The sequence below is a fragment of the Blautia luti genome (assembly GCF_013304735.1).
GTDB lineage: Bacteria > Bacillota > Clostridia > Lachnospirales > Lachnospiraceae > Blautia_A.
This window is the reverse complement of record NZ_JAAITI010000019.1, coordinates 1-57,671: the sequence shown is the minus strand read 5'-3', so window position 1 is coordinate 57,671 and position 57,671 is coordinate 1. Positions and strand designations below refer to the sequence as shown.

The 57,671-nt window shown below is 42.7% G+C and carries 52 protein-coding genes and 1 pseudogene (1 of these 53 running past the window's edge); 7 read left to right on the top strand and 46 right to left on the bottom strand.

Translation table 11 applies throughout. The annotated features are described in order from the left end of the window. From G5B06_RS11365 to eno, 10 genes are all read right to left on the bottom strand, one after another. A protein-coding gene (locus G5B06_RS11365) for an iron-containing alcohol dehydrogenase (RefSeq protein ID WP_173761921.1) crosses the window boundary here: on the bottom strand, nucleotides 1–849 show its 5' portion. Its footprint begins 303 nt before the window's first position; 849 of the gene's 1,152 nt are visible here — the first part of the coding sequence; it begins with the start codon at nucleotides 847–849; the stop codon falls past the left edge of the window. A 138-nt stretch (nucleotides 850–987) separates the two neighbouring features. Then, nucleotides 988–1,773, bottom strand: coding sequence for a 5-deoxy-glucuronate isomerase (locus G5B06_RS11360; protein WP_021976607.1), 786 nt, complete (start codon nucleotides 1,771–1,773; stop codon nucleotides 988–990). A gap of 16 nt (nucleotides 1,774–1,789) precedes the next feature. Beyond that, nucleotides 1,790–3,721: a 3D-(3,5/4)-trihydroxycyclohexane-1,2-dione acylhydrolase (decyclizing) gene (gene iolD / locus G5B06_RS11355; RefSeq protein WP_148446735.1), complete on the bottom strand. Its 1,932-nt coding sequence runs from the start codon at nucleotides 3,719–3,721 to the stop codon at nucleotides 1,790–1,792. Nucleotides 3,722–3,739: 18 nt separating this feature from the next. Further along, entirely contained in the window at nucleotides 3,740–4,774 is a 1,035-nt protein-coding gene (iolC, locus tag G5B06_RS11350; RefSeq protein ID WP_173761920.1) for a 5-dehydro-2-deoxygluconokinase, read from the bottom strand. Between the two features lie 385 nt (nucleotides 4,775–5,159). After that, nucleotides 5,160–6,188 (bottom strand): LacI family DNA-binding transcriptional regulator, encoded by a 1,029-nt coding sequence (locus G5B06_RS11345; RefSeq protein ID WP_148446739.1) that lies wholly within the window; start codon nucleotides 6,186–6,188, stop codon nucleotides 5,160–5,162. Nucleotides 6,189–6,329: 141 nt separating this feature from the next. Beyond that, entirely contained in the window at nucleotides 6,330–7,682 is a 1,353-nt protein-coding gene (gene larC / locus G5B06_RS11340; RefSeq protein ID WP_173761919.1) for a nickel pincer cofactor biosynthesis protein LarC, read from the bottom strand. Further along, the gene (gene larB, locus G5B06_RS11335) at nucleotides 7,683–8,426 is read right to left on the bottom strand and encodes a nickel pincer cofactor biosynthesis protein LarB (protein ID WP_148446743.1); all 744 of its coding nucleotides are present in this window, start codon (nucleotides 8,424–8,426) and stop codon (nucleotides 7,683–7,685) included. It lies immediately after the preceding gene. 120 nt (nucleotides 8,427–8,546) lie between these two features. After that, nucleotides 8,547–9,284 carry an ABC transporter ATP-binding protein gene (locus G5B06_RS11330; RefSeq protein WP_148446745.1) on the bottom strand — a complete coding sequence of 246 codons (738 nt, stop codon included), beginning with the start codon at nucleotides 9,282–9,284 and terminating at the stop codon, nucleotides 8,547–8,549. A 23-nt stretch (nucleotides 9,285–9,307) separates the two neighbouring features. Next, nucleotides 9,308–10,084, bottom strand: a complete 777-nt coding sequence (locus tag G5B06_RS11325; RefSeq protein ID WP_148446747.1) for an ABC transporter permease — start codon at nucleotides 10,082–10,084, stop codon at nucleotides 9,308–9,310. 166 nt (nucleotides 10,085–10,250) lie between these two features. Then, on the bottom strand, nucleotides 10,251–11,546 hold the full coding sequence (gene eno, locus G5B06_RS11320) for a phosphopyruvate hydratase (protein ID WP_148446749.1): 1,296 nt from the start codon (nucleotides 11,544–11,546) through the stop codon (nucleotides 10,251–10,253). A 362-nt stretch (nucleotides 11,547–11,908) separates the two neighbouring features. On the opposite strand from eno, the gene G5B06_RS11315 reads away from it, so the two are divergent. After that, the gene (locus tag G5B06_RS11315) at nucleotides 11,909–12,400 is read left to right on the top strand and encodes a DUF2798 domain-containing protein (protein ID WP_148446751.1); all 492 of its coding nucleotides are present in this window, start codon (nucleotides 11,909–11,911) and stop codon (nucleotides 12,398–12,400) included. Between the two features lie 71 nt (nucleotides 12,401–12,471). On the opposite strand, the gene G5B06_RS11310 is transcribed toward G5B06_RS11315, so the two are convergent. The 4 genes from G5B06_RS11310 to G5B06_RS11295 all read right to left on the bottom strand — a co-directional run bounded on the left by G5B06_RS11310 (nucleotide 12,472) and on the right by G5B06_RS11295 (nucleotide 16,583). Beyond that, the gene (locus G5B06_RS11310; RefSeq protein ID WP_173772071.1) at nucleotides 12,472–13,806 is read right to left on the bottom strand and encodes an MATE family efflux transporter; all 1,335 of its coding nucleotides are present in this window, start codon (nucleotides 13,804–13,806) and stop codon (nucleotides 12,472–12,474) included. Between the two features lie 11 nt (nucleotides 13,807–13,817). Further along, a complete protein-coding gene (locus tag G5B06_RS11305; protein ID WP_148446755.1) occupies nucleotides 13,818–14,807 on the bottom strand; it encodes a guanosine polyphosphate pyrophosphohydrolase in 990 nt (329 codons plus the stop codon). A 35-nt stretch (nucleotides 14,808–14,842) separates the two neighbouring features. Then, on the bottom strand, nucleotides 14,843–15,655 hold the full coding sequence (locus tag G5B06_RS11300; protein WP_173761916.1) for a purine-nucleoside phosphorylase: 813 nt from the start codon (nucleotides 15,653–15,655) through the stop codon (nucleotides 14,843–14,845). 67 nt (nucleotides 15,656–15,722) lie between these two features. After that, complete coding sequence (locus G5B06_RS11295) at nucleotides 15,723–16,583, bottom strand: alpha/beta hydrolase (protein WP_173761915.1); 861 nt, start codon at nucleotides 16,581–16,583, stop codon at nucleotides 15,723–15,725. 289 nt (nucleotides 16,584–16,872) lie between these two features. Here G5B06_RS11295 and G5B06_RS11290 point away from each other — a divergent pair, with 289 nt between their 5' ends. Then, on the top strand, nucleotides 16,873–17,928 hold the full coding sequence (locus G5B06_RS11290) for a LacI family DNA-binding transcriptional regulator (protein WP_173761914.1): 1,056 nt from the start codon (nucleotides 16,873–16,875) through the stop codon (nucleotides 17,926–17,928). A 134-nt stretch (nucleotides 17,929–18,062) separates the two neighbouring features. Here G5B06_RS11290 and G5B06_RS11285 read toward each other — a convergent pair whose 3' ends face one another. The 20 genes from G5B06_RS11285 to G5B06_RS11190 all read right to left on the bottom strand — a co-directional run bounded on the left by G5B06_RS11285 (nucleotide 18,063) and on the right by G5B06_RS11190 (nucleotide 43,280). Continuing rightward, nucleotides 18,063–18,578 (bottom strand): GNAT family N-acetyltransferase, encoded by a 516-nt coding sequence (locus G5B06_RS11285; RefSeq protein ID WP_244094552.1) that lies wholly within the window; start codon nucleotides 18,576–18,578, stop codon nucleotides 18,063–18,065. Nucleotides 18,579–18,659: 81 nt separating this feature from the next. Beyond that, nucleotides 18,660–19,496, bottom strand: a complete 837-nt coding sequence (locus G5B06_RS11280; RefSeq protein WP_173772068.1) for a YitT family protein — start codon at nucleotides 19,494–19,496, stop codon at nucleotides 18,660–18,662. A gap of 134 nt (nucleotides 19,497–19,630) precedes the next feature. Beyond that, nucleotides 19,631–19,978 carry a Fe-S-containing protein gene (locus G5B06_RS11275; protein ID WP_173761911.1) on the bottom strand — a complete coding sequence of 116 codons (348 nt, stop codon included), beginning with the start codon at nucleotides 19,976–19,978 and terminating at the stop codon, nucleotides 19,631–19,633. Between the two features lie 22 nt (nucleotides 19,979–20,000). After that, entirely contained in the window at nucleotides 20,001–21,356 is a 1,356-nt protein-coding gene (locus G5B06_RS11270) for a sulfite exporter TauE/SafE family protein (protein WP_173761910.1), read from the bottom strand. Between the two features lie 216 nt (nucleotides 21,357–21,572). Beyond that, nucleotides 21,573–23,735 (bottom strand): 1,3-beta-galactosyl-N-acetylhexosamine phosphorylase, encoded by a 2,163-nt coding sequence (gene gnpA, locus G5B06_RS11265; protein ID WP_173772067.1) that lies wholly within the window; start codon nucleotides 23,733–23,735, stop codon nucleotides 21,573–21,575. A 34-nt stretch (nucleotides 23,736–23,769) separates the two neighbouring features. Continuing rightward, complete coding sequence (locus G5B06_RS11260) at nucleotides 23,770–24,885, bottom strand: phosphotransferase enzyme family protein (RefSeq protein ID WP_118064697.1); 1,116 nt, start codon at nucleotides 24,883–24,885, stop codon at nucleotides 23,770–23,772. Between the two features lie 77 nt (nucleotides 24,886–24,962). Continuing rightward, nucleotides 24,963–26,987: a beta-galactosidase gene (locus G5B06_RS11255; protein WP_173772066.1), complete on the bottom strand. Its 2,025-nt coding sequence runs from the start codon at nucleotides 26,985–26,987 to the stop codon at nucleotides 24,963–24,965. 121 nt (nucleotides 26,988–27,108) lie between these two features. Further along, entirely contained in the window at nucleotides 27,109–27,939 is an 831-nt protein-coding gene (locus tag G5B06_RS11250) for a carbohydrate ABC transporter permease (RefSeq protein WP_173723223.1), read from the bottom strand. Beyond that, on the bottom strand, nucleotides 27,932–28,831 hold the full coding sequence (locus G5B06_RS11245; RefSeq protein WP_118071565.1) for a carbohydrate ABC transporter permease: 900 nt from the start codon (nucleotides 28,829–28,831) through the stop codon (nucleotides 27,932–27,934). The genes G5B06_RS11250 and G5B06_RS11245 overlap by 8 nt, the downstream gene beginning before the upstream one ends. Nucleotides 28,832–28,938: 107 nt before the next feature. Then, nucleotides 28,939–30,228 (bottom strand): ABC transporter substrate-binding protein, encoded by a 1,290-nt coding sequence (locus G5B06_RS11240; RefSeq protein ID WP_173772065.1) that lies wholly within the window; start codon nucleotides 30,226–30,228, stop codon nucleotides 28,939–28,941. Between the two features lie 321 nt (nucleotides 30,229–30,549). Beyond that, on the bottom strand, nucleotides 30,550–31,062 hold the full coding sequence (locus tag G5B06_RS11235; RefSeq protein WP_148446768.1) for a hypothetical protein: 513 nt from the start codon (nucleotides 31,060–31,062) through the stop codon (nucleotides 30,550–30,552). A gap of 84 nt (nucleotides 31,063–31,146) precedes the next feature. After that, nucleotides 31,147–32,082, bottom strand: a complete 936-nt coding sequence (locus tag G5B06_RS11230; protein WP_243874509.1) for an AraC family transcriptional regulator — start codon at nucleotides 32,080–32,082, stop codon at nucleotides 31,147–31,149. Nucleotides 32,083–32,279: 197 nt separating this feature from the next. Then, on the bottom strand, nucleotides 32,280–33,608 hold the full coding sequence (locus G5B06_RS11225; RefSeq protein WP_173761907.1) for an MATE family efflux transporter: 1,329 nt from the start codon (nucleotides 33,606–33,608) through the stop codon (nucleotides 32,280–32,282). 11 nt (nucleotides 33,609–33,619) lie between these two features. Next, complete coding sequence (locus G5B06_RS11220) at nucleotides 33,620–34,624, bottom strand: aldo/keto reductase (RefSeq protein WP_114001730.1); 1,005 nt, start codon at nucleotides 34,622–34,624, stop codon at nucleotides 33,620–33,622. A gap of 267 nt (nucleotides 34,625–34,891) precedes the next feature. Continuing rightward, nucleotides 34,892–36,322, bottom strand: a complete 1,431-nt coding sequence (locus G5B06_RS11215; RefSeq protein ID WP_173772073.1) for a DUF4179 domain-containing protein — start codon at nucleotides 36,320–36,322, stop codon at nucleotides 34,892–34,894. Next, on the bottom strand, nucleotides 36,322–36,840 hold the full coding sequence (locus G5B06_RS11210) for an RNA polymerase sigma factor (protein WP_114001728.1): 519 nt from the start codon (nucleotides 36,838–36,840) through the stop codon (nucleotides 36,322–36,324). Before G5B06_RS11210 ends, G5B06_RS11215 begins: the two co-directional genes overlap by 1 nt. A 217-nt stretch (nucleotides 36,841–37,057) precedes the next feature. Beyond that, nucleotides 37,058–40,186, bottom strand: a complete 3,129-nt coding sequence (locus tag G5B06_RS11205) for an alpha-mannosidase (protein ID WP_173772064.1) — start codon at nucleotides 40,184–40,186, stop codon at nucleotides 37,058–37,060. A gap of 30 nt (nucleotides 40,187–40,216) precedes the next feature. Then, nucleotides 40,217–40,456, bottom strand: coding sequence for a hypothetical protein (locus G5B06_RS11200; RefSeq protein WP_148446772.1), 240 nt, complete (start codon nucleotides 40,454–40,456; stop codon nucleotides 40,217–40,219). 117 nt (nucleotides 40,457–40,573) lie between these two features. Further along, nucleotides 40,574–41,356: a ZIP family metal transporter gene (locus G5B06_RS11195; RefSeq protein WP_173772063.1), complete on the bottom strand. Its 783-nt coding sequence runs from the start codon at nucleotides 41,354–41,356 to the stop codon at nucleotides 40,574–40,576. Nucleotides 41,357–41,579: 223 nt separating this feature from the next. After that, on the bottom strand, nucleotides 41,580–43,280 hold the full coding sequence (locus G5B06_RS11190) for a recombinase family protein (protein WP_173772062.1): 1,701 nt from the start codon (nucleotides 43,278–43,280) through the stop codon (nucleotides 41,580–41,582). Nucleotides 43,281–43,568: 288 nt separating this feature from the next. On the opposite strand from G5B06_RS11190, the gene cptIN reads away from it, so the two are divergent. After that, on the top strand, nucleotides 43,569–44,057 hold the full coding sequence (gene cptIN / locus G5B06_RS11185) for a type III toxin-antitoxin system CptIN family toxin (protein ID WP_015528542.1): 489 nt from the start codon (nucleotides 43,569–43,571) through the stop codon (nucleotides 44,055–44,057). Nucleotides 44,058–44,096: 39 nt separating this feature from the next. Here cptIN and G5B06_RS19245 read toward each other — a convergent pair whose 3' ends face one another. Then, nucleotides 44,097–44,231: a hypothetical protein gene (locus tag G5B06_RS19245; RefSeq protein ID WP_004844681.1), complete on the bottom strand. Its 135-nt coding sequence runs from the start codon at nucleotides 44,229–44,231 to the stop codon at nucleotides 44,097–44,099. Between the two features lie 249 nt (nucleotides 44,232–44,480). Here G5B06_RS19245 and G5B06_RS11180 point away from each other — a divergent pair, with 249 nt between their 5' ends. Beyond that, the gene (locus G5B06_RS11180) at nucleotides 44,481–46,733 is read left to right on the top strand and encodes a tetratricopeptide repeat protein (RefSeq protein ID WP_044921378.1); all 2,253 of its coding nucleotides are present in this window, start codon (nucleotides 44,481–44,483) and stop codon (nucleotides 46,731–46,733) included. A 62-nt stretch (nucleotides 46,734–46,795) separates the two neighbouring features. On the opposite strand, the gene G5B06_RS11175 is transcribed toward G5B06_RS11180, so the two are convergent. The 11 genes from G5B06_RS11175 to G5B06_RS11125 all read right to left on the bottom strand — a co-directional run bounded on the left by G5B06_RS11175 (nucleotide 46,796) and on the right by G5B06_RS11125 (nucleotide 56,023). After that, nucleotides 46,796–47,563, bottom strand: a complete 768-nt coding sequence (locus G5B06_RS11175) for a carboxymuconolactone decarboxylase family protein (RefSeq protein ID WP_173772060.1) — start codon at nucleotides 47,561–47,563, stop codon at nucleotides 46,796–46,798. A 15-nt stretch (nucleotides 47,564–47,578) separates the two neighbouring features. Continuing rightward, nucleotides 47,579–48,133, bottom strand: a complete 555-nt coding sequence (locus G5B06_RS11170; RefSeq protein WP_044922392.1) for a flavin reductase family protein — start codon at nucleotides 48,131–48,133, stop codon at nucleotides 47,579–47,581. Between the two features lie 20 nt (nucleotides 48,134–48,153). After that, nucleotides 48,154–48,657 carry a flavodoxin gene (locus G5B06_RS11165; RefSeq protein ID WP_021650495.1) on the bottom strand — a complete coding sequence of 168 codons (504 nt, stop codon included), beginning with the start codon at nucleotides 48,655–48,657 and terminating at the stop codon, nucleotides 48,154–48,156. Nucleotides 48,658–48,785: 128 nt separating this feature from the next. Beyond that, complete coding sequence (locus G5B06_RS11160) at nucleotides 48,786–49,787, bottom strand: aldo/keto reductase (protein ID WP_055164069.1); 1,002 nt, start codon at nucleotides 49,785–49,787, stop codon at nucleotides 48,786–48,788. Between the two features lie 144 nt (nucleotides 49,788–49,931). Continuing rightward, entirely contained in the window at nucleotides 49,932–50,618 is a 687-nt protein-coding gene (locus G5B06_RS11155) for a flavodoxin (RefSeq protein WP_055164066.1), read from the bottom strand. Nucleotides 50,619–50,663: 45 nt separating this feature from the next. After that, nucleotides 50,664–51,296 (bottom strand): flavodoxin family protein, encoded by a 633-nt coding sequence (locus G5B06_RS11150; RefSeq protein ID WP_006427000.1) that lies wholly within the window; start codon nucleotides 51,294–51,296, stop codon nucleotides 50,664–50,666. Between the two features lie 18 nt (nucleotides 51,297–51,314). Then, nucleotides 51,315–52,202, bottom strand: coding sequence for an aldo/keto reductase (locus G5B06_RS11145; RefSeq protein WP_015528535.1), 888 nt, complete (start codon nucleotides 52,200–52,202; stop codon nucleotides 51,315–51,317). Nucleotides 52,203–52,319: 117 nt separating this feature from the next. Further along, nucleotides 52,320–53,246: a prolyl oligopeptidase family serine peptidase gene (locus tag G5B06_RS11140; protein WP_173772058.1), complete on the bottom strand. Its 927-nt coding sequence runs from the start codon at nucleotides 53,244–53,246 to the stop codon at nucleotides 52,320–52,322. 17 nt (nucleotides 53,247–53,263) lie between these two features. Continuing rightward, on the bottom strand, nucleotides 53,264–53,956 hold the full coding sequence (locus tag G5B06_RS11135) for a DUF4405 domain-containing protein (RefSeq protein WP_044922381.1): 693 nt from the start codon (nucleotides 53,954–53,956) through the stop codon (nucleotides 53,264–53,266). 3 nt (nucleotides 53,957–53,959) lie between these two features. Beyond that, nucleotides 53,960–55,018: an alpha/beta hydrolase gene (locus tag G5B06_RS11130; RefSeq protein ID WP_242844396.1), complete on the bottom strand. Its 1,059-nt coding sequence runs from the start codon at nucleotides 55,016–55,018 to the stop codon at nucleotides 53,960–53,962. A gap of 114 nt (nucleotides 55,019–55,132) precedes the next feature. After that, the gene (locus G5B06_RS11125) at nucleotides 55,133–56,023 is read right to left on the bottom strand and encodes a LysR family transcriptional regulator (protein WP_015521527.1); all 891 of its coding nucleotides are present in this window, start codon (nucleotides 56,021–56,023) and stop codon (nucleotides 55,133–55,135) included. Between the two features lie 237 nt (nucleotides 56,024–56,260). On the opposite strand from G5B06_RS11125, the gene G5B06_RS11120 reads away from it, so the two are divergent. The 3 genes and pseudogenes from G5B06_RS11120 to G5B06_RS11110 all read left to right on the top strand — a co-directional run. Next, nucleotides 56,261–56,644 (top strand): hypothetical protein, encoded by a 384-nt coding sequence (locus G5B06_RS11120; RefSeq protein WP_055164063.1) that lies wholly within the window; start codon nucleotides 56,261–56,263, stop codon nucleotides 56,642–56,644. 18 nt (nucleotides 56,645–56,662) lie between these two features. Continuing rightward, on the top strand, nucleotides 56,663–57,379 hold the full coding sequence (locus tag G5B06_RS11115; RefSeq protein ID WP_055164060.1) for a replication initiator protein A: 717 nt from the start codon (nucleotides 56,663–56,665) through the stop codon (nucleotides 57,377–57,379). Continuing rightward, nucleotides 57,376–57,671: pseudogene (locus tag G5B06_RS11110) on the top strand (ATP-binding protein); the annotation flags it as partial. The gene G5B06_RS11115 and the pseudogene G5B06_RS11110, both read left to right, overlap by 4 nt.

The following is a 57,671-nucleotide window of genomic DNA, read 5'->3' as shown; positions in this document are numbered from 1 at the left end:
TTTCAGAAGCATGGCATTGGAAAGTCCGTGCGCTACATGGAACAGAGCTCCGATCGGGCGGCTCATTCCGTGGATAATGGTAACGGATGCATTGTTGAATGCGATTCCTGCTTCCAGAGCTGCTACTGACATCTGTACACGGGCTTCTTCGTTCTTTCCGTCTTTGTACGCAATTGGAAGATATTTGAAAATTCTCTTTACTGCTGATACCGCAAATGTATCGGAAAGTGTCTGTGCTTTTCTGGATGTATAAGCCTCCACACAGTGGCAAAGTGCATCAAGGCCTGTTGCTGCTGTGATCTTTGGAGGTGCAGTCATAGTAAACTGCGGGTCGATAATGGCAAGATCCGGCATGAGAACTTTGCCTTTAAGAAGCATCTTGATGTCTTTTTTAGTATCTGTGATGATCGTGAACTGTGTTGCCTCAGATCCCGTTCCTGCTGTAGTAGGGATTGCTGCCATTGGCGGCATCTTTACATCGATCACTTTTCCCATGTAATCGGAAATGCTTCCGCCATTTACTACCAGTGATCCGATAGCTTTCATGGAGTCAATGGGGCTTCCGCCTCCCAAAGCTACCAGGAAGTCACAGTTCTCATCTTTATAGATCTGTAAGCCTTTTTCAATCATGGTATCTGTCGGCTCACCACAGATGTCAGAATAAATGCTGTATGCAATGCCCTGATTTGTCAGCGCCTTCTCAACTTTTGCACAGTTTCCCAGGTCGATCATTACTTTATCGGTTACGATCAGAGCTTTTTTACCAAGGAGTTTCAGTGCGTTTTCCGCCATATCCAGTGCTCCGGAACCGGAAATAATTTCTCCAGGTACAATAAATTCTCTTGCCATTGTCAAAATCTCCCTTCAGTCAGTACAATTTTTTTCATAATAGCAGCAGGTCTGCCACTGTCCGTTCCTCACGGACAGCAGCATTCTCCTCTTCCTGCTGCCTGTTATTTACGTTTCAGTATCTGTTTCTCCGAATCCTTAAAACTCGGCGTCATGAAGCCAGGTATATCTCTCATCCTCGCAGCGGTCTGTCTGCAGCCACGGATTTCCGTCAATGTGGCGGATCATCCAGCATGTGTACATCTGATATCCAGGTGCAACTGCCTGCGGATGAAGCTCTCCTCCCGGAATTGCGGAAAAGCTCTCGTCTGTACTCTTAAATACCTGATCACCGACAAAGCTTGCTCCGAATCCTTCCGGATGGTCAAATTTGAAGAAGTATGTCTCAGGCTGCGGATGTCTGTGCGGCAGGTATCCGGACCAGTTTCCTCTGTCATTGAGGACCTCACCAAGTACCATGTTGGACTCTGGTGAAATATCATGATCAAAAATCGTGTTTACTCTTCTCTTTGCAACATTTCCGAATTTGCCCACACAGGAATATCCCCACGGAGCATCTTCCGGTTTATAAAGTTTTGCGCCGAAATCTTTTTCATTCTTTGTGCACTGAACAAGGATCTGTGACTCTGCATTTGCCACAACTGTGATCTCTGTTCCTGTGCATCCGTGAACGCACCATGGTCCTTCTGTGAACACATCTTTTCTTGTTGCTGTCGCCTCGTTTCCGTTCCATTTATAAGTAATGTTTCCGGAGAGAAGGAGAACTGCTGTCTCCTCACCCTCTCTTAAAAATGTTCTTGTCTCTCCTGCTTTCATACGGTAAACACGGATGTCCATCATCATGGCCTTGTACTCATTATCGTATGTTGTAAGAATCTTTTCGCCTTTTTCGTCATATTCCGGATAACCAAATACTTTACTCATTTTCTTACCTCCCAGATTAGTACAGTCTTGCCTCTTCACGGCCTTTCATAACTCCCTCGCAGGCCTTTCTTACGCTTTCTTTCTCAGATGTTGTTGCAATTCCTACATCCCACCAGGACTCATATCCATCTGTCATGGTCTTCGGGATAACTTTCAGATCAAAGAGGCATGCAACATCCTGTTTCTTGGCATCTTCCAGAGCGTCAACAAGCTCCTGGATGGTGCGGCAGGTATAAGTCTTCAGGCCATAGCCTTCGCCGACTTTTGCATAATCTACAGGGATCAGATCTCCGGTCGGTTTCTTGCCGTCTGTGTAACGGAACTCTGTTGCAAGGCTTCCGATTCCGTGGTTCATCTCAAGGTTGTTGATGCAGCCAAATCCGCAGTTATCAAATACCATGATGTTGACTTTCTGTCTCTCCTGCATGATAGTCATGATCTCACTGTGGAGCATCTGGAAGCTGGAATCACCAACCACGCAGTATACTTCATTATCCGGCTCTGCAAATTTAACACCAAGGGTAGCGGCAACTTCGTATCCCATGCAGGAATATCCGTACTCTGCATGATATCCGCCACGTTTGTCTGTTCTCCACATACGCTGCATACAGCTTGGAAGAGAACCGCCTGCTGTGATGATGGTTGCATCTTTGTCGATGGTTCTGTTAATAGCTGCAAGTGCTGCTGTCTGTGTAATCTTTCCGTTTGTAAGTTTTACATACTCCGGAATGGTACGAGGATCTCTTGCCTTGATTAACGGCTCAAAGTCATCTCCTGTGTACTCAATGCTTCCGAGACGCTCCATCTCTTTATCCCATGCAGCTTTTGCTTTCTCGATCTCATCTGTGTATGCGGATTTATATCCTCTTGCACGAAGTTTCTCTGCAAGTGCTTCTACGGTAGCTTTTGCATCACCCACTGCTTTTACTGCATCCATCTTGTATGCGTGGAATCTGCAGTTGTTGATGCTTACGAACTGAACATCCTCGTTCTGGAACAGATGCTTGGAGCTTGTTGTAAAGTCAGACATTCTGGAACCGATAGAGATTACCACGTCTGCGTCTTTACCGATGATATTGGAAGCGTAGGTTCCTGTTACGCCGATGCCGCCAAGGCAGTATGGATTGCTGGACTGGCAGGCACTCTTTCCGGCCTGTGTTTCGCCAAACGGGATCTTGAACTCCTCACAGAATTTCTCAACGGTTTCTCCTGCTTCTGAGTAACGAACACCACCACCAACAACGATAAGCGGTTTCTTAGCTCCTGCGATGATCTCTGCTACATCCTCAAGCTCTTCATCTACTGCAACCGGTCTTGTGATTCTGTGTACTCTCTTCTTAAAGAAGTACTCCGGGAAGTCAAAGGACTCACCCTCAACATCCTGGCAAAGCGCGATACAGCATGCACCTGTCTCAGCCGGATCTGTAAGAACTCTCATTGCGTTAATAAGAGCTGTCATAACCATCTCCGGTCTTGTGATTCTGTCCCAGTATTTGCAAACTGGTTTAAATGCATCGTTTGTGCTGATGGCAAGGCTGCTGCTCTGCTCCAGCTGCTGAAGAACCGGATCAGGCTGGCGAGATGCAAAAGTATCTGCCGGGAATACAAGAAGCGGAATGTTGTTTACTGTAGCTGTCGCACATGCGGTTACCATGTTTGCAGCTCCAGGTCCGATGGAAGATGCACATGCGATAATTTTCTTACGGTTGCTCTGTTTTGCAAAAGCGGTTGCAACGTGGCACATGCCCTGCTCGTTTCTTCCCTGAAGAACCTTTAACTGGCCCGGGTTGGTATCCAGTGCCTCACCAAGTCCTACGGCAATGCCGTGTCCGAAGATTGTGAAAAAGCCTTCTACAAATTTTGTCTCCACTCCGTCCATGGAAACGTACTGATTATCCAGGAATTTTACAATTGCCTGTGCAGTTGTCATTCTTACTGTCTTTGCCATTTTTTCCACTCCTTTTCTTTATACTCTTGCGATCATTTCGCCGAATTTTTCTTTTTCTTCTTTAATGAATGCGTGAACTTCATCCGGTCCTGGAAGGGAGTCGGAGCAGTTGTTACTCTTAACCATCATGGATGCCTCTGCAGAACCGAACTCCAGGCAGTCGATGATCTCCCATCCCTGATACAGTCCATACAGGAATCCGGAGCCGTATCCGTCACCGCCGCCGAAACCTTTTCTTGCCTCAACCGGGAATGGCTTGATGCTGAATTTCTGTCCGTCAACTGTGTATGCTGTGGAGCCTTTCATACCATGTTTGATCACAACGATCTTTGCATTCTTTGACTGCCAGTAAGCTGCACTCTCCTCATCGGTCATGCCTTCTTTGATCAGCTTCTCTGTAAGGTCAAACTCTTCTCTGGAGCCCATGATGATGTCGGCTTCCTTGGCTACGATGGAATAGTAGATGGAAATCTCATCTGCGTTCTTCCAGTTGTATTCTCTGTAATCAATATCAAAGATGATCTTTGTATTTACTTTCTTTGCAAGCATAACTGCTTTGATGGCTGCTTCTCTGGACGGGCTCTCTGCAAGAGCTGTTCCGGAAATGAGAATTGCTTTTGCGTTTTTGATGTAGTCCTCATGGATATCATCTACATGAAGCTGCAGGTCTGCGATGCGGTTACGGTACATCAGGATGCTGCTTTCCTTCGGAGAAAGCATCTCGGTAAAGGTAAGTCCCAGTTTCTCTCCGTTTGTGCACTTTGTGATCTGTGAGGTATCGATTCCTCTCTCATTGAAATAATCCACTACATACTCACCAAACTGATCGTCAGAAACCTTTCCGATGAATCCTGCTTTCAGACCATGTTTGGTAACACCTACAGCGATGTTTGCAGGAGATCCTCCTACGAATTTCTCAAACATATGTACTTTCTTCAGGGGTTTGAACTCTTCTTTCACCTGATCGTTGTAAGCAGGGTTGAAATCAATGGCAACTCTTCCAAGGAGTACCAGGTCCATTGGTCTGGATTCATCAAATTCGATATACTTCATGATCTTACCTCCGTTTGTTTGATGGTTTATTTTTTACTTCTTTTTTGTGTGCTTTTTTGTTTTGCGTGCTTTTCTTTTCGTCTAGCGTGCTTTCTTGCGTGTTCCTTATGGTGTTAATATAGCACTCTTTTTCAAATTGAGCAAGTACTTCTTTTCATTTTCTTTGTTTTCTGTTATTCTGTACAATTTCTATGGTTTTATTTTGGTGAAAGTGGCTATTGTTACCATGTGCTTTTACGTGCTTTGTATTTCAGCACGCATATAGCACGCTTTTTGAATGTATATTTTTCATAACAAGGAAGATTCTTTCCATAAAAAAAGCCTGCATGTTTCCATCCTGCAGACTTTCTTATTTTTCTGTGTGATCTTTCGCCCACCGGCCTGATCACAGATTATATTTGGTTTTGATCTTGATATCTGTAAAAAGAAATTCCCGTTCCGGTTCCTGCCCTTTGGTCAGGATATCTGCCAGGATCCTTGGCGGTTCATAGCCCTGGACATATCCGTTCTGATCGATGAGGAAATCCACGGAATCATTTTTAAGTGCTTTCTCATTCTTTGGTGTCTGGTCATAGATCACAACATACGGGCGACGGTCCAGCCTGAGCTTATCAAACGCTTTCCCCACACCTGCCTGACCACCAGATACCACCAGGATCCCGCTAATCCCGGAAGTACTCATCATGGCATTCTCGATAATATGTTCCACTTCCGATGCCTCATCGAAACTTCCATGAACTCCGGCAATCTCCAGATGTGGAAATGCCCTCTTGGCTTCCTCCACGAAACCATCCACGCGCTGATTGTCAACATGGTTGCTGAAATATCCGGTAATGATGAGGATCTTTCCGCTTCCTCTTGTCATCATTCCCAAGAGACCCGCTGCGGTACGTCCGCTCTTACGGTTATCCATTCCCACAAAGCAGGCTCTTCTTGTCCCCACAATATCCGAGTTAAAGGTTACCACAGGAATATTTTTCTCTTCGATGAGTGCATTCAGTTTTTCCCGGACAGCCTCACTGTCTACCGGCATCACCGCAAGGCCACGGATCCCTTCCTGTTCCAGTTCTTCAATGGCTTGAAGCTGTTCGTCCTCATCTACGGAAAGGCCTTCTTTCAGGATCAGCTGGATTCCTTTTTCTTTCAGTTCCTGGGCAGCCTTCTCAATGCCACGGTTCACTTCCTGCATAAAAGAAGATCTGGCAAGCTGTGTTACCACTCCGATCTTCAGTCTTTCGTCTTTAGCTGTTCTGGAACGTTTCCGCTCTTTCTGTACGTATCCCATCTCGTCCGCCAGACGACAGATCTTCTCTGCCACCTCCGGATTGATCCGTCCCCTGTGATTTAATGCTCTGTCTACGGTTCCTCTGGAAACCCCTGCCCGTTCTGCAATCTGCTGTATCGTTACCGCCATAAATCCTTCTCCTGCTTCTGCCTTACTGTGTCACTGCCAGATTCTCTGTCCGGCAATAATCGCTCTATATACATTTATATAGTTTTTTTGAAAATGTGTCAATATGTAAGCCCCCATTATCCGTGGACAGACATGTTGACCTCATCCCCGGACAGCCATATGGTATGCTTCTTTATAGGAAATTCCCGTTTTTTCACAGAGTTTTTTTACACTTTCATATTCCGGATAAAAATATTCCTGTCCATCAAAAGTGCAGACCTTTACTTCCACCTCTCCAAGAGGAGTGGTAACCGTTCTTTTTTCCCTTTTCAGAATGGTCCGTTCCATCTCCTGACGGCGGATCCCGATGGTTGTGGTTTCTCTGAAAATGATCTGCTCCATTGTCGGAACTTGTTCCCTCTTACAGAGAACCGTAAGCAGCCACGCCGGACGGTTTTTCTTCATAAATACAGGCATGTAATTGGCTTCTCTGGCTCCTGCCTCATACAGACGTTCCATAACATAACCGAGAGTTTCTCCCGTACAGTCATCTATGTTGGATTCCAGTTTCACGATGGTATCTGTTTCTGTGGAAACATCCGCTCCCGAAACATCCCCGGATTCCCGGATCAGCATGGCCCGGAGGATTCCCGGGCATTCGTACTGGCGCTTGCCTGCTCCGATGCCGATCTTTTCCACTGTGAAATCTTCTGGCAGTTTTTCTGATGTAAGGAATGCTGCCACGACAGCCGCTCCGGTAGGGGTTACCAGTTCACCCTGTACCGGTGTGATATGCAGTTTCAGATGATGGGCACTTACAATGTTGCTTACTGCCGGTACCGGTACCGGAAGGATCCCATGCTGGCAGCGGATGGTTCCGCTTCCCTCACAGAGTCTCGGAACGATCACTTCCTCCACATCCAGATCATCCATACAGATTGCAACGGAAAGAATGTCCACAATGGAATCCACCGCTCCTACTTCGTGAAAATGCACCATATCTTCCGGTACATTATGGGCTTTCGCCTCCGCATGGGCCAGAATGGTAAAGATTTTTTTCGCATAGGATCTCGCACGGTCTGTCATATCTGCATGGTCAATGATCTCCATGATCTCATTAAGGCCACGGTGTTCGTGGTGATGGTGACCGTGGTGGGAATGCACCGTTTCTGTATGTACATGATGTTCATGAGAATGGGTGTGCTCATGAGCTTCCAGGGCTTCATGACTATGTTGATGATGATGCTCCTCATGAGCATGACTGTGAGAATGTCCATGGAGATATTCCATATCATGGTCGTAATTCTCATGTTCCTGATCCAGCAGTACATCAAAATCACAGGCATCGATCCCGGATTTTACCACACGGCTGATCTTTATGTCGAAGCCTTTTACCGGAAGGCTTTTAAGAGCTCTCTCCAGTTTTTTCTGATCTGCGCCAAGATCCAGAAGTGCCGCAACTGTCATATCTCCGCTGATCCCGGAGGTACACTCCAGATATAATTTGTTTTTCATCTATTTTCCCTCCGCAAGCCAGTTGATCTGTGTTGCCAGATATCCGGCTCCATATCCGTTGTCAATATTTACTACCGCAATTCCGTTGGCACAGGAATTGATCATGGTCAGAAGCGCTGACAGACCATGGAAGCTGGCACCATATCCCACCGAAGTAGGAACCGCAATCACCGGACGTTTCACAAGTCCGCCCATCACGCTTGCCAGTGCGCCCTCCATTCCTGCTACGGCAACCACGCAGTTAGCCTCCTGGATGGTATCCAGTCTGGAAAAAAGTCTGTGCATGCCACTGACTCCCACATCATAAATCCGATCTACGTGGGTACCAAAATACTCTGCAGTCTGAGCTGCCTCCTCCGCAACAGAAATATCTGCAGTCCCGGCTGTGCATACAGCCACTTTTCCGATATGTTCCTTTTCTTTTTCAATCTTCAAAATCCCGGAGACAGGATCATAAACTACCTGGGGAAGAATGCTTTTCACCAGTTCATACTGATGTCTAGACGCCCTTGTTCCAAATACTTCTCCGTCTTCCTCATAAAGTTTCTGATAAATATTCAAAAGATGTTCATCGGCTTTTCTTGCACAGTAAACCACTTCTGCAAAACCGGTCCGTTCTTTCCGAGTGGTATCCAGCTTTGCGTAATCCATCTCCTCATAGCCTTCTTTTTTCAGAAGGTTCTCTGCATGTTCCACAGAGAGCTGGCCGTTCTTTACTTCTTCAAGAATCTGCTGTAATGTCATTTTTTACCTCCCTGTTCTTCCATAGTATAATAACACAATAGCCAGACATTTGCATTATTTCCGCAAATCGTCTGGCTATCGCCATTTTTTCAGGCATCCGCCTGAGCTTTCCTGTTTCTGTTAATCGATCATTCTTTCATACTGTTCAGAAATCTCATCAATATCACCATATGCGATCAGTTTTCCTTTTTCAAGGATCATCGCTTTATTACAGAGGCGCTGTACCTGCTGCAGGGAATGTGAGACAAACAGAACGGTGACACCTTTGTCAAACATACTGAGAACTTTTTTCTCACTCTTTTTCCTGAATTTGGCATCTCCTACGGAAAGTACCTCATCCAGGATCAGGATATCCGGTGACACCAGTGTCGCGATGGAAAATCCAAGTCTCGCTTTCATACCGGAAGAATAGTTCTTGATCGGTACATCAATAAATTCCTTCAGTTCTGAAAATTCAACGATCTCATCAAATTTTTCTTCAATAAACTTCTTGGAATATCCAAGCATTGCTCCGTAAAGATAGATATTCTCACGGCCGGTATACTGTGACTCAAAGCCAGCTCCAAGCTCAAGAAGCGGAACCAGTCTTCCATTTTTGATAACTTTACCTTCTGTAGGTTTAAATACGCCTGCAATTACTTTAAGCAGAGTACTTTTTCCGGCTCCGTTCAGTCCCAGGATGCCAACACGGTCTCCCTTTTCCACTTCAAACTTCACATTCTGAAGAGCCCAGAATTCATTATATTTAATTTCTTTCTTTATGAATTTAATCAGATAGTCTTTCAGGTTATCAACCTTCTCTTTACTGAGATTAAATTTCATACTTACATTGTCTACTACAACTGCCGGTTTTCCCATTTTTCTCTCCTGTAAATCCGCAATTATATATAAAGTATAAATTCATCCTGTTTTTTCTTAAAACAGATCATTCCAACCAGAATTGTCACCAAGCTAAAGCCCAGCGCATATACAAAATAATGGATATTCATCATTTCTCCAAACATGGCAGAACGAAAAATACTGATTGTGCAATACAATGGATTGAATTTCAGTATCCATGCAAAACCACTCTTCAAAAGTCTGGACGGATAATAGAAAATTGCACAAGTATACATAATGATCATCAGTGCTACTGACCACAAATACTCCATATCCCTGAAAAAGACTCCAATTGTCGCAAGAATCATTCCGATTCCATAAGAAAGTAAAAGCACCAGTATCAACGCGATCGGTATCTGGAACATATAAATAGTTGGCTGAATTCCAAGCACAACGCTTACGATCGCAAGCACAATCAATGAAATCAGAAAAATCACGTAGTTATAAAGTACACTGGATAATGGATAGATATACTTCGGTACATATACTTTTTTGATCATTCCCGCATTCGCTCTGACTGATTTCAGCGCACGTGACGTTGAATTTGAAAAATAGCTGTACAGCAAACGACCGGTAAGAATATATACAGGAAACGTCCGATCCTTATTTCCAAACAGAGTACCAAATACGATAGTCAGTACAATCATAGTAAGCAACGGTTCCAAAAGCGACCAGACAATACCAAGATAGGAACGTCGGTATTTCAACTTAATTCCTTTTTTTACAAGCTCTCCCAGAAGGAACCTGTAATGTAAAAAAGTATTTACGTATTCTTTCATAGCATCTCCAATATTAAATTTTTTATTTGTTTCACGCGGCTGTTAAACATAATATACCATTTTTACAAATCTGGCAACATTATTTTTGCCCAAAAACCGGGGCCGGTACAGAAAAAATCTGTTCCGGCCCCGATGTACTCTTGGCTAATTTTATATGAAAGTTCCTTTATCTCTTAATGTTGAATGCCTGGAATCCCGGGTATACCGCTGCATCCCCAAGTTCTTCTTCAATTCGGAGAAGCTGATTGTATTTTGCAACACGCTCACTTCTGGACGGCGCTCCGGTCTTGATCTGGCAGGTATTTAATGCTACCGCAAGATCTGCAATAGTTGTATCTTCTGTCTCACCGGAACGATGAGATGAGATTGCAGTATAGCCTGCTTTATGTGCCATTTTGATTGCTTCCAGAGTCTCGGATACAGAGCCGATCTGATTCAGTTTGATCAGGATGGAATTTCCGCATCCAAGGCTGATACCTTTTTCAAGGCGCTCGGTATTTGTAACAAACAGGTCATCACCTACAAGCTGTACTTTTCCACCCAGCTCTTTTGTCATGATCTGCCATCCTTCCCAGTCTTCCTCGTCAAGGCCGTCCTCGATGGAGTAGATCGGGTATTTCTCAATCAGGTTCTTCCAGTGTTCCACAAGCTGGGCAGATGTAAATTTCTTTCCGCATTTCGGAAGGACATACTCACCTTTCTGGCTTCCTTTCCACTCACTGGATGCAGCATCCATAGCAAGTACGAAATCTTTTCCAGGCTCGTATCCTGCTTTCTTTACTGCCTCAAGAATGTACTCGATGGCTTCCTCGTCACTTCCAAGATCCGGCGCAAAGCCGCCCTCATCACCAACGCTTGTTGCAAGACCTTTCTCTTTGAGAAGTGCAGCAAGTGCGTGGAATACCTCTGTGCACCAGCGAAGTCCCTCTTTGAAGCTTGGTGCTCCTGTCGGCATGATCATGAACTCCTGAACATCTACAGTATTTGCAGCATGTGCTCCACCATTTAAGATGTTCATCATCGGAACCGGAAGTCTGTTTCCGTTCACGCCGCCAAGGAATCTGTAAAGCGGAATGTCAAGGGAAATCGCTGCCGCACGGGCGCATGCGATAGATACCGCAAGGATAGCGTTTGCACCAAGTTTGGATTTGTCCTTTGTTCCGTCTGCCTTAATCATAGCAGCGTCTACAGCATAAATGTCAGATGCATCCATTCCTGTCAGTGCATCGTTGATTACAGTATTGATATTTTCAACGGCTTTGGAAACACCTTTTCCTCCGAAACGGCTTTTATCCTGATCTCTCAGCTCAAGTGCTTCGAATTCTCCTGTGGATGCTCCGCTCGGTGCTGCTCCTCTTCCGATAGTTCCATCTGCCAGATAAACTTCCGCCTCTACGGTCGGATTTCCTCTTGAATCAATGATCTCTCTTCCAATGACTTTCTCGATCTCTAAATATTCCATTTGATATTTATCCTCCTGTCTGGCCTTTTCGCCCTGTCCGTAAATTTTGCCCGGGCCGCTTTTTGTCAGGGGATTGCGGCCCGCCACAATTATTTACGCAATAGTTAGAACCTACTAACCGTATATGAGTTTACTATATCTAACTTTCGTGGTCAAGAGGGGTTATTGTTTATTTTTTCTCAACTACATATTGACAAGGCTTTGTTGATTATGCTAATATAACCGCCGGAATAAAAACTGAATATGGTTTATGACAAAATCCTGTCATATATTGGAAACGCACATTCTCCTGAATGATTAACGAACAACACATGCTCTAAGGTTTTACATTATCACTTAATCATTTTAAAGGAGGATTTTTTATGCCAAAAAACAAATTTCAGGAAGTCATTTTTACTATCATCATGGTATTTTTCATGGTTTACGCCATGATCTGTTACAACATCGTACTGAACACCGGAGCAATGACAAATAGCGTGTTCCTCTCTGCTTTTCGTGAGCTTACTTTTATGGGACCGATCGCCTTTGTTCTTGATTTCTTCCTTGTATCCAAACTTGCTTTTGCCTGCGCAAACCGCATGGTAGATTTCCGCAGCTGTCATCCGTTCAGCATGATCCTTGCAATCTCTGTTGCTTCCATTGCTTTCATGTGTCCGCTGATGAGCTTTTTTGCAACTCTTTTCTTTAAACATGCAGGAAATCAGTTTATTGCTGTCTGGCTTCAGACAACTTTTATGAATTTCCCGGCAGCCTTTTTCTGGCAGCTGATCTACGCAGGTCCTATTGTACGTTTTATTTTCAGACATATTTTCCCTGAAAAAGAAAGCGCCAAAGAAGCCGCTACAAATATGTAACTACAAATAATTTCAAAGTGTTAAAAAGCACGCTGCTTTTGGATTTCCAGGCAGCGTGCTTTTTTATACTGTTATACTGTTTTTTTCTCAAATACCGGCATCCGGAAAATTTTTATAATCAGCGGAATTACCATAATAAACCATACAATGGGCTCTGCCACAATCACACCGGTATACCCCAGAAGCGGCACCAGCGTCATCGCAATGATAACTTTTTCAATCATTTCCAGAGAACTGGAAACCAATGGAATCACATATTCCCCCAGGCCCTGCATGGAATTACGCAGCATGCTGATCACAGCAGTCACAAAATAAAAAAGCGTATCAAATTTCAGATAATTGGTTGCATTAAGAATTACTGTTTCATTCCGGCTTCCGGTAACCAGATAAACCAGATGTTTTCCTATGGTAAAACTTAAAATTGCGGCAAATACCGACCAGATACAGGTATACATAATCGCAAGGCCGATTCCTTTTCGCACACGGTCCATTCTCCCTGCTCCTGCATTCTGTCCACAGAACGTTGCCATGGTCTGGCCGAACACGCTGAACATGATCATAAACATTTCGGTAATTTTCCGCGCTGCCGTATGTGCCACGATAATATCTCTTCCCAGACGGTTGATGGATGTCTGTAAAGCAAGCGTTCCAAGATTTACAAGAGAACTCATAAATCCCATGGACAATCCTGCACTCAGCATATTTTTCATCATGGATTTATCCGGCTTTACAAAATCCTCTCTCTTCAGCCGAAGAATCTCATATCTGCGAACCATATAAAACCAGCACACCAGAAATGCCAGTACCTGTGAAAGCACCGTGGCAATGGCCGCTCCCCGGACTCCTGCCTTCACTACCCGTATAAAAAACAGATCTCCTGCAATATTTAAAGCCACAGATACCGCCAGGATCATTAACGGCGTAACCGTATCTCCCAACGCACGCAACGACGCAGCACAAGCATCGTAAAGAAATGTTGCCAGCATACCGGCAATAATAATAAAAATATACTGTGCAGCCATATTTACCAGATGCTCCGGCACATTTAAGAATGTAAGGATCGGGTGTAGAAACAGAAGTCCTATAACTGTCAGAAGTAATGCAATTGCGCTTCCCATCATCAGAGACAAGGCGAAAGATTTTCGCACGCTTTCCTTCTTTCCGGCACCAAATTTCTGTGCGGTAATAATGGCAAAACCATTTGCAAGGCCCAGCAGAAACCCGATAATCAGTCCACTTAAAGCACTGGTTGCTCCCACCGCCGCCAACGCATCTTCCTTAAGAAAAGTTCCCACAATCCTGGTATCCACAAGGCTGTACGTCAGCTGCAAAAGATTCCCCAGAAACACCGGAAGTGCAAAAGAAAGAATCAAAGCGGAAGGTTTTCCCTTTGTCAGATCTTTCATAGCATCCTCCCTCAGTCAATGATATCATTCTGAAAACGGGAAAGATGCTCATAGGGAAGAATCATTCTTCCGCGGAACAGTCCACAGCCGTCATTGATCAGGCTGTTGTTTACCGCCCCGAACATATTGACATCCAATTTTGCAAGATCCAGACCCAGAAGTCTCATCCCACGTTCATAAGCCTCGTCAAAATAAATACATTCGCCATGAGGGATCGCATCTCTTCGCCTGCGCTCACTTTCCTGTTTTTTCTCATAGCTTAAGTGATTGGCAGAGCCGATCTCTGCCACATCATCCATGTCTTTGGTCCGCAACTGTACTTCCATATAGCTTCTGGAACTGTTATCATAAAAGGTAATATGCAGAGACTGATAATCATCCTCACTGTTGTTGCAGATATAATCCCGATAGTAAGGTTTGGCTTCCTCGCTGAGCAATGGAGAAGTGCTTTCCTGCACGCCTCTGGCCGGCTCTGCGGTAAATCCTCTTTCTTCCAGAAAACCCGGGAGCACATTTGCAATCTCATAGAGATAACGCAATTCTTCCTCTCTGGCATTTTCGCCATTTTTTAGATGACACCTGGGCATGGCGATAACGATCCGGTAAGCGATAAAATCCCGAAAACAGCTTAAGCGCTCCTTGATCTTAGATACAGAAGGATATTCTCCATGTTCTTTATAATAATCATAGATAAACTCCACCACATATCCATTAAATTTTTCTTCTGCGCGGATCAGAGATTTAATTCTCCCCTTGAAGGTAAATGCCAGAAACGGATATTCCCCGGCCATATATTTATAGAATTCCCGGATTTTCTGGGACTGGGCAGTAAGGAAATCATTATGTTCCAGAAGTTCCTGGATCTGGATCAGAAAATTGCAGTGTACCAGATCGATTTCGTTATGTTTTTCCTTTGCCTCTGTCCTAAGATCCCGGATATATTTTTTCAGTATCCGAAGAAGAGTATCTCCGGAATACAGATAATCGTTTAATGTTATCATTTGTGTTTCTCTTTTCTTATTTTAGTTTTTCAGGATCACATATTTACAACAACTTTTTCAACCAGTTTCTGGAAAGATTTTGCCACGCGGTCTGCCGTCTCCTGCACTTCTTCATGATTCAGAGCTTCCTTGGAAATCCCTGCTGCCATATTTGTAATGCAGGAAATTCCGCAGACTTCCATTCCCATATGGCGGGCAGCCATGGCTTCACATGCTGTACTCATTCCAACCGCATCTCCACCCCATCGCTGAGCAAGTCTTATCTCTGCCGGTGTCTCATAGTTAGGGCCTGTAAACTGCACATAAACACCTTTCTGAAGTTCAATGCCACATTCCACCGCACATTTACGGATCACATCCTGAAGGCGGAGACTGTATACTTCACTCATATCCGGAAATCTGGTTCCAAGCTCATCAATATTGGGTCCAATCAAAGGACTTGGAACTGCAGTTGTAATATGATCTGTAATCATCATAAGATCGCCGGGATGGAAGGATGGGTTGGCACCTCCGGCTGCATTGGTAAGAAGCAGTTTTTTTGCCCCAAGCAGCCCCATCAGGCGTGTCGGAAGAACTACGTCAGACATTGGATATCCTTCATAATAATGAACCCGACCCTGCATGATCACAACCGGTGTTTTTTCTACATAACCGAATACAAAGCGTCCCTTATGTCCTTTTACTGTAGATACCGGAAATCCTTCGATATCTGTATATTTAATGATCTGTTCGATCTGGATCCGCTCTGCAAAATCACCAAGTCCAGATCCAAGAACCAGTGCAACTTCCGGTTTGAAATCCGTTTTCTTTCTTACACTTTCCAGACATGTCATTAATTTCTGATACATCGTTTCCGCTTCCTTTCTTATCTTAATATCGTCAGAGCCATGCCCCAAAAATCCCCTGTTTTCTGTTTTATTTTAATTTTCTTCTGAAAAAATCAATAATCCGTTTCCATGTCTCATCCTGGAAAAACTGAAGATCCGCATGATCTGCCCCGTCCAACGTCAGCAAGGTTACATCACAGTCCTGCGCTTCCAGTAGATTATATAATGTTTTTGACTGTACATACGGCACTGTCCGGTCACAGTTTCCATGGATGATCAGAAATGGCGGTGCATCTTTTGTTACTTTGGATACCGGACTGCAGTTATACGCCTTTTCCCTGTTTCGCTTGGAATTAAAGCCCAGAAGAAGAGACTCTGCGGAAGAAGCACATTGTTCTGCGGATTCACACGGAAATGCAGAAAGATCCGTAGGCGGATACCAGGGGCAGGCGGCCTGTACTTTGCTGGATTCTTCCAGATATTCTCCTACATCCAGAGACGGATCATTGTCCAGTGCAGCCATACAGGCAAGATATCCTCCGGCAGATTCTCCCATAACTCCCATTTTTTCTTTATTGATACGGAACCGGTCCGCGTGCGCTTTCAGATAGCGGATTGCTGCTTTTACATCCTGCAGAGGCATTGGATACGGCCCCTGATTAGAAGTACGGTACTCCACACTTGCTACTACAAAACCGCTGCCAGCCAGTCTGCTCAGATAAAGATTATGGGCTGATTTATCCATCATCAGCCACGCTCCGCCACAGATCCAGAGTATGCACGGATATGTGGCTCCATCCTGCGCTTCCGGATAGATAATATCTAATTTCAGGTCTCTTCTGCAATGACCAAACCAGGAGTCCACCTGTGCATAGGTTACATCACTTACCGTAATGTACTGCGGTTTTTCTATTTCCAGTTTCAGTGTCTGCTTTTCTGCTTTTGCCATAGTATCTACCCCTTTCTGATTATTATATTCTGTTTTCGAAGGATCTTTTTTCTATTTTATCACAATACCACTCTTTCTGCCTTTATTTTTTCATCCAATATTCTGTTTTTCACCGTCTGGCGCAAAAACTGAAATTCACACTTAATCTTTTAAAACTGTACTAAATATTTTGTTTATAAGCGCTAAATATTTATCTAAACGCTTCACTAAACAATTGACTTTCTTTATGAACTACTATATAATTTACAATAATAAACGATGTATTGCACTCCAAAGGAGGATTTTTGATATGACAAATAAAGAAATTGCTCAAAAACTGGGAATTTCACCGGCAGCACTTTCACTGATCATCAACCATAAACCTGGCGTGTCCGACGCCACCCGTACCAAAGTACTCTCCCAGCTGAAAGAAATGGGCTACGGAAATCTGATCAAAAAAGTATCCGCTCCCGCCGGAACAAATCTGGCTTTTATTATTTACAAACGCCACGGAGAAATTCTGGATCTGCATCCTTTTTTTCTTCTTTTAATGGAAAATATAGAAAACCATGCCCGTTCTTTTGGTTACAATATCATTCTCTGCACGGTAGACAAACGTCGGGAACTGGCCCCGCAGCTTTCTTATCTGAATACCCTGAACTGTCAGGGGGCCATTATCTTTGCCACAGAAATGCAGGATGAAGATATTGCTCTTTTTCAGAAGCTTCCCTATCCGTTTGTTGCAATGGATAATGATTTTTCCAGGCTTTCCTGCAATACTGTTGCCATCAATAATCAGATGGGCTCTTTTCAGGCAATTGAACACCTCGTCAAAATGGGACACAAAAGAATCGGTTATCTGAAATGTAACATCCGGATCAACAGTTTTGTGGAACGTGAGAACGGATACCGGGCAGCCATGGAGCATTTTGGTCTGAATCTTGATGAAAAAGATATTATTACCCTTCATTATACAGAAGAAAGCAGCTACCGGGATATGCGGGAATATCTGGAATCCTTTGACCGGTCACACGCTTCCCTGCCAACTGCTTTTGTGACAGATGACGATACCATCACCGTAGGAGTTCTGCGCGCACTGACAGAACAGGGATATCAGGTTCCAGAGGAAATTTCCCTGGTAGGATTCAACGACCGCCCAGCCTGTCAGGTTACCGTTCCTCCTCTGACTTCTGTAGATGTTTCCAAGCATGCCATCTCTGTGGAAACAGTCGATGAACTTCTGCGTATGATCAGCAACCGGGAAAAAGAAATTCCGGAGCTGCGCTCACGCAAACTCCGGATTGGTACAAAATTAATTTTAAGAGATTCTGTGAAGCAGATTTCTTCTTTCAATAATGAATGCTGATTTCACAGAATCTTCACTCTTTAAGCGAACAGACTTTAGATCCACTTCCACAGCACATCCAAAGCCTCGTTGTATCAAGAGGCTTGGATATGCGCTCATTCATTCCCGCACTTTTGATCAGCTGTACATCTTTTTCAAAGGCATTGGAATATATATTCCATCTCATTCCATTTTACATTTCCCAAAACAGAAGCGGAAATTCCTGTATATTCAAATCCCATCCTTTCATACATTCCGACTTTCCCATCCACGCAGGTGAGGATCGCTTTCTTTCTCCCCCGTTCCTGCTCTCTGGCAAGATAACGCATCATCAATTCCCTGGCAATCCCCTGTCCGCGATGTTCCGGAAGAACTTCCAGGCCAAGAAGCATATTGTTCTTGCCATTCGGCATACTTAAGTCTGCATCTGTAAAAAACTTATCCTGAAAAACTTCTTCATCCGTTGCAAGACCTGTAAGATATCCTGCCAGCTTCCCTGTTTCCCGGTCTTCTGCCACAAAAAACAGTTCCGGGATTTTTTCCACCCGGTCTATAATATCCTTTCTGCTGATTGTCTCTGCCGGAGGGAAACAGATCTGCTCGATCTCTGTCGCCTGATCTGCCTCATCCTTACGTATGGAACGAAATTCGTATTTTTCTGATAGATTCATAATTCTTCTCCTTTGTTTTTTCCTCATCCTTATACAGGATAACATTTTTTCGGAGAAAAACCCATCTTTTATTGTAAAGCCTTATCGCAGGATCTCATCAATAGTTGAAACAGTACTGAAAGATCCTTTATTCCTGGAAATAATCTCTTTCACTTTCTGCAGTTCAAAGTAATTCACATAACAGATCAATGTTTTATTTTCCCCCGCGTTCACACCGGAAGAATTGATAATAGTACAGGTTTTATTCAGTTCTTCTTTAATATCGCAGATGATTGAATCTGGATCTTTTGTGATGATGGTCACCTGTTTCAATGCCTCAAAATGATCTGTGAAATGATCGATGATGGAAGTTGCCACGATGTACACCAGAAGACTTAAAAGTGCGGAATCTCTGTCAAGAAGTACAAACACCGCCCCATATACACAGGCATTGAATACAATTAATATGTAGGAAATACTGTAGTCTTTGCCCGAATGATTGTAGATTTTTTTTACAATGATATTGGCAAAAATCTCAGAGCCGTCAATGCAGCCACCATTTCGGAGAATCAGAGAAAGTCCTGCTCCAAGAATCGCCCCTCCGAAAGCCACCGCAATAAAATGTTCTGTATTTAGTTCAAAAGGGATTTTTTCAAAGTAGGAAAGACCTATTGTGTAGATTACAAAACCTACGAACGTTTTTGCAAAGAAATATTTACCGATAAGAATGATCCCGGCGATCAGAAATGGCAGAAAGACAATCAGTACACACAACGACAGATTATACCCAGTGAGTTTGCTTATGATAATGGCAATTCCGGCAGTTCCGTAATCGATGGCATCATTGGGAAGCAGGATACAGGCAACGGAAAAGCTGGCCAGTATGGCTCCGATAATGATCATCAGATACGAAAACAATGTTTTGATTTTTTTGTTCATAAAGACCTCCTTTTTGTAAGCAAAATTGTCTGTCAATAGCAGTAAAAAAGCTGCTATAATAGATTTTTCTATTGTAACAGCCTTGTTTTCCCTCTTTTGGAATGGATTTATTATATGATGTTTTCTTTTTCCTGTCAATGCTGCATTAACTCTGATATGCACCCTTCCTGTTTATAATAGCCATTTCCGGAATCATAACAGATCTGGCAGGTATTAAAAGCGGTACGGATGGTTCCATCCGAAGTCTTTACTGCCATCACTTCCATTTCTGTGCCATCTACATTTACAGAATAAAAAGCTGCATTTTCTGTCAGTTCGTCAACCGGTATGGTCAGGTTCCCGCCGGAGCTGACGCTGATTTCCTGATTTTCATCTGCTGTGGAAATCTCTTCTGTAGTTGTTGTTTCGGTTGCATTTCCACATCCTGCAAGCACTGTCATTGCTGTGAGAAACACCATACCTGTTATCATAAATTTTTTCATCTTTAACATTACTCCTCTGTTTTTATTTTCCTGTTACATAAATAGTCCCTGTGATCATGCCCATCCAGCAGCTATACGTATAGACGCCTTCTTTTTCCGGTATAAATTCGATGACATTTTCTCCGTTCTCGAAAGTATGATCCATTCCAAAATCCTGAAGGATCATCTTATAATTACATCCATTGATGCTGCCCTCCGGTACCTGGATCTCCCACTTTACAGGTTCCCCTGCCTTCACAGTAATATCCGGATACCGTCCAGAACGCAATATACTGGAAACATACTGCACTCCATCTTTTTCCACTGCCGTATCTGTCTGATCATTATCCTGCACATTGTCCGCTTCTGTTGCCGCCTTTTCGCCGGACCTGCTACCAAAACCTGATAGCGCACTCCCCTGAGACATCATAGCCAGCCCCATAACAACCACCAGGATCGCGCCTGTTTTTAGGATCTGTCTGGTAAATTTCTTTCCCAGTGCGGAAAAAATCGAACCAAATCCCAGCATCAGAGGAACCGTTCCCAGACTGAAACAGAACATGGAAAAAGCTCCGGAGGCCCAGCTTCCGGAAGCCAGTGCAACAATCTCCATAGACTGCAGTGGTCCACAGGGCATGAACCCATTACACAGCCCAACCAGAAAAGGTGTCCTTTTTTTCCATAAAGATTTCCTACCAGAAAATGAAATGTGAATCCTCAGTTTCCGAAGTCCCGGAAAAATCCCCAGCATATTTCCCCCCATAACGACCATGATAATTCCAGCCAGGAGTTTCAGAGATCCCTGAAACACGGTGGAAGTCTGTAAACTGTCACCGATCCCTGCCAGACCACCCACGGCCCCGAGAACTCCTCCTATCACAGTATAGGAAACAACCCGTCCCATATTATAGGAAAATGTATTCCGAAACATTGACCTTGATATTTCCTCTGCGTTCGCTTCTTGCTTCTGCAAGGTCTGGGAAAGATTGATCCCGCCACACATGGCAATACAATGTACAGAAGTGATCAGGCCAATGACAAACAGCATTCCATATCCCATTCCTGTCTCTGCAAGAGAATCCGGCGCAAGATGGTTAAGAATCCCAAAGTGTTGCAGGACCAGAAACAGAAAGGCGATCACAAAAATTTCTCCTGCCGCCTGACAGAAACGTTTTCTTCTGAATTTCTCCCCGGGGATCATCTGATATCCCAGATCCTCGATCAGCTTACGGATCTCATCCAGTGTGATCTGCTGTGGCTCATAGTAAAATTCTGCCTGTGACCGTTCATAACTGACTGTGACATCTGTAATCCCGGTTCTGGATCTCAGTGCATTCCAGATCCTAGTCTGACAGTTGATACAGGTCATACCATCAATATATACCCTCTCATGTTTCAATGTTTTTCTCCTCACCTTTTTCATAAGATTTCTGAATCAGACTCCCACATTCCATTTTTCATTTAAAACAAAACAAAAACTGTTACAATAAATCATAGATTCTACTGTAACAGTTTTTTATTTCCTAGTATTGTGATAGGCTTATTGTATTATAGGTTTTATCCTCTGTCAACGCCGTCAGGAAATTTCACAGAATCTTCACGAACGACACTTTTCTCAGATCTGATACCAGCGGATCTCATTGGCTTCCAGATGAAGGTCAAAACTCTGTCCGTCCCCTGTGTAAACTGTGGTATCCTGTGGCTCATACGTGTTGTTTACCACACAGTATTTCTTATTTTTCACATAAGCATGTACTTCCACATTATAATTGGAAGAAAACCAACGGTGAAGTTCGCCTTCCGCTGCCGCTGACCAGAGTACAGCTCTGTAAAGAATACGGCTGTTACAGAAGCTGTACGGAAGTCCGCTGATATAAACACCACGGCCTTTTCCAAAGGTTTTCACCGCCATCTGGACTTCCTGGTCTTTCTGGATCAGGATCTTCGTATCCGGCAGTGCAAAGATATTCTTTTTGCCCTCGCCGAAATCTACGGTTCCGTCTGTATCTTCCAGAATAAAATGATCTCTGTGTTCTTCCCAGTTGTATTTGTCTGTATTGAGATTAAATCCTCTTTCTTCCTCTACTCCCAGGATATCATCCAGCTGAAAGAATTTTCCCTGCCACTGATGAGCAGCCGGTTCGCCGACACCGATAAATCCGCCGCCATTATAGACAAATTTCCGCACTGCTGTAAGGATCACCGGATCTGCCCAGTTCTCGCCGCCGGACTGTGCAGTGTCCCCATCACCTACATTGATGATCACGTCAAAATTATTCAGAAGCTCTTTGTCCTCACGGATGTCGTCAAAACTGATAAAGGAAACATCAAACGGCGCACCGCTTAATGCCTCGATGATGCCGAAATAAGAATAATTCTGCTTGTAATAGATGGCATGATGTACCATATGATTGCCCCAGGAGCGCATTTTTCCCCAGCAGTTTAAAACTGCCACACGTTTTACGCAGTACGGTGTAGTTCCCTGGATGTTGTCATAGAGCACGCGGAATTCCTGGCAGACCTCTTTGATATACTGTACGAAATCCGGAAATTCCAGAGCCAGCTTCAGATAGCCGCCGTAACCAATCCTCTGGATCGGACTTCGAAGGATGGCTCTTCTTGCAGTCACCCAGTTTACTTTTGCCTCTTTTACAGGATCGCCGCCCTCATGGAAGGTGTCCGGGAAAAAGTATGGAAGAAATCTTCCTTCTGTATATTTTACATGTTTAATATCACTGAACAGGCGTAAGGTTGCTCCGTTTCCCACACTTCCCACTACTGCATCCAGCCCGATGGATGCAAACTCATCCATAAAAGGCTCCATGCCGATCCAGTGATCGCCCATGAACATCATGGCTTCTTTTCCATACTCATGGACAATATCTACCATTTCCTTTGCAAGCTTTGCCACTTCTCTTCTCTGAAAAGCCTGGAAATCTTTAAATTCCTTTGACGGGATACGGTAGGTATTATTCATATACCCCTGGTCAATGATAAACTCCGGACGGAATTTATAGCCTACTTCCCGCTCAAACTGTTCCAGAATATAAGGGCTCACTGAGGCAGAATATCCAAACCAGTCCACATATTTTTCTCTTGCCATCTCGTCAAAGATCAGCGTAAACTGATGAAAAAATGTGGTAAATCGTACCACGTTCACATAATCATGCGAATCCAGAAATCTGCGGAGACGTTCCAGGGAATGTGCCCGTGTTGCAGGCTGGCGCACATCAAAGGTGATCTGAGGCTCTACATCCTTCCAGTCATTGACAACAGCATTGTACATATGTACCGGGTCCCACATGATATATGCAAGAAAACTTACCGTATACTCATGAAACTCTTTTGCCGGACGGATCACCACATTTCCGGATTTTTCATCATAGGACCATTCTTCTGTACCGACAGCCTCTCCTGTGGTACGGTCCATAACTTCCCACCATCTTTTAATATCATCTCTGGTATTGACAGCAAGCATATCCGGATACAGATGGTCCATCAGGTGTATCTCCAGAGTATCGGAAACTGCCGTGTGAAAAGATGTCATGATATACATCTGCTGGATCTCTTCCGGATGTGCCTTCGCCCAGGCATTATCCTTTCTGGTAGTATAATAGGTAGCATATATCTTGGCCCCTGTATTTTTCAGCTCTGCCGGAAATTCTGTTCCGTCACAGTCACGGATGGCATCTGCACCCCACTCATCCAGCATTTTCAGTGTCTCCGGAATCACATCCAGATCTGTCGGGATGGTCACTCTTCCTTTTGTCTCGCTCATTATCTTTACCTCCATTGTAAAAATCCCCTGTTTTTTATTTCTGATATTTTTTTACGATTGCCTGCATCTGCTCCCATTTCTGCTCCATATCTGCCACCAGCTTAAACTGTGTACGACAGCGGTCCAGATTATGGTCTTCACGGTCGATTTTAAAATAATGATCTCCTTCCAGATAGTCAGTAAGAAAACGGATGCCACATTCATAGGTCATCACCTTGGCGCCCATAGGAAGCATCTCGATCTCCCTGGCGTTTAACTTGTCTCCACAACTTTCCAGAAAACCTTTCACGTAAATCTCGTAGAGCTCCATGTCACAGGAGACTTTACTTAAATCTTTCTCATCTTCCAGCGCAGTGCTGGCTCCGAACCGGATCGCATCACCAAAATCATTCATGGCCAGTCCTGGCATTACAGTATCCAGATCGACCACACAGATTCCCTTTCCCGTTTCCAGATCGATCATGATATTATTCAGTTTTGTATCGTTATGGGTTACCCGAAGTGGAACTTCCCCATTTTCCAGAAGTTTTCCAAATATTCCAGCCAGATCTTCATGCTGCAGTGCAAACGCAATTTCTTCTTTTACCGATGCGGCACGGTGACAGCAGTCCTTTTCCACGGCATCTTTCAGCGCCTGAAAACGCTTTTTTGTATCATGGAAATCCTTTATGGTTTCATGCAGAGTCTCTGCCGGATAATCAGCCAGCATTTCCTGAAATTTTCCAAATGCAACAGCACTTTCGTAAAAATCCTCCGGTTTTTCCACCAGATCATAGCTTACCGCATCTGTAATAAAAATATAGGCTCTCCAGCACTCTCCGTTCTCATCTGTCAGATATGCTTTTCCCTCTTTTGTGGGAATCAGATTCAGAACTTCCCGTTCCAGATCTCCACCCTTCTCAATGACCTTCTTTTTCAGATGTCCGGTGACTCCGGCAATGTTCTCCATCAGTTCTTCCGGTTTCTGAAAGATCTCCCTGTTGATCTTCTGGAGGATCACCTTGATGGAGCCCATTTCTCCGATCCGGTATCTCAGCATGTAGGTTCCATTGATATGCCCGCTTCCGCAGGGGGCGCAGGAAATCAGTTCCCCGGTAAATGCAAACTGATCCGCGATTTTTTTTATCTCTTCTTTTTGTATCTTTGTCATCTTACCTTCTCTTTCCCAGACAGCAGTAAAAAGCATACCGTCCGAAAGCAGATATGCTTTATACTTTTTTGCTGTGATTATTTTTTCCCCTTTAAGATTCTTGTAGTAAGCGGGGCCATAATTTCACTGTCCGATCCATAAAGGACTTCGTAACCTTCCGGAACAGAAACTGTTTCCGTTTTCTCCCCGAAATTCTGGATAAACAGATATTCCGTATCTTCATTTTCCCTGGTTGTCACAGAAACTCCTTCCGGTATAAACGTAAGCGGCATCTCCACACCGGCTTCTTCTGCTGCTCGTCCCAGGAAGTCCTCATAAAAGGCTGCTTCCATATCGGCTGCCACATAATAAACATGGCCTTTTCCATATTTTTTGTGAGTCAGCACCGGATAGCCCTGATAAAAATCTTTTCCGTAACGCATCAGCACTTCCGCATCGGAAACTTTTGCTAGCTCACAGAGATTTTTGCAGGTATAGCTTTCTGTAAGTTTGAGATGATTTCCGGTTTCCGGGATCCCGGTATTTTCTTCCCAGTCATAAAGTGCGTCGATCTCTTCGGTGCGGATGCCAGCTGCTTCCATAAGACCGTAAGGAGTTCCCTCAAGATAACATTTATCCGTCTCATCTACAAGTCCGGACCAGTAGGAAATCACCAGTGTACCGCCATTTTCCGCAAAAGTACGAAGCTTTTCGGCGTATCCATGATAGAACATATAAGCCATCGGCGCTGTAACCAGCTTGTAACCGGACAGGTCATGTTCCATACTGATGATATCGGTATTATAGCCTTTTCTTCGAAGTGCACGATACTGTTTCTGCACATTTTCCTGGTAATGCATATCTTCGTTTCGAGGTCCCTGAGCATCTTTCAGCGCCCAGTCATTTTCCCGGTCGTAGAGAACAGCCACTGGAGACTTGGTCACACTTCCCACAGTTTCCTGAATCTGCTCCAGTACCTCTCCTACCTCAGTCACTTCACGGAAAACTCTGGTATCATCGCCACCATAGTGATCGATCACCGCACCATGGAATTTCTCAGAAGCACCCTGGCTCTGGCGAAGCTGGAAATACAGAACGCTGTCGGAACCATGAGCAACTGCCTGCAGAGAAGCAGCCAGATGCATTCCCGGTTTTTTCAGTTTGTTGATCGGCTTCCAGTTGGTTGCGGAAGGACAGGATTCCATCAGAAGGAACGGCGCTTTTTTGATGCTTCGCATAAGGTCGTGCTGCATGGCTCCATCCACTGCTATGGTATAATTGTCTTTTTTATGCCAGCTTGGGTAATTATCCCAGGATGCGATATCCATAACATCCTTAAATTTCTTATAATCCAGTCCGTCGTAGTCATACATCAGGTTGGCAGTCGCAGGAAGATCTGAGCCGCCTGCCCGGATCGCAGAAATCTCATGTTTCATGAAATCTACAGTCCTGTCTGTAACAAAACGTTTCCAGTCCAGAGTCAGTGCATGAAGTGCATTTTCTCCTTTTGGTGACGGGCTTTCGATCTGGTCAAAACTGTTGTAGGTATGGCTCCAGAATGTTGTGCACCAGCTGGAATTCAGATTCTCAATGGTTCCATATTTCTCTTTCAGCCATTCCCGGAATTTTTCCTGGCACAGAGGACAGTGACATTCCCCGCCGTATTCATTGGAAATATGCCACAGGATCACTGCCGGATGTTTTCCGAAGCGTTCGGAAAGCTTCTTATTGATATTAAAAATCTTTTCACGGTATACAGGAGAAGTATAACAGTGGTTATGTCTTCCACCGAAAAATCTTCTTGTCCGATCCGGGTCCATACGGAGAACTTCCTCGTATTTATCTGCCATCCATTTCGGTCTGGCTCCGGATGGTGTGGAAAGGATCGTATAAATGCCTTCTTTATACAGATTGTTAATTACCGCTTCCAGCCAGTCAAAGTTATATTTCCCTTCTTCCGGCTCCAGTACAGCCCAGGAAAACATCCCCATGGAAACCGTGTTGATATGTGCTTTCTTAAAATATTCGATATCTTTTTTCAGAATGTCCGGTCTGTCCAGCCACTGCTCCGGGTTGTAATCGCCACCGTGCAGGAAATGGTCATATCTGATCTGCTTTGCCATTTTTTCTTTCTCCTTATATTTTTTATTATGACACTTTATAAAAAGGATGCTGTGTGATCCACTTGAAGCATATTATACAATACACCTACAGCTTTCGACAGCATCCTTTTAAATTTGAATCTTATTTAACAGCTCCGGTAATACCTTCTGCGAACTGTTTCTGTAATACGAAGAATACGATCATAGTCGGAATGGAACAGAATAATACACCACACATCAGCATGCCGTAATCCGTTACATATCCTGTGATCAGATTGGCGATCAACATCGGCATGGTCATCGCCTTGTTATCTGTCATGATTACCTTCGGCCACAGATAGGAATTCCATGCATTCATAAATGTGATAACCGCTGCCGCCGCATAAGTAGATTTCATAGTCGGGATAAACATCTGGAAAAAGATCCTTACCTCGCTTAATCCGTCAATACGTGCTGCCTCAATGATATCGATAGGAAATGCTCTGGCATTCTGACGGAACATCATGATCATAAATGGTGTGGAGATGATCGGGAGGATAAAACCTACCGCTGTATTTAAGAGTCCTGCTTTGGAAAACATCTTAAATAAAGGAACCATTGTTGCAACCTGCGGAACCATCATGGCAAGAAGCAGGATGGAAAACAGTCTGTCTTTCCATCTGTCATGATATACCTCAAAGCCATAACCTGCGATAGAACAGATCAGAAGGCAGATCACTGTAGTAAGAACTGCATAAAACAGAGAGTTTCCAAGAGCTCTCCACAGCGGCTGCTGTGCAGTCAGGTTTTTAAAGTTCTGCATAAAATATGTACCCGGAAGAATACGGCCTCTTGATACATCGGTGGATGTATTGGTTGCCGCAGAGATCATCCAGTACAGCGGAAATACAGAGATAAATGATACGATGATCAGAAAAATATATGTAGGGATCAATCTTCTCTGAATTGCAGATTTGTTCTTTTTCTCAGTCACGTGTATCACCTACTTTCAAGTTGATAAATGCCAGGATCGCTACCATGATAAATATGATAAATGACATTGCTGCCGCATATCCGAAGTTTGGCACATTGATAAAGCATGTATTATAAACATAATGGGACATTGTGATGGTAGTGTTCGCCGGGCCACCTTTTGTCAGGTTGACAGACTCGTCGAACAACTGCAGTGTACCATTGATTGACATGATAAATGTCATGATAATTGTCGGTTTCAGAAGTGGTACGGTAATTTTCCAGAAAGTCTTCCAGCCGTTGGCACCATCGATCTTTGCTGCCTCGTATACAGAATATTCAATATTCTGAAGTCCTGCAAGATAAAATACCATGTTATATCCAGTCCATCTCCAGATCAGCGCGATGATAATAACAATCTTTGCACTTGTGGAGTTTCCAAGGAAGTTATAACCGGTTGTTAAAATTCCAAGTTTGATCAGGATACTGTTGATCAGACCGTCTGTTGCAAACATGGAACGGAAGATCAGAGAATAAGATACCAGAGATGTCGCACATGGAAGGAATACACATGTACGGAAAAATCCTTTGAATTTCAGATCTTTGTTATTCAGAAGCTGTGCAAGCAGGATCGCAAGGATCAGCATGATCGGTACCTGAATAATAAGATATAAAAATGTGTTGACGATGGACTGCTGAAATACTTTATCCATCATGATACGTTTGTAGTTACTGAAGATCGGGTCCGCAAACCTCATGTTTGCTCCGGCACCTGTCTGTAAAGAAATGATAAATGCACGGATCATCGGATAAAAACTCATGACAGCGATCATGATGGTTGCAGGTGCCAGAAAGATCCAGCCTGCCGCTCTCTGTTTCGCTACCAGAGACATGCCACTTTTTTTGGAATTCACAGGAACTCCTCCTTTCAAACCTCTTAAGCCTTTACATAAGACAGAGGACTGCATGCAGTCCCCTGCTTCGTATTTACTTATTCATTTCAGAATGCAGCCTTCAGATTTTACTCTGTCATCTTGAATGCCAGTGTATCCTGTGCTTCCTGAAGTGCAGACTCTTTGTCTGCGCCGTTTACGATATTAACAACTGCTGTGTTGATGCACTCTCTTGCCTCATAGTGATACGGAGTCTTTGTGAATTCCGGAATGTGTGAAGAGTACTCTACAATTGTTGAGAAGATTGGCTGGTTGTTGAAGAACTCGCTTGGCTCGTTGTAAACGTCAGACTCACCAGCTGGCAGGTAGCAGGAGATTGCTCCTGTTTCCGTAAGGATCGCATCATAGAAATCTGTACTGGAACCAAATGTGCTTGCAAGGAAGTCCTCAGCAAGCTCTACGTTCTTGCAGTTGGATGTGATATACCAGGAAGAACCACCGTTGTTCGCATAGTTTGTAGCTGTGTCAACACCGTCAACTTTCGGCATTGTTGTGATCTGCCACAGACCCTTCTGATCCTCTGTTCCCATCAGTGTAGCTGTGATCCAGTTACCGTTAACGATACCTGCTGCCTCACCGCTTGTGATTGTGGAGATGTACTCATCCCAGTTGTTTACTAATTTAACAACATCGTTCTTTACAAGGTCTACATAAAGATCTACACATTTCTCAGCTACATCATTTCCTACAATGTAAGCTTCTCCATCCTCATTTACGAAGTTTGCTCCACAGGACTGGATCATCATCATCAGAGTATCGCCGCCTGTTGCCTCACTTGTAAGGAGGTATTTACCGGTTTTCTCATGAACATCTTTACCGATCTCCTCGAATTTACTCCATGTGATATCTGTAAGGTCATCGATGGTGTATCCTGCCTCTTCCAGGATATCGGTACGGTAGCAGGCGATTGTTGCACCATTATCAAATGGAACACCGTAATGTGTATCATCTACCATGGAGTAGGACTGTTTCAGTTTTCCAAAGTCATCCCAGTTGATGTCCATGTCTTTCAGATCTGTGAAAGCGTCCGGATAGCTCTTCAGATATTTCTGGTAGCTGTTGTCCTGCATCAGAACGATGTCCGGAAGTGTGCTGTAATCTCCGGCGTTTGCAGCTGTTGTAAGTTTCGTCTGGCAGTCATCGGAAGATGTCTCAACTACATCTACTTTAAATCCTTCATGATCCTTTGCATACTGCTCACCTGCAATGTTCATAGCCTTGATGTTAAAGTTCTGGTCCCATGCCCATACGGTCAGTGTATTGTCATCGTCACCTTTTGCATATACTGCTGTAGTTGTTGCAGCGAAAGACATTGCCATAATGCCTGTCATTAATACTGCGAGTAATTTTTTCTTCATTTACTTTTCCTCCTTTATTAAGCATTTCCCGTTTGCTTATGAATGGATTATAGCATCCGTATTCCGGCCATAGTTTGCAGAACCGTTCATATAATGTGCAATTTCAACCATTTTATTGTTTTTGCACTATTTCATGATTCAGGCACCTGCTTTTTTATGCATTTTGAGTGTTTTTCATTTTTCTCATTGGTCATCATGGCAAAGAAAAACCTTCTTTTTCGACATTCTGCGAATATTTTTCGCCAAAAAAGAAGGTTTTTGTTTCTATTTCATAAAATTCTACGTTATTTTTTATACATATTTCACAAACATTTTAACATATTATGCAAAATAGACCTTTTCCGGAAACTGTGTTTTCATCGTATGTAACATCTCCTCTGTCAGATCCAGAAGAAGTTTTATTTTCCGCCCGTCTTCCCGGATGATCATGGTATAGTATGGCACATCATCCTCATAGGAGGTATAATCGTATTTTTTCAGTTTCTCTGTACCGGAATTCTTTTTGTATTTTGCCACTTTTTCGTGATAGTGAGGTGCGGTCACTTCCATCTCCTCAAGGTTCAGCACATGTGCTGTTTTCCGGTATTTTTTGCCATAGATCACATCAATGGTCAGCTGGCCATTCTCCATGGTATATTCATAATCTCTCTGGCTGAAGATATCATATACAAAATAAAGCAGCGCCAGAAGAAATCCCGGGAGCATAAATGCCTGGGAGATGGTGATTCCCATCAGTACAAAAAGTACCGCAAAGATCACCATTACTTTTCTGAGAGCTCCTGACATATGTTTCTTTTTTCGGGAGACCTGCTCCACGATCCTGTAGTCGTACATTTTTCCCTCTTTCCATCTGTCTGATCCGACACACTACCCTGTATTTTTTCTGTTGTGCCAGATCCACAGATCTGTTTTTTTGTTCTACCAGCCTTCCTCTGAATGGATATCAAACTTAAGAAGCTGCTGTTCATAATTTTCTGGCCGTTTTCTCCACTCCAGAGGTGTCATCCCCATAACCTGGCGAAAGTTCCGGTTAAAAGTGGAATTAGTGGTAAAGCCGCACTTATGTGCCACATCCGCAATGGGCTGATCCGTCTTTTTCAGATAATCACAGGCCGCCTGGATCCGGATGGTATTGATGTATTCCAGCGGACTCATCTTCATGTAGGTCGTAAAGATCCGTCGCAGATGGGTTTCACTGATGTGACAGTATTCTGCCAGCTCATCGATCCGAAGATCCTCCATGTAATGATCGGAAATATAATCCTGGAATTTGGAGATCATATCCATGACTTTTCCTCTTCCCTCACTGTAGCGCTCTTCCCCCGAATCCCGGTTGATCCTTGCAATCTCCACAAGAAGCGATGCCAGGATCCCCTTGGCTTCTTCCAGATAAAACTCTTCTCCATTCCGCATGATATCTAGGATCTTCAGGATCTTATCCGCCATGGAACGGTTTTCTTTTTCATTCAGAAAAAGTGCTCTGGAGTTGATACGCTGAACGATCTTTTCCTTTTTCACGGAATTGTCAATAAATTTATTCAAAAATCCTTCCACGTCAATAAAAAGATACTCCCACCGACTGACAGTTCCAATGTCGCTGTTTGTGGTATGGGGATAATTGGGCGGGATCACTGTAAATTCCCGGTCATGAAACCGTACCTTATCTTCTCCAAGAATCAAGAACCCCTGACCTTCATAGCAGAAACCAATCTCCAGATAATTATGAAAATGAAGATAATCGATATCGTTTCCGTAATTCTGGATCCATTTCTGACCAAGCAATGCAAGAATCGGACTCCCTTCCGGCATTTTGTAATACCGGAGCTCCATTTTGGGTTTTCGTTTTTTTGCCAAAGATATTCCTCCGTATGTTTTCCTATGTCTGCATTTCAGGCGGATAAAAACGATCCGCGTTTAAGTCAAGTCTTTGTTATCTTACCGCTATCCGCCAAAAAAAGCAACCTGCTGAAAGCTCTGATCTGTTGATATCTGTGCATTCTGCCGATTGCTTTTTCATTTGTTTTCTCTTCTTGTTTATTGTTCTGTTCCGGTTATTCACCGATCACACGATAAGTTTTCCATTTTCCCTGGCGGAAACGGATCCAGAAGATCACTCCGCGGACCGTCCAGTCCAGACACATGGCCAGTGCGATCCCGATCACTCCCAGATCCAGGACAATTCCCAGCAATATAGATAATATCAGTCTCACGCCAATGGTTGTGAACAAAGAGATTCCCATGGTAAACATGGCGTCTCCTGCTGCCCGGAGGCCTTTTCCCAGAGGATCTGCAAATGGAAATACCACTGCATTGGCTATGTTATGGATCAGCACCAGATAGAGGATCATCTGCCCTGTCTGCCGGGAAACTGCAAAGATCTTTATAAGCAGTGGCGTTATCAGAAAGATCAGTGTATTCCAGGCGACTGAAATACAGACTGTCACTTTCGTTAATTTCCGAAAATAATATTCCGCCTGCCTGATATCTCCAGCTCCCATACACTGACCGATCACAGTAATAAATACCGGCCCCATGGTCACACTGATCAGTGCTGCCACACTCCAGATACTCTGAGAAATTCCGTTTGCCGCGATCTGGTAAGTACCAAACAGCGCAACCACACTGGAAAGTGCCACTTTTACAAACTGAAAGATCCCGCTTTCCACTCCATTGGGGATTGCAATAGAAAGCATTTTTTTCAGAAGTTCTCTGTTCCACTGAAAGATCCATCGGCCCACATAGCGAACTTCCTTTTCCCGGAAGCAAAGCAGTGTGATCACCACTGCTGAAAACGTTCTGGCGATCAGGGATGGATAAGCAACGCCTGCTACTCCTGCTCGGAAAACAAAAACTCCGATCAAATTTCCTGCCACATTGATCAGATTGGATACAATTGAGATCTTCATGGTCACACTTGTCTTTCCAATGCTTCTGTAGAGTGCGGTTCCTGCATTGTATATTCCCAGAGCCGGAAAAGAATATACGGAGATCCTGAGATATGTTTTACACGCTTCCATTACATCCGGTTCTACCTTGCCAAATAATCCCTTCAGAAGAGGGACTTTCCAGATCAGTACCGGAATTGAGATCACTACTGCAAATACAGTAGCTACCATCAGAAGCTGACTGGATGATTCCGATGCCATTTTCATATCCCGCCGGCCAATATACTGGCTGACTACAACTGCTCCTCCGGATGCAAGTGCCGTAAATAGGTTAATAAATATGGTATTAAATGAATTTACCAGGGACACTCCGGAAACTGCCGCCTCTCCCGCATAGCTGACAACCATTGTATCTGCCAGGCCTACCAGCATCAGAAGAAACTGCTCCATCAGGAGCGGAAGTATCATATCTTTTAACTGTTTATTGGAAAACATTTCGGCGCCTCTTATTTCTTCTCGTCCAGAAGGATCACACCCTCTGCCGGATTTTTGTCAATTGCACCTACGATGGGATGGGGAACGTACATCTCTTCCAGATATGCAATGTCTTCCGGAGAAAGTTTTACGTTCAGTGCATCTGCCGCATCATCCAGATATTCTGTTTTCGTGGCTCCGATGATCGGTGATGTTACTCCCTTTGCCCACTGCCATGCAATGGCGATCTGGGACATTTTGCAGTTATGTTTCTCAGCAAGTTCCTGAACCCGTTTTACGATCTTGATATCCTGCTGTTCCATACGGTCGTATTTTCCCACTGCAACGCGGTCTGTTTTTCCTCTGAGAGAATCAGACTTCCACTGCGGCCTTGCCAGATGCCCGGCTGCAAGAGGACTGTATGGCATCCGTGAAACATTCATCTGGTTGCAGATCGGGATCAGTTCTCTTTCATCTTCCCTGTAAAGAAGATTGTAATGGTTTTCCATTACGGAAAATGGTGTCCAGTTATTGTCCCTGGCTGCAAGCTGCATGTTGTAGAACTGATATCCGTACATGGCGGAAGCGCCCAGTGCGCGTACTTTACCTGCTTTTACCAGGTCATGGAGTGCTTCCATTGTTTCCTCGACAGGTGTCTCGTAATCAAATCTGTGGATGATATACAGATCCAGATAATCTGTTCCCAGACGTTTCAGACTTCCGTCGATCTCTCGCATAATGGCCTCTCTGGAAAGACGGCCCGGGTTAAAATAAACCTTGGACGCGATCACCACTTTATCTCTGGCTACGCTTTCTTTCAGAGCCCGTCCCAGATATTCTTCACTGGTTCCCTCGGAATATCCGTTGGCTGTATCAAAAAAATTAATTCCCAGATCCAGCGCATGGCGGATTACTTCTCCGCTCTGTTCTTCATCCAATGTCCATTTATGCATAGTGCCGGCCTTTCCAAAGCTCATGCATCCTACGCATAATTTTGATACTTCGATATCGGTGTTCCCAAGTTTTGCATATTCCATAATGAATCCCTCCCTGTATCATTGTGTGCGCTCCATATGTTGTACTTTTATTGTAAAGGATTCTTTGAATTATGTAAAATACCCAGTTTATATAGCTTTCCATGCCTTTCAGGCATTATCAGGTCAAGCGGATATTCGCAATCCGCTTCGCTACGTAGCTCTACACCAAATAACTGCTCCGCAGTTTATCAGGAGGAGCTTGCACTCCTCCTGATACAAGCAAGTCCCCACCCACTGCTTATTGCCTTTCGCAACCCCGCAGGGGACTTACTTGATTTGGTTAAAGTGCAGTGTTTTGTGATATTTCGCATGCTGATCCAGAAGATCACTCCATTTTTCACCTTCCGGTTTCTTCTCGTTATTGTTGTAATTTTCTTCTCCTTTCAGCTCATCCATATACTGCACGTAATCCAGGATATAAATATCAACGGTGGAAATATCTCTGTCCTGAATGGCAAAATTATTGCAGTTTCCATTGGACTCATTATATGGCAGCCTGTTTCCATTGGCATCCAGCGCAACCATGAAACAGTCGCTGTTGGAACCTTCCTCATAAAGTTCATTTACCGTCAGCTCATATGGAGTCCGGATCACGGACTTAAGACCGATTCCTGCCTCATTTGTCTCATTGATCTCCTGAACTTCCGTTTCTGAATCATCGACTGTTACCGGAATGTCAAAACTCCAGTCTCCTTCGAATTTATAATATCCCGCATCCGGATCATTCGGATCTGAAGCTTCATCCGGCCGCATTCCACGGATCTCACTGATACCCAGATGCATGTTAAACTTTTCCGGAATATCGATCTCTTTGATATAAGACTGAAGTGCGCCTCCTCTGACAGATATTTTTTCTATATATTCTCCAAGAAGTGCACTGCCTTCTTCTGTCTCATCATTTATGTCATCCAGGGTGATGCCCATTTCATCCCGTACCTGCTGGCACATTTCCTCGTATTTTTTATTGTATTCACTGTAGTCTTTTGTCGCCTCTGCAAGATCTACCCGAAGGATGCAGGCATATGTATTCTCATCCAGAAATTCTCCTTCCAGATTGCTGAGCATCACCCCATCGTCCACCGGCTTAAAATCCAGAAGTCTTGTTGAATACATTTCCATAGCAGGCTTCCCATCCAGTCCTTTTAACGTATCAGGAAATGGTTCCTCACTTTGAAACTGCATGGTCACATAGACAGCCTGGCTGTTTGCAAAAATCTCGGAGCAGGTGATGGTGAGGCCGCCGGATGTTTTTGTGTAGGTGGTGTCTGCGTTTGCATTATCTGATGCTGTATGATCCGTTGTTTGATCAGAGTTTCCATCTGCTGTTTTCGCTCCGGCAGATTTTTCTGTATCTTCCAGTGTCGTCGCATGATCTGCAAAATCTCCAAAGAAGCTTACTTTATCCTGTAATGTTTCAAAAAGACCTCCCACCACCGGGATATTCTTTGCCATGACCGGATTTGCCGCACAGAACAGAATACCTGCTGCCAGTACTGCTGCTGTTCCCGCCACGACCTTCCCGCCTGTTTTCATCCAGCGGAGGGCATTTTTATCATTCGTTTCTCTCTTTTGTACGGCAGTATTGTTCTCAATGTGATGATATGCCTGGTTTGCCCGTTCCCGCACAATCACCGGTATCTCTGTATCTTTCTGAAGTTTTTTCTGAAAATTTTTTTCATTATCATTTAATGTCATCATCAAACACGTCCCTCCCTGACCTTGTACTCGTACATCTTCGCAATCTGTTTTCTTCCGCGTTGAAGACGAGATTTCACTGTGCTTTCCTTCATATCCAGGATCTCACTGATCTCCCGGGTATTAAATCCTTCCATGTAGTACAGAAGAACGATCATCCGGTATTTCTCGTCCAGCGGTTCCAGCATCTGCGCCCATTCTGCCGAGGCATATTCCGCCTCATGGAAAGGCATCTCCGGCATCTCGTCTGTACAGATCATTCGATTTTTTCTCTGCAGGATGTCCTTGCATTTGTTGATCAGGATCCGTATCATCCATGTTTTGAAATACCTGTTATATTTCAGGCTTTTCAGATTTTCATAGCAGGAAAGGATGGTATCCTGGATGGCATCCGCAGCATCTTCGTCATTTTTCACATAGGAGATGGCAATCTTGTACATACTCTGCATCTGCTCATCCATAAGCCGGCAGAAAGCATCTTTGTCCCCTTTTTTCGCCTTTCGTATCAAAATCTCATTCATTGGTAATCTCCATTCTCCTGCACGGACCGGTCCTCAGGAAATGTTTTTTGAAAGCATTTGTTTCTGTGCTTCTGTTTATTAGACGTGGGAGGAGTGGGGATGGATGCAAAAAAATAAATATTTTCAGGTTCCTGTAATAAAAACGCCGGTAATCCTGAAGATATACCCAGAATTTCTGGTACATATCCAAAGATAAACCAGCGCCATATTTCAGTTATTATTTATTACTCAGAGTTGGAGTCACGCGGAAAGTTCGGATTTCATAAGGGCGTACCGTTACCTTAAGTTCTCCGGTCATTTCTTCTCCTGCCGGATTTTCCATCAGATCCGTCTCCTGCCAGGAGTCTACCGGAAAACCAAAATTTAGCGTTACCGGACCGCGCATGCCTGCATACTCGTGGAAACGGATGATCAGACTTTCAGAATCTTCTGCCTTCTTTATACAGTCGATGGCTACATGGTCTGTATCTGCCTTGCAAAAAGCAGGACGTACCTCTGCATCCACTGCACCTTCCACAGTCCAGAGCGGATTGTTCAGTCTCCAGGCTTCTTTCTGCACACCGGATTCCTGCCAGCTGCCACTGTGTGGATAAAGTGCATAGGTAAAATCATGGATTCCCTGATCTGCCGCATAATCCGGATGGATTCCACATTTGATCAGCGACATGCCAAGAACATGGCCCCTGGCACTGTAGCCATATTTGCAGTCGTTCATTAGGCTGACTCCGTATCCGGTTTCGGAATAATCCGCCCACTGATGGGCAACGGTTTCAAATTTTGCTATATCCCAGCTGGTATTCTCGTAGGTGGGACGTTTCACATTTCCGTACTGGATATCAAAAGTTGCCTCGCTGGTGCGGATATCCAAAGGAAAAAGAACTCTCAAAAGCTGCTGATGCTCATGCCAGTCTGCATGAGTGACAAAATCAATTCTGCGGTTATCATTGTAAAAGCGGATTTCCTGTGAGATCGTGGAATCCTGATAATTCCAATCCATTTTTACTTTTGTCATCAAAGAAGATTTTTCCACAGAAACCGTTTTCAGATCCTCTACCTCGTATCCTTTTTCCTGGTAATAGATATCAATATCCCAGGCATCGTACTTCATTGGACGGTCCTCATAAACCACCAGGTGGTTTCCTAATTCGCCTGCCTTCAGGATCTCACGGTCATTTTCCTTATCAAAAATGGAAGTCATACGGCCTTTTTCATCCCAGACAATATGATAAAATGGCGTGTCCAGTTCCCCGGTCCACTCTTCTGTGCAAAAACATTCCGCCCTGGTTCCAATTATAAGAGTCAGAGTTGTAAATCCGGCAGGCTCTATGCCAGAAACTTTTACAAGCCAGCCATCTTCCGTATATACAGCAGGCAGCTCTTTTCCATCTGCTGAAAACCAGCTTCCCTTTCTGCCCTCGTAAGTTTTTACTTTTACTGTTACAATTCCTTCACCTGCAAAACTGCTGTTATTTACTACAGTTACAATGGAATCTGATTCTCTTACCAGAACCTTCAGGGCATTTTTCTCGATCGTATCCAGGATTTCATTGGCTTTTGCATACTCTGCTGCGGAATCCTCGTATACCTCATGGATGGATGAACCAGGAATGATATCATGGAACTGGTTTCTGAGTGCGATCTTCCAGGCTTCCTGGAGCTCTTTTTCCGGATAGGAAGAAAAATCGCCGGTCTTTACAGCGGCCTCACTTACCAGCCACTCTGCCTCCCGCAGTTTCAGTTCTGTCTTCCGGTTGTTTTTCTTATTCCGTGCCTGAGAAGTGTAGGTTCCTCTGTGATATTCCAGATACAGCTCGCCATCCCAGGTTGGTACATGACGGTCTGTAGACGCAATGGTCTTCTGAAGATTTTCGAAATAATCATAGGCCGTTCCAGGAATTACTTCCGGAAGTCCTGGCATAGCCTTCAGATGGCGTCCCATCTCCAGCATATCACGGTTCACTCCGCCGCCTCCGTCTCCGTTTCCGTAAGCCAGAAGCAGATCCTTATTGATCTCTTTATCATGGTAAAGATCCCATACCCCTTTTACAGATGCCGGATCGATAAGCCCATTATATGTATAACCACCATCATCGCCAAAAGTCGGAGTGCTCATAAAGTGCGTCAGTACTTCGGAACCATCCACACCGATCCAGCGGAAAGTATCGTGAGGCATATGGTTGTACTGGTTCCAGCTAATCTTAATGGTCATAAAATTGTCAATTCCGGAACGCTTCAGGATCTGAGGCAGTGCCCAGCTGTAACCAAATACATCGGGAAGCCAAAGAACATTGGCCGTTACGCCGAACTCTTTTTTGAAAAAGCGCTGTCCGTTCAGGATCTGACGTACCAGAGCCTCACCGGAAGAAATGTTACAGTCAGCTTCTACCCACATCGCTCCGTTTGGTTCCCAGTTTCCGGTTTTTACGGCTTTCTGTATCCGTTTATAAATATCCGGATAATCCGTCTTAATATAATCATAAAGCTGTGGCTGGGACTGGACAAAGGTAAACTCCGGATACTGCTCCATCAAAGTGCACATCGTTGAAAAAGTGCGGGCTGCTTTTTCCCTGGTGTGTTTCAGCTGCCAGAGCCAGGCCACATCGATATGAGAATGGCCCACAGTATGGACTGTTACCGGGCTGGTCCACGAGATTCTGGAAACCTCCTTCTTCCAGACTTCCAGAGCTTTTTTCAGAGATCCATAAAAGGCATCAGAACCAGGCCTTCTCCAATCTATAGCCAGATGTGCACGATCCATAGCTGTCAGAAGATCTGTTCTTATGGAATCGTTCTCATCCAGCATACGCACAGTCTCAACAGCCGCTCTGCTGCTGTAATAAAAATCATCCGCAACCTCATCCAGAACGGCAAGCTCTGCCTGTTTGAACTGATGAGTCTGTTGTGTTGGTACTCCGCCGCCTTCCAGTCCTGCCCAGAGGCGGATAGCCAGCTCCACTTTCGTACCGGCAAGCTCTGAAGGAAAGATCACTTCTTCATGATAGGAGCCGGTTTCGCAGTATGGCGAACCATTGACGTAGATCAGTCCCTCGAACCCGGAATTCAGGCCCTCGCCGGTTTTTCCCATATTAAAAAGCCCGGCGATCTTTTTCCCCGCCCATTCCGCCGGGATCTCTACGGACTGTCGGATCCACAGATAAGTGCCTCTTCCGATCCAGAAATCACCTTTTTTCAGAGTTCCCGTGTAGACCACGCTTTCCGGCCGTTTTCCCACCGGCTCCTCCTCCTGCGTGCTCGCGTCAAATGACGGGATCTCCATCCGTTCTCTGTAACGGAGATCTTTTAACTGTTTTGTGTTTCTTTCCAGTTTTTCCAGTGTAAAAAACATTTGCTACATTCCCCCTTGTCTGCAACCTGTTTATTTCTTGTTTTTTCTTATCTCCTCATATACCCCATATCCGAGAAACAAAATTCCGACGATCAGTGCAACAGCAGAAGCGATTGACAGGAAAGGCCCCACATACCCCAGTCCGGCAGCAAATAATGTGGCATCCCAGGTATTCACACCGCTCATAAATATCGCAGCTGAGATGTATTTTGCAGAGATCAGGATTGCCGATATCAGACAGAAAACTGCGCCGATGCCTTTATTATTCATTTTTTGTTCCTCCTTTTCTTGTGGTTGATAGGTAGAGCATATCATATATGTAGGGTGTATTGCTACTCTATTCAAATTTTTACCTATTTTTTCATACGTGCGAAATAAACAGACCAATCATCCCAACGCCACATCTAATATCATCATAAAGGAAAAACCTGTTGCTAAAAATATGGTTCCAATATTCGAATGCTCCCCTGTTGACATTTCCGGGATCAGCTCCTCAACCACTACATAGATCATAGCACCGGCAGCAAGACTGAGTAAATACGGCAAAACCGGAATAATAAGATCCGCTGCCAGAATTGTGAGTATTGCTCCAAAAGGTTCTACAATTCCTGACAGCACACCACTTATAAATGCCTTTCCTTTTCCCATGCCTTCAGAGCGAAGGGGCATGGAAATGATCGCACCCTCCGGAAAATTCTGAATTGCAATTCCTATAGAAAGTGCCATCATTCCCTTAAATGTGATATGAGTATTTCCTATGAGATATCCCGCGCAAACCACGCCAACCGCCATTCCTTCCGGAATATTATGTAACGTTACTGCCAGGACCATCATTGTCGTTTTCTGAAACTTACTCTTCGGACCTTCGGCGCTGTCACTGTACTGGTGAATATGTGGAATCACATGATCCAGCAAAAGCAAAAACAACACTCCTGCCCAAAAGCCTGCCACTGCCGGTACAAAAGAAAATTTTCCCAGTTTCTCCGACTGTTCAATTGACGGAAGCAAAAGGCTCCAAACAGAAGCAGCCACCATAACTCCTGACGCAAAGCCAGTCAGTGCCCTCTGCACGTGTGCATTTAAATTTTTTTTCATAAAAATCACACAGGCCGCTCCCACAGAAGTACCCAAAAACGGGATCAGAATTCCATAGAATACATTTATGTTCATTTTAGCGTTCCTCCTTTTTGTCATGTGTTAGTTATAGCTAACTTATTGTTTTAAAAGAAGCCATGTGAATTTCTAATATTCTTATCCACATGGCCTTATTTGTTTAAGTATAGCACTTTCATTTTATTTCCACAAGACACTTCTTAATTTTCTGAACTCATGCTTGTGTGTCAAGCGGATATTCGCAATCCGCTTCGCTACTTGCTCATAACCAAATATATTATTATCTCTCCGCTCCATATTTATCTTTTCTCGAAATCAACGCTATCGTCTCAACGGTACTTTCGTTGTCCCAACAAAGTTCCTGTGTCTCCCTGTCTCCAAAATACACCGGAAAACGGAACTTTATGTGCTTCAGGAATCTGCCATCTGGCTGCTCCTGCTCGTAAATGTCCACCTGTTCCACAAAGCTGTTAAGAAATTCTTTCTTCTCCAGGTCGGTGAACTTATCATATAGTTTATCAAAATATAAAAGAAATTGATAGACGTTTTCTTCTGATATTTTCTGTTGCTGAATATTCAGCAGGCGATTCTTTACTTCCTCTATACTGTTCTCCACGCCTTCAATCTCATCATACAAACGGTATAACCTTGTCTCCATATCCTGATATTTCTTCTCATAAAATTTATCCATAATATCCAGACTGTCCATCTGCTGTCCAAGTCTTGCTTTTGCTCCGGTCAACTGCCTGTGCTGCTTTTCCAATCCTTCAATCTCTTTTTCTATTTCTTCTGTATCTATTCTTGAACCGATTTTATTCAGTATTGCTTCCTCAAACTTTGGATTCTTCACCAACTTCCGAATAACTTCTTCCACTGCATTGTTAATCTTCTCCTCACTCCATTGTTTACGATATCCACATTTATGACCATCTACCAGGCGACGATGTTTGCAGGCATAATAGAAATAATCCTTATATAAAGTTCCGTCTTTCTTTTTCTTTCGATTCACGTTTCCATACATACCGCTTCCACATAACGGGCATCTCAATATTCCAGATAAAATATGCTCATGATCGAGACTATGTGTCTTTTCATATTTCACACCTGTTTTTTCTCGTTTTTGATGGGCCAACTCCCAGTCTGTTTCTGAAACAATCCCTTCATGGATACCATCGTGCAGCATATAATTTTCCTGTTTTACAATGCGATATTCATTTCTTGTTCCTGAAACTTTCTCGTTCTTCCTTCGTCCATAAGCCAGCTTTCCACAGTATACCGGATTATCCAGAACACCTTTTATAAACGAAGAAGCAAATGCGTCCAGTGTATTATTCTGTCGTTTTTTCTTTTTATATCCGTGCTGGTTCAGCCATGCAGCAATCGCAGAGATTCCCATATTTGTATGAATAAATTTGTCATAAATCAGACGAATAATCTCCGCTTCGTCCTCTGCAATCTGTAATTCTCCATTTACCAATTCATAACCATATGGAGCGAATCCTCCGTTCCATTTTCCTTCCCTGGCTTTCTGCTTACGTCCTTCCATTGTCTGAACAAGGATATTCTCTCGTTCAATCTCTGCCACCGCAGACAGAACAGAAATCATCAGCTTTCCACTATCTTTTGAGCTGTCAATTCCATCTTCTACACAAATCAGATTCACTCCAAAATCCTGCATCCTCTGCAAAGAATTTAATACATCTGCCGCATTACGACCGAATCTGGAAAGCTTGAACACCAATACAAACTGTACCTCATCTGTTCCATTCTCAATATTATCCAACATTCTCTGAAATTCCGGTCTGCCCTCTACGCTCTTTCCAGATTTACCTTCATCGGAATACTCATTTACGATTTCCATGTTCTGAAATTCCGCATATCTTTTGAGTTTTTCTTTCTGAGCATCTAGACTGTATCCATCTACCTGCATGGTTGTGGATACTCTGGTATATATATCGCATTTAATCTTTTTATTCTTCATAATCTTCCTCGCAATATAACTCCGTTTTGTTGTCCCAACTTTATTTTAGTACTTGTTCCAACTATTTTCAATACTTCTTTTTATTTTTTATTGACATATTTTCGTTACAACCATATAATAATGATAGAGACAGGATTTCTGTCATCGAAAATATTGTTCGCCTACCGTTGGCGGCTTATAAGTGATCGGCTCGAAAATATTGTTCGCTCACCGGAAGCGTCTAATAAATGTCCGGCTCGAAAATTTCGGCCCTGCCGCATGGCAGGGCTTATTTTATAGGTGATAAACATGATATATCAAGAAGGATACGTTTACCATATTAAAGATGAATACTTTGAAAAAGTACAGGATTCCAACTTAATGCAGAACAAAGAGGGCGGTACATACCGTCCTACTTTTTACTGTCTGCGTGACAATAAAACTTCTCTGTTATGGATGGTTCCACTCAGTTCTCGTGTAGAAAAGTTTAAAGCAATACACGATAAACAGGTGGCTAAATACGGAAAGTGCCTAACGATTGTTTTAGGTGAATTTGATGGAAAAGAAGCTGCTTTTCTTCTCCAGAATATGTTTCCAATCAGAGAGTACTATCTTGACCATATACATACTCGAAATAATAATCCGGTTCCTGTTAAGCATTCCATTCACAGGGAAGTAACAACACGTATGAAAAAAATTCGTCAACTTCATTCCAGAGGCAAAAAAGTGGTATTTCCAGATATTGACCGACTAGAGCAGATTATGCTTGCAGAAGTAAAAGATAACGCAACCGAATAATTTCACAAAAAAGCGACAGCCTGATTTACATTTTGTATTTCAGGAAACTGCCGCTTCTTTTTCTTCCTTATTCTGTTTTTCTTCCTCCAACTCCCGGAGGACTTCTTCGCCGTACTTATCAATCATCCGTACCAGAAAATCAATGCACCGCTCAAATTCAATATTCTGTTGCATAAGCTCCTCCCGTTATTGTTTGTTCTGAGCTTATTTTACAGAACCTGCCTGAAAACCACATTGAATAGGAATTGATTGTAAATTGACACAATCACTTTAAAAATATCCGTATTTCCTTGAATCGAATGTATGTTCGTGTTATGATAGATATACTCAATCTTAACTACGAAAGGGGAATTTCTATTGAATCGATGCGATTTTTCTTCTATTAGCACTTGCTTAAAAAATCATATCAGCGAAAGTAATCAAATGAGTCAGCCTGATTTTTTATACGAATTATTTGAAGATTTTATGGATGATCCGGCAAATCAGGATTTTTCAATGGATAACGGTCTGGTTTGCCGCTGGATGACTGGTCAGGCTAAAATCAGTCCTAAAATATCCGCTTACTATTCCAAGCCATCCAATCAGGAAAAATTAGCCCATACCATCCACCAGAATCTTCTTCCACTGATGTCTGACTGTAATATGGCTATACAAGATATTTACACTTTATTCATTCAGGATGACAGCATCTCAGATGCGAAAAAGAAAAATCTGACTCCCTTATATAAACCAGCCAGTTCAAGACTGCTGTTTCTTGCAAAACTGATTTCTTTTGGCATGGAACGCCAATTCATCAAACGTAATACCAAAAATCAGAAGCTGCTCGCCGGAGGCGCTTTATCCCCCATTGTGCTGGATTATATTATGGACAGTGAGGTTCCGAAACCATGCCGTCATTTTATCGGAAGAGATAAAGAACTGGAAGAATTATATACCATGCTTGAGGAAAACCGTCATGTTTTTCTTTGTGGAATCGCCGGAATCGGAAAAAGTGAACTTGCCAAAGCCTACGCAAAGCGGTACATAAAGCAATACACCAATATCCTTTATGTAGAATATACCGGCAATCTTCATCAGGATATTACTGACATGGATTTTATTGACGATCTGCCGGAAAGCACTGAACAGGAACGGTTTCAAAGACATAACCGTTTCCTTCGTTCCCTGAAATCCGATACTCTGCTTATCATAGATAATTTTAATGTCACTGCGACACAGGACAGCTTTCTGTCAGTAGTATTAAAATATCGCTGCCAGATTTTGTTTACAACCAGAAGCAAACTGGATGAATACTGTACTCTGCCATTAAAAGAAATAGAGAATATGAACGCTCTCTTCCAGCTGGCATCAGTATTTTATTCAGAGGCAGACACGTACCGGGCAACAGTTGAAAAGATCATCGAAACTGTTCATTCTCATACTTTTGCCGTGGAACTGGCAGCAAAACTTCTGGAAAATGGAATCTCAACTCCAGACCAGTTATTAACAAGACTTCAGGTGGAAAAAGCATCTTTCCATAACGAAGATAAAATTAAAATAATCAAAGATGGACAAAGCAGCAAAGCCACCTATTACAGTCATATCCATACGCTGTTTTCTTTATACACTTTATCTCTTGAACAGCAGGATATCATGTGTAATATGTGCTTTCTTCCTTCCACCGGTATTTCTGCCCGTATATTTGCCAAATGGCTGGAACTGCCCACACTAAATGAAATCAACGATTTAATTGAGACTGGTTTCGTTCAGACAACAACACGTCGCACTATCTCTCTGCATCCGATGATTCAGGAAATCACCCTTTCAGAGACAAAACCATCTGTAACTCGCTGCCACATATTACTGGATTCTTTACAGCACATATGTTTAATGCATGGAATGGAAGTTGATTATTACAAGAAACTGTTTCAAACAATCGGAAATATCATAGAATTGATTGAAAAGGATGATATACCAAAGTATCTGCTTTTTCTGGAAAATGCATTTCCATACATGGATAACTATAACTACCACAAAGGTATGAATGGAATCATTCAGGAATTGAAATGTCTATTAAAAACAAAAAGTATTGGCACCGACTCCGACCGGGCATTATTACTGGATTTTCAGGCAACTCTTGAAACTAAACCTGAAAAAGCAATAAAACTGGAAAAAGATGCACTTGCCCAGATAGAAACTATCACTGTTGACAATGCTCGCCTTGTTTCCAACCTTCATGCCAATCTCGGTGGACTTTACCGCATGAACGGTCATCCCGATCTTGCAAGAGAACACATGGAAAAAAGTATCTCACTGCTTGACCAATTTAACCTGCTTCATATAAATGACAGCATACCTCAGATTGCCAATTATGCAATGTTCCTGACAGAACAGCAGGAACCCGAAAGAGGAATCTCCGAATTGCAAAAATTATCCGGCATCATCAAGGAATACCATTCCGATCACTGTCTGGATTATGCCAAAGTACAGGAAACCCTTGGAACCATTTATCTAATGACTGCCAATCTTCCGCAAGCCAAAACACATTTTAAAAGAGCTTTCAAAATATATGAAAAGATCTGGACTGATGAACCAGAAATGATTGAAGCAAAATATCAGGAAATCCAGGAGTTATATCCACAGGTTGGTTTCTTTCTTGGACAACAGCTATCAGACTTTTTAACAAAACAGACATAATTTTACGGCGGACATAATTGTTCGCCGTAAAATTTCTTTTTCCCACTTTTGGGAGAAAGTACTTATTTCAGTTTTCCATATATCTCATCCGTTACTATTTCACACCATTCGGATGATGTTTTTTCTCCCGGTACTTCAATTGCCAGATGTGAAAACCATTCATCTGGTGCTGCTCCATGCCAGTGTTTTACTTCTGCCGGAATATTGACACAATCTCCGGGTTTCATTTCTACTGCTTCTTTTCCTTCTTCCTGATAGTATCCACGTCCTGCAATGCAGATAAGAATCTGTCCGCCTCCGCTTTTTGCATGATGAATATGCCAGTTATTTCTGCAACCAGGTTCAAAAGTCACATTGAAAATTCCAACCTGTGACGTAGACACAGGAGCCAAAAAACTTTTCCCTGTAAAATATTGTGCAAATTTATCATTTGGCTCTCCAATCGGGAATATCATCTTTTTAGCATGAGCTCTCATTGCTTCATCTTCATATGAAAGATCACCTTTGTCTATACTCCAGACATCTTTTGCAAGATTGAATGCCGCCCATCCTTTTGGCCACCCTGCATAAAATGCTATATGGGTAATCACGGCTGCAATTTCTTTCTGAGTCACTCCATGAGCTTTTGCATTTTCAAAATGATGTACTAAAGATGTATTAATCATTCCTGAAGCGATAAGTGCTGTGACTGTTATAATACATCTTGTCTTTACATCAATATCCTGATTATTCCAGTTTTCTCCAAACAAAACATCATCATTAAAATGTGCAAACTGTGGTGCAAATTCATTCAGTGCGTTTCTTCCTGCTGTCTGTACAATTTTTTTCACTTTAATCACCTGTCCTTATTTTAACTTTGCTCCATCCGTAAAAGCATTTCCCACACGTTCTCCAAGTCTGTAATATCCGTGATGTACCGGATCATATGTAATTGGTGTAAACTTACTAAGATCAATTTCTCCGTCATCACCGAGATATTTCTCATCTGCACTTACATTTTTAATTTCCGCAAGATACTTGCTGCCATCAATGACTTTTACAAGTTCACACTCAAGAGTCAATGGAAGTTCATTGATGATTGGTGCATTTACAAATTCACCTTTCGTTGTAGTAAAGCCTGCTTTTTTCATCTTATCTGCTTCTTTATTTGCAGAAACAATTCCCACATAATCGCAGGCAACCAGATGTTCAAGATCTGCCACCCCTACTGTAAAAGCCTTATTTTTTATAATATTGTCTGTTGTCTTATGGGCAGACAAATCTACAATAATCTCATTTGCACCTACAATTCCGCCCCATGCAGCGTTCATTGCATTTGCCTTTCCATTTTCATCATAGGTTCCCAGAATCATAACCGGCTGTGGATATAAAAATGGCTTTGCTCCAAAATTTTTTCTCATTGTTTTATCTCTCCTTATGGTTATTTGTTTATATCAGTATTTATCTGCCCAATCCATTCTGTAATCACCTCTTCTGAAGTTTCCAGATGATCTTTTCCTTTGGAATCAAACTGAATCTGCATTTCATGTGCAAAGGCAGCTCCTTTGCAATTTTCCTCCATATCTTTTATAACATGCCCCGGCCATCCACCATTTGTCATAAATGGAATCACTGTCTTTCCTGTAAAATCATTTGTTGTCAAAAATGTAAGCACTGCAGGTGCCATCGTATACCACCACGTTGGAGTTCCGATAGCAATCACATCATAATCAGCAAGATTTACAGATATCGGATTGATCTGAGGCATAAAGCCTGCCTCTACCTCTCTTTTTCCCTGTTCAACCACATCTTCATGACTGCCGCTGTATGGCTCTGTTGTTTCGATTCTCGCAATATCTGCACCTGTCCCATTAGTCAGCTGCTCTGCAATTCTTTTCGTGTTTCCATTTGACCAGGAATAATATACAACTAACATTTTCTTCATTATCTCTATTCTCCTTTACTTATTTTAACCCCTGTAAACAGATAGATATAACCCACCATGACTACCGCTAAGAAAGCCACTATTACCCCGATGGTTATCTTTTTCCTTGTTTTCATTGCTCACCTCTTTTATTTCTTCTGTATTTTTGAACCTCCAAACACCTGCGACATCGGCATATGGGCAAGCATCTCATCTATAGATTTTACTTCATCCTGAGTCAGCTTTATATCTGCTGATTCCAGATTTTCTTCCAGTCTATTTACTTTTCTTGTTCCCGGAATTGGTACGATATATGGTTTCTTTGCAAGCATCCATGCAAGAGAAATCTGTGCAGGCGTGGCATTTTTTTCTTCTGCAATCACTTTCATCCAGGACATAAATTCATTATTTTCCTTTAATCCTTCTTCTGTAAACTGTGGCATTGCGCTTCGATAATCTCCCGGCTTTTCAAATTCCCCATGGGAATGATATGCTGCTGTCAGTAATCCATTTGCAAGCGGCGAAAATGCAACAAATCCTATTTTCAATTCTTCAAGCACCGGGAATAATTTCTCATAATCCCTGTACATCATGGAATATCTGTTCTGAATCGCTGTAACCGGGCATACTTTATGTGCACGTCGAATAATCTCTTCACTGGCTTCTGATAACCCCCAGTGTGTGATTTTTCCCTGCTCCATTAACTCCTTCATAGCTCCTGCCGTCTCTTCAATCGGTACAGTCATGTCAATACGATGAATATAATATAAATCAAGATGGTCTGTGTTAAGTCTCATTAAAGATCCCTCAATCGATGCTTTAATCGTCTCCGGTCGTCCATCAGGAATCAAAGGTTTATTTACAGTTGTTGCAGTTTCATCAAAACGTATCCCACACTTTGATGCAAGGACAATTTTGTTTCTATATGGCCTTAACACTTTCCCAAGCAGTTTTTCATTGTGATGAGGGTCTTCTGTTGTTCCGTATATCTCTGCCGTATCAAAAAATGTGCAGCCTTCATCGATCGCTTTTTCAATCAATTCTTCTGCTTCTTTCTGTGTTGAAACAGTTCCATATGCATGACTCATTCCCATACATCCAAATCCGATTTCTGATACTTCTAAGTCTCTTCCTAAAATTCTTATCTCCATCTTTATCTTCCTTTTCTATATTTCAAACTTTACTGTAAGTATAAGAAAAAGAGACTCCGGACAGAAGTCTCTCTTTGTTAGGCAGTTTAAACCTAAAGGTTATGTCTTACTTATTACGATTCCTCCAAATATTTTTATATTCTTTTATAATCCAAGACTGTCTATCCATGAACTGATATCTGATTCAGACGCTCCACCATGGAATCGTTCCCCTTCTTTCCAGTCACCTGTTCCTGTCATCTCTTCCAGAAGATTACCGCTGTCACCGATTCCCGAGGTCGCTGCTGTACAGAATGGGATGACTGTTTTTCCTGTAAAGTCATTCTCTTTTACAAAGTTATCTACTGGCCATGCTGCAATTCCCCACCAGATAGGATAGCCAATGTATACCGTATCATATGAATCCCAGTTATCAACTGTTGTAGATACCAGTTCCACATCTCTTAAGCTCTCATCATCATGTTCTCTTGACACCCGGCTGTCATCATCTGTCCAGTCAAGGTCATCATCTGTATATGGCTCCACAGGCTCTATTTCAAACAGATCTGCCTCTGTAATTTTTGCTATCTTTTCAGCAACATCTTTTGTATTTCCTGAAGCTGAATAATATACAACCAATGTTTTTCCATTTCCTGTTGATGTATTTTCTGTTGTATCTGTAGTGTTTTCGGAATTTGTATCCGCTTCTTCATTCCCAGACTGGTTTGTACTTGTAGACTGGCTGTCATTATTAGAAGCAGACTGGTTGGTATTGCTTGCTCCACATCCTGCCATCAAACCGATTGCCACGATGCATGTTAAGAGTACTGCTGCTATTTTCTTTGTTTTCATTCTAAGGTCACCTCCTGTCGTATAAAATGTTTGTCACGCTAATTTCTATCGGATGAAATTGGTAAATACAAAATCCGGTGCCTTTGGCATTTCAATTCCCATTTTTGTCGCAACATTTTTACAGTTAATGAAATATGCCATATTGTTTCCAAGGATCTGCATAACCTGCATTCCTTCGAGATCCTGTTTTACTTCATCCGGATTCGTCCCATGTACCATATTCCAATATCTCGAAGTGATAATCGGCATCTGCATCAGACCAAAATATTTATTTACCTGATCCCATGTGGCCGTTGTTCCGGCCCTTCTTGCTGAAATTACCACAGCGGCAGGTTTCAGGCGGAATCTGTCGCCGCCACCGTTTAAATCGGCATAAAAGACTCTGTCCATAAAGGATGTGATTGCACCGCCTGCACCACCCCAGTGTACCGGAGTTCCAAATACGAATCCGTCATAATCCCCTGCTATTTCCAGAAATTCATTCACGATATCATCCAGGATGCATTTATTTTTTTCCTGACATTTTCTGCAGGCAATACATCCTGAAATCGGCTTGTTTCCAATCCAAAAAATATCTGTACTTATGCCATTTTCATTTAATGCACTGGATACTTCACAAAGAGCTGTATAAGTACAGCCATTTTTGTGTGGACTGCCATTGACAAGTAATACTTTCATTGATTTTTCCTCTTATGCTTACCAGTTCTTTTTTTCTTTTGAACTGTCATTATTCTTTTTTCTTTCCTCAACCATCTTCACGAACCATTCCACCATATTCGGATCCTGATGCGAGAAGAAGGAGCTTGTCTTCTTGTCCAGTTCTGCAATAGTCTTCATATCTTCATCAGAAAGTGTGAAATCAAAAACATTAAAGTTTTCTTCCATTCTCTCAATGTGTGTTGATTTCGGAATAACCACTACCCCTCTCTGAATATGCCAGCGAAGCATAACCTGTGCCGGAGTCTTCTGATATTTTTCTGCAATCTCTGCGATGACAGGATTCTCAAAGGTGCCTCCTCTGCCCTCACCGAATGGTGCCCATGCTTCTAACCGGATGTCATATTTGTCTGCCCATTCCTTCATCTCTTTCTGCTGATTGAAGATGTGGGTTTCCACCTGATTTACCATAGGTTTAATGCGGTTGAAGGATGCAAAATCAACCATTCTGTCTACATAAAAGTTGGAAATTCCGATTGCTCTGATTTTTCCCTCATCGTACAGATCTTCCAATGCATGGTAAGCACCGTAAGCATCTGAAAATGGCTGGTGAAGCAATACCAGATCCAGATAATCTGTCTTTAACTTTTTCATGGATTCAAGAACTGATTTCTTTGCTTCTTCATATCCATAATGTTCAACCCACACCTTTGTTGTAAGGAAGATTTCTTCTCTTGGAATGCCTGACTTTTGGATTGCATTCCCAACCTCTTCCTCATTAAAATAACTCTGTGCTGTATCAATCGCCCGGTATCCAACTTTTAAAGCATCAAGCACACATCTTTCACATTCCTCTTTTGTTACCTGATATACGCCATATCCCAGTATTGGCATTTTTACACCATTATTTAATGAAATATATTCCATTGTCGTATCCTCCTTGTTTTCTTTCATTCATCTTACATTCATACTATAATACTGATAGATTCCTTTGAGAAGTTTCGATAAGTTTTTCAGTCTTAACCTTTCGGTTTATTCTGGTTCTTACTGATTGAACAGCCATCCCATAATTTCTTTGTCACGACAAAACAGATAGCCACCGCCATGCTGATAAGTGACCGGTGTTCCTTCAAAGTAATCTTTATCTTTTACATCCAGTACCACCAGTTTATCAATCTCTGATTCCGATAATCCCTGTTCTTCGTAAAGCTCATGTATCTGCTGGTATGCCTTTTTAAAAGGTTCTGATCCATAGTATTCGTCGCTTTCGCCAATCACAAAATATACCGGCGTTTTTATCTCCACAACCGGCTCATATGCACCATCCCACTGAGAGCTGCACATAAGTGCCGCTGTATATAATTCCGGCTGCTTTGCCAATACCAGTGACAGGGTTTCTCCTCCTCCGGAATAACCATTAATATATACTTTCGATGGATTAATAATATAATGCGTCAGAAAATACTGTGTCAGTTCAATTGTCTGATCTGCTGATGTCTGTCCCCAGTCATTTAACTGTGGAGCTACAATAATCATATCGGTAATATACTTCTGTGCTTCAAATCCAAAATCTTCTGTCCGGATATTTTCTCCCACGCCCTGAAAATATAATCCCTGATATCCGGGTAATGTTACATATAGTGCATATTCCTTTGTCCCGTCATATGCATCCGGAATATATACATTGTAATGAATGTCCCCTTCATTTGGAGAATGAAGAACATTATCCAGGAGGAAGCCCCGGTATTCTTCGCTTCCCGGCGTAACATTTTCCAATTCATCTCCGGATGTATTTTTTTCTGTATTTTCTTTTTTCTCATTTGTCTTCTGCTGTACGGTCTGTACCTGGTTTATTGTTTGTTGATTCTTCTTTTCATCCTTGCCAGGTTTTGAAAAGTAGATATATACCATGATTACCATTGCTAAAATAACAACTCCAATAATTGTAAGTACTAATTTCCGCTTTTCCATAAATACACCACCTTCTTTCAGTATGAACCTTTTCGTTTTCTCTTACCTGTTTTCTTTAGAAACACTCCACTATAATATCCAATAAATGCAATCAATATCATTACTGCCAGATAATCCAGCAGAAAAGGAAAGATCCCCTTTTCATAATCATAAAATACAAAATGCATCCTCATAATCAGATAATCTCCTATCTGTCTCCTGTAAAATGCATATAAACCATAACCTGCAATTGTGGTTGCGACAGATCTTGCTGCCCATGTTCTGATGACGGATGGATGTTCCCATAATCGTCCTGCCATTGCTACCGCTATATTCCAATGAAATCCGAGATGTAATGACATCACCACCAGTCCCCAGTATGCGCAAAACATATGTATCTGTCTGGCTGTCATATATGTTCCGGAAATCTTTATCCATTTAAATATATAATTAGATAACAATATTCCACTTATCATGGAACCCATTATAAGAATAAGCATGATGATAACCAGTACTGTCTGTATCACTCTGAACGCATTATATTTTCCTTTCCTTACAGAGGTCACCCATTTATGATTCAGTATGTGATGTGAAATAAAAAGCACAAGCATCGCCATACCAATCCACTCATGTGCAGTCTCGCTGAGCAGACTATATGGCATAAGAAGAAGCAAACATATCGTCATTCCTATATCTATCAATATTTTTGCTGTAAATCGTTTATTTTTCATATCCTACCTCTTATCTAAAGCATTCATATTGTCTTCCCAGAAAGATATTGCACGATCAATCCATCCTTCTGCTACAGTCCCCTCTCCCAATCCAAATCCATGAGAAAGGCCTTTAAATACTTCTATTTTTGTATTTGGGCCATTTTGTTGTATCTGGGAAATATATTTTTCCATACTTCTGTATGATGCAATTCCGTCACTTGTTCCGACACAGGCATAGGTTGGAGGCTCCATTCCTGTCACCTGGGAAAGTCCTGTATACTGCATAATCACCGCAGCCGGTGCAGGATATTCTTTTTCTCCAAAGTAAGCTGTTCCATAAGAACCAAGCCAGGCCGCCATCCTTGCTCCTGCTGAGCCACCCCAGAGAGAATAATCCGTCATATCAATCTGTAGTTTCTCTGCATTTTCATGTAAAAACGCAATTGCTCTGGCAAGATCCTCACAGGCAGTCTGTGCTCCCGGACGATAAATAAGAGCAAATGCATTATAGCCTTTCTTTGACAATTCTAAGGCATGAGGAAAGCTATCATGTATTCCGGCTACATATACAAAGCCTCCTCCTGCATTGATAATCGTTGTTTTTGCTCCTGCATTTCCCCGAAAGAAAAATAAACCTGTATCCTTTTTATCCGCATCTGCCTGCATTTCTTCTTCACTGTATATTGGATAAAAAATCTGCTCACCATTCATTGCCTGATTTTTCATATAATTTACGATTTCTACTGTTTTATCGGTGTTGACTTCGCTGTACCACGGCAAAATAGAGCTGACGTCTTTTAATTTCAGATTGTCCTCTATTTCCATATCTACCGGAAATATGAGTCTGCCATAATCATCGAAAGCTGAATCATGGATAACATCATTTATATTACTTTCTGCATTAAAACTTTCTTTTTCATTCATATTGATATCCTTCTCTGTCACGCTCTCTTGCTCTGTTTTTCCTGTTTCCAGCGTTTTTTCTTCCACGATTGCCAGGTTATGGACTGTTGTGCTACACCCACTGAACATGATAACAGTCATGATGATTCCTCCAAGAGCTATCCTCTTTATCTGCATATAGTATCCTCCATTTTCACTTCAGCTAAAGTATAACAAAACGAGACTCCATTAGAAGTCTCGTTTTGTTATTCAGTATTAACCTTTAGGTTTCTACTCGCATGTATTCAATTTTTATTTTACCTTGTTAATAGCATTTATCAGCCGCTTAACCTTAATGGACGGTTTTTTCGAATGAAGAATTCCAAACGGCATAGTATAATCCCACTCTACTGGAATGATTCTGATCAGTGGATGAACACTTTCCCAGCTCTTGAATGCCAGTAATACCTCATTATTGTTTTCGCATCGGTTAAATGCTTCTACATTGTACAGATTAAAGTCTACAATATTGATTTCAGGATGATTTTTCATCATATCATCCCTTAGCATATCGCCATAATAACTCCATCCTCTTTTCATGAGCATAAGATTTTCTCCAGCCAGATCATCAAGTGTTATTTTTTCTTTTTTTGCCAGCCTGTGATGAATTGATACCGCCACACAAAATGGTTCTCTTGAAATCTCAGTGCCATCACAGCCTCTGAGTTCAAGCATTGTTTCATCAAAGATTCCAGCTATCACATCAATATTCTTTCCCATATTAGCCAGTATCTCTCTTGCATTCTCTGGTGTATTTTCAAATGTAATCAATTTAAACTTCATCTCCGGATATATTTTCTGTATCTTAGGCCAAAGTTCCACAAAAACTTCCGGTGGCGTCATCGGAGATATTCCAACACGAATGATTTCTTCATTATGATTCATTGCTTCCTGCGCCCGTATCAACGATTCTTTTGAATATTGAATCAGATATTTTGCATCCTGATAGAGCGATTTACCAGCTTCCGTAATAATAAGACCTCTGTGTGTTCTTTCAAATAGTTGCAAATTTAAGCTGTTTTCCAAAGAATTTATCTGTTTAATAACCGCAGGTGCACTTATATATAATTCTTCTGCCGCTTTACTAAAACTTCCAGCTTCTACAACGCAGATAAATGTATCAAGTTGTGGATTATACATCATGTAATTCACTCCTTTGTTCTTATATACACGTTAGCAATAACGTTTTTTATTTCTATTGGCTTAACACTTGATATTATACTTCAACTCAAAAAATATTGCATCTTTTTCTCAATTCCAACTCAATTTCCCCTCAATGCCTTTTTCCTCTGATTTTCGTATGCTTATCTCACAGCAAAGCAGTACCACACCGGTACAACCTGCTGAATCAATCAATACGATAAAAGGAGGGGATAAACCATGCAGAACAATATCCGCAACACAAACCTACGCTTTAATCTGGACAAAGAACAGCAGCGGAGAGCCTGGGAATATTTACAGACGATGGACAGGCAGGATTTTAAATCTTACAGTCAGGTAATCTCTCTTGCACTGGTAGATTATTTTGACCGCTACTACCGCACACAGGCTGATCCTTATCTGGAAACAAGAGAACGGGAAGAACTTTTTGTGAAACAGATTATAGATGCAGTGGAAAACAGTCTGAAACAGGCATTGCCACTTTTTCTTTCCGGACTGACTGCAGGCATGGTGCAAAGGGAGCCCCAAATCAGGGCGTCCTTTCCAGCACCTGAAAATTCACTGCCAGATAGTGATGTAGACTGGGATTTTCTTGGCGAATAACTGATTGGAGGTGAACACATGACGGACTTTCTGACAGCAGACACCAACCTGTCATCTTATATGATGTTTCCCCGTTTTCTTCTGGACATGGAAATAAACGAAACTGCCAAAATGCTTTATATTATCCTGCTCGACCGGGCAAGGCTTTCCCAGAAAAATGAGGGCTGGTCAGATATCGATGGTCATGTGTTCATTTACTTTACAATTGAAGCACTGGCAGAAGTTCTCCACAAAAGCCAGATGACGGTTAAAACTGCTCTGGCAGTACTGGAAAAACAGGAGCTTATCTTCCGAAAACGGCAGGGACCCGGACAGCCCAATCGAATTTATGTAAAACTCCCAAAAGAAGCCATCCACTATACAGACAGATTTCTTTCCCTAAGACAGACAGAAAACTGTCCTATTGACAGACAGGATTCTTTCCCTGATACAGACAGAAAACTGTCTGGTAATAAGAAAGAGATAAAAAAGAACAATTTAGCAATAAGAGGGAGTAAGGAGCCACTCTCATCCTATGGAAAATTTCAAAATGTTTTTCTGTCAGAAAAAGAGCTGGAAGATATCCGGCAGACAATCCCTGACTGGCAGGATTATATTGAACGCTTATCCGGTTATATGGCTTCTACCGGAAAGCAATATCAGAACCATGCAGCTACCATCATCAGTTGGGCAAGACAGGATCATCCTGCTTCCCGGCAAAGAAATTACGAAAGTGAGGAATACGAAACATTATGACAAAATTTACAGAAAAAGCAACCGCTATAACACCAAACAGAGAGATTCAGCCTGATGAATATTTTAACGAAACAGACCACCTGATCTACTGTTCCAAATGCAATACACCAAGACAATGCCGGCATGAATTACAGGGAAAAGTTCTTATTCCTTCCATCCGCTGTAAATGCCAGCAGGAAATCTTTGAGCAGGAAGAAGCCCAAAGAAAACTTCATGAAAAACAAATGGAAATAGAGCATCTTAAAACCAGTGGCTTACAGGACAAAGCACTCTACGACTACACGTTTGCCAG

What these genes read in the sequence shown, in the direction of transcription:
- G5B06_RS11360 (WP_021976607.1), bottom strand. Translation starts at nt 1,773, where the DNA reads ATGAGTAAAGTATTTGGTTATCCGGAATATGACGAAAAAGGCGAAAAG.
- iolD (WP_148446735.1), bottom strand. Translation starts at nt 3,721, where the DNA reads ATGGCAAAGACAGTAAGAATGACAACTGCACAGGCAATTGTAAAATTC.
- iolC (WP_173761920.1), bottom strand. Translation starts at nt 4,774, where the DNA reads ATGAAGTATATCGAATTTGATGAATCCAGACCAATGGACCTGGTACTC.
- G5B06_RS11345 (WP_148446739.1), bottom strand. Translation starts at nt 6,188, where the DNA reads ATGGCGGTAACGATACAGCAGATTGCAGAACGGGCAGGGGTTTCCAGA.
- larC (WP_173761919.1), bottom strand. Translation starts at nt 7,682, where the DNA reads ATGAAAAACAAATTATATCTGGAGTGTACCTCCGGGATCAGCGGAGAT.
- larB (WP_148446743.1), bottom strand. Translation starts at nt 8,426, where the DNA reads ATGACATTACAGCAGATTCTTGAAGAAGTAAAGAACGGCCAGCTCTCT.
- G5B06_RS11330 (WP_148446745.1), bottom strand. Translation starts at nt 9,284, where the DNA reads ATGGGAAAACCGGCAGTTGTAGTAGACAATGTAAGTATGAAATTTAAT.
- G5B06_RS11325 (WP_148446747.1), bottom strand. Translation starts at nt 10,084, where the DNA reads ATGAAAGAATACGTAAATACTTTTTTACATTACAGGTTCCTTCTGGGA.
- eno (WP_148446749.1), bottom strand. Translation starts at nt 11,546, where the DNA reads ATGGAATATTTAGAGATCGAGAAAGTCATTGGAAGAGAGATCATTGAT.
- G5B06_RS11315 (WP_148446751.1), top strand. Translation starts at nt 11,909, where the DNA reads ATGCCAAAAAACAAATTTCAGGAAGTCATTTTTACTATCATCATGGTA.
- G5B06_RS11310 (WP_173772071.1), bottom strand. Translation starts at nt 13,806, where the DNA reads ATGAAAGATCTGACAAAGGGAAAACCTTCCGCTTTGATTCTTTCTTTT.
- G5B06_RS11305 (WP_148446755.1), bottom strand. Translation starts at nt 14,807, where the DNA reads ATGATAACATTAAACGATTATCTGTATTCCGGAGATACTCTTCTTCGG.
- G5B06_RS11300 (WP_173761916.1), bottom strand. Translation starts at nt 15,655, where the DNA reads ATGTATCAGAAATTAATGACATGTCTGGAAAGTGTAAGAAAGAAAACG.
- G5B06_RS11295 (WP_173761915.1), bottom strand. Translation starts at nt 16,583, where the DNA reads ATGGCAAAAGCAGAAAAGCAGACACTGAAACTGGAAATAGAAAAACCG.
- G5B06_RS11290 (WP_173761914.1), top strand. Translation starts at nt 16,873, where the DNA reads ATGACAAATAAAGAAATTGCTCAAAAACTGGGAATTTCACCGGCAGCA.
- G5B06_RS11285 (WP_244094552.1), bottom strand. Translation starts at nt 18,578, where the DNA reads ATGAATCTATCAGAAAAATACGAATTTCGTTCCATACGTAAGGATGAG.
- G5B06_RS11280 (WP_173772068.1), bottom strand. Translation starts at nt 19,496, where the DNA reads ATGAACAAAAAAATCAAAACATTGTTTTCGTATCTGATGATCATTATC.
- G5B06_RS11275 (WP_173761911.1), bottom strand. Translation starts at nt 19,978, where the DNA reads ATGAAAAAATTTATGATAACAGGTATGGTGTTTCTCACAGCAATGACA.
- gnpA (WP_173772067.1), bottom strand. Translation starts at nt 23,735, where the DNA reads ATGAGCGAGACAAAAGGAAGAGTGACCATCCCGACAGATCTGGATGTG.
- G5B06_RS11260 (WP_118064697.1), bottom strand. Translation starts at nt 24,885, where the DNA reads ATGACAAAGATACAAAAAGAAGAGATAAAAAAAATCGCGGATCAGTTT.
- G5B06_RS11255 (WP_173772066.1), bottom strand. Translation starts at nt 26,987, where the DNA reads ATGGCAAAGCAGATCAGATATGACCATTTCCTGCACGGTGGCGATTAC.
- G5B06_RS11240 (WP_173772065.1), bottom strand. Translation starts at nt 30,228, where the DNA reads ATGAAGAAAAAATTACTCGCAGTATTAATGACAGGCATTATGGCAATG.
- G5B06_RS11235 (WP_148446768.1), bottom strand. Translation starts at nt 31,062, where the DNA reads ATGTACGACTACAGGATCGTGGAGCAGGTCTCCCGAAAAAAGAAACAT.
- G5B06_RS11225 (WP_173761907.1), bottom strand. Translation starts at nt 33,608, where the DNA reads ATGTTTTCCAATAAACAGTTAAAAGATATGATACTTCCGCTCCTGATG.
- G5B06_RS11220 (WP_114001730.1), bottom strand. Translation starts at nt 34,624, where the DNA reads ATGGAATATGCAAAACTTGGGAACACCGATATCGAAGTATCAAAATTA.
- G5B06_RS11215 (WP_173772073.1), bottom strand. Translation starts at nt 36,322, where the DNA reads ATGATGACATTAAATGATAATGAAAAAAATTTTCAGAAAAAACTTCAG.
- G5B06_RS11210 (WP_114001728.1), bottom strand. Translation starts at nt 36,840, where the DNA reads ATGAATGAGATTTTGATACGAAAGGCGAAAAAAGGGGACAAAGATGCT.
- G5B06_RS11205 (WP_173772064.1), bottom strand. Translation starts at nt 40,186, where the DNA reads ATGTTTTTTACACTGGAAAAACTGGAAAGAAACACAAAACAGTTAAAA.
- G5B06_RS11200 (WP_148446772.1), bottom strand. Translation starts at nt 40,456, where the DNA reads ATGAATAATAAAGGCATCGGCGCAGTTTTCTGTCTGATATCGGCAATC.
- G5B06_RS11195 (WP_173772063.1), bottom strand. Translation starts at nt 41,356, where the DNA reads ATGAACATAAATGTATTCTATGGAATTCTGATCCCGTTTTTGGGTACT.
- G5B06_RS11190 (WP_173772062.1), bottom strand. Translation starts at nt 43,280, where the DNA reads ATGAAGAATAAAAAGATTAAATGCGATATATATACCAGAGTATCCACA.
- cptIN (WP_015528542.1), top strand. Translation starts at nt 43,569, where the DNA reads ATGATATATCAAGAAGGATACGTTTACCATATTAAAGATGAATACTTT.
- G5B06_RS19245 (WP_004844681.1), bottom strand. Translation starts at nt 44,231, where the DNA reads ATGCAACAGAATATTGAATTTGAGCGGTGCATTGATTTTCTGGTACGG.
- G5B06_RS11180 (WP_044921378.1), top strand. Translation starts at nt 44,481, where the DNA reads ATGAGTCAGCCTGATTTTTTATACGAATTATTTGAAGATTTTATGGAT.
- G5B06_RS11170 (WP_044922392.1), bottom strand. Translation starts at nt 48,133, where the DNA reads ATGAGAAAAAATTTTGGAGCAAAGCCATTTTTATATCCACAGCCGGTT.
- G5B06_RS11165 (WP_021650495.1), bottom strand. Translation starts at nt 48,657, where the DNA reads ATGAAGAAAATGTTAGTTGTATATTATTCCTGGTCAAATGGAAACACG.
- G5B06_RS11160 (WP_055164069.1), bottom strand. Translation starts at nt 49,787, where the DNA reads ATGGAGATAAGAATTTTAGGAAGAGACTTAGAAGTATCAGAAATCGGA.
- G5B06_RS11155 (WP_055164066.1), bottom strand. Translation starts at nt 50,618, where the DNA reads ATGAAAACAAAGAAAATAGCAGCAGTACTCTTAACATGCATCGTGGCA.
- G5B06_RS11150 (WP_006427000.1), bottom strand. Translation starts at nt 51,296, where the DNA reads ATGAAAGTATTACTTGTCAATGGCAGTCCACACAAAAATGGCTGTACT.
- G5B06_RS11145 (WP_015528535.1), bottom strand. Translation starts at nt 52,202, where the DNA reads ATGGAATATATTTCATTAAATAATGGTGTAAAAATGCCAATACTGGGA.
- G5B06_RS11140 (WP_173772058.1), bottom strand. Translation starts at nt 53,246, where the DNA reads ATGGAAAAGCGGAAATTAGTACTTACAATTATTGGAGTTGTTATTTTA.
- G5B06_RS11135 (WP_044922381.1), bottom strand. Translation starts at nt 53,956, where the DNA reads ATGAAAAATAAACGATTTACAGCAAAAATATTGATAGATATAGGAATG.
- G5B06_RS11130 (WP_242844396.1), bottom strand. Translation starts at nt 55,018, where the DNA reads ATGCAGATAAAGAGGATAGCTCTTGGAGGAATCATCATGACTGTTATC.
- G5B06_RS11125 (WP_015521527.1), bottom strand. Translation starts at nt 56,023, where the DNA reads ATGATGTATAATCCACAACTTGATACATTTATCTGCGTTGTAGAAGCT.
- G5B06_RS11120 (WP_055164063.1), top strand. Translation starts at nt 56,261, where the DNA reads ATGCAGAACAATATCCGCAACACAAACCTACGCTTTAATCTGGACAAA.
- G5B06_RS11115 (WP_055164060.1), top strand. Translation starts at nt 56,663, where the DNA reads ATGACGGACTTTCTGACAGCAGACACCAACCTGTCATCTTATATGATG.